The 57,671-nt window shown below is 65.9% G+C and carries 51 protein-coding genes; 33 read left to right on the top strand and 18 right to left on the bottom strand.

The genetic code is table 11. The features are described 5' to 3' along the window. Positions 1-75 precede the first annotated feature (75 nt). Together ACX80Z_RS06575 and ACX80Z_RS06570 are read right to left on the bottom strand one after the other, a co-directional pair. Complete coding sequence (locus ACX80Z_RS06575; protein WP_459315341.1) at positions 76-1,812, bottom strand: phospho-sugar mutase; 1,737 nt, start codon at positions 1,810-1,812, stop codon at positions 76-78. A 26-nt stretch (positions 1,813-1,838) separates the two neighbouring features. Further along, the gene (locus ACX80Z_RS06570; protein ID WP_026041184.1) at positions 1,839-2,642 is read right to left on the bottom strand and encodes a purine-nucleoside phosphorylase; all 804 of its coding nucleotides are present in this window, start codon (positions 2,640-2,642) and stop codon (positions 1,839-1,841) included. A 127-nt stretch (positions 2,643-2,769) separates the two neighbouring features. Between ACX80Z_RS06570 and ACX80Z_RS06565 the strand changes: the two genes are divergently transcribed. The 4 genes from ACX80Z_RS06565 (at position 2,770) to ACX80Z_RS06550 (ending at position 7,788) form a co-directional block, all read left to right on the top strand. Further along, on the top strand, positions 2,770-4,170 hold the full coding sequence (locus ACX80Z_RS06565; protein ID WP_024477516.1) for an NAD(P)H-quinone dehydrogenase: 1,401 nt from the start codon (positions 2,770-2,772) through the stop codon (positions 4,168-4,170). A gap of 180 nt (positions 4,171-4,350) precedes the next feature. Then, complete coding sequence (locus tag ACX80Z_RS06560; RefSeq protein WP_024477515.1) at positions 4,351-5,763, top strand: MFS transporter; 1,413 nt, start codon at positions 4,351-4,353, stop codon at positions 5,761-5,763. Positions 5,764-5,890: 127 nt separating this feature from the next. Beyond that, positions 5,891-7,204 carry a serine/threonine-protein kinase gene (locus ACX80Z_RS06555; protein ID WP_459315340.1) on the top strand — a complete coding sequence of 438 codons (1,314 nt, stop codon included), beginning with the start codon at positions 5,891-5,893 and terminating at the stop codon, positions 7,202-7,204. Beyond that, the gene (locus ACX80Z_RS06550; protein ID WP_459315339.1) at positions 7,201-7,788 is read left to right on the top strand and encodes a hypothetical protein; all 588 of its coding nucleotides are present in this window, start codon (positions 7,201-7,203) and stop codon (positions 7,786-7,788) included. The genes ACX80Z_RS06555 and ACX80Z_RS06550 overlap by 4 nt, the downstream gene beginning before the upstream one ends. Before the next feature lie 21 nt (positions 7,789-7,809). Here the strand turns inward: ACX80Z_RS06550 and ACX80Z_RS06545 are convergent, their stop codons facing one another. The 3 genes from ACX80Z_RS06545 to ACX80Z_RS06535 all read right to left on the bottom strand — a co-directional run bounded on the left by ACX80Z_RS06545 (position 7,810) and on the right by ACX80Z_RS06535 (position 12,161). Beyond that, the gene (locus ACX80Z_RS06545) at positions 7,810-9,606 is read right to left on the bottom strand and encodes an acetyl/propionyl/methylcrotonyl-CoA carboxylase subunit alpha (protein WP_116778590.1); all 1,797 of its coding nucleotides are present in this window, start codon (positions 9,604-9,606) and stop codon (positions 7,810-7,812) included. Between the two features lie 135 nt (positions 9,607-9,741). Continuing rightward, positions 9,742-10,368 carry a Maf family protein gene (locus ACX80Z_RS06540; protein ID WP_459315338.1) on the bottom strand — a complete coding sequence of 209 codons (627 nt, stop codon included), beginning with the start codon at positions 10,366-10,368 and terminating at the stop codon, positions 9,742-9,744. Positions 10,369-10,442: 74 nt separating this feature from the next. After that, a complete protein-coding gene (locus tag ACX80Z_RS06535) occupies positions 10,443-12,161 on the bottom strand; it encodes a DUF885 domain-containing protein (protein ID WP_459315337.1) in 1,719 nt (572 codons plus the stop codon). A gap of 156 nt (positions 12,162-12,317) precedes the next feature. On the opposite strand from ACX80Z_RS06535, the gene ACX80Z_RS06530 reads away from it, so the two are divergent. Next, positions 12,318-13,577 (top strand): serpin family protein, encoded by a 1,260-nt coding sequence (locus ACX80Z_RS06530; RefSeq protein ID WP_459315336.1) that lies wholly within the window; start codon positions 12,318-12,320, stop codon positions 13,575-13,577. A 16-nt stretch (positions 13,578-13,593) separates the two neighbouring features. On the opposite strand, the gene ACX80Z_RS06525 is transcribed toward ACX80Z_RS06530, so the two are convergent. The 3 genes from ACX80Z_RS06525 to ACX80Z_RS06515 form a co-directional block, all read right to left on the bottom strand. Further along, complete coding sequence (locus ACX80Z_RS06525) at positions 13,594-15,684, bottom strand: acyltransferase family protein (RefSeq protein ID WP_459315335.1); 2,091 nt, start codon at positions 15,682-15,684, stop codon at positions 13,594-13,596. An 81-nt stretch (positions 15,685-15,765) separates the two neighbouring features. Then, entirely contained in the window at positions 15,766-16,017 is a 252-nt protein-coding gene (locus ACX80Z_RS06520; protein ID WP_459304239.1) for an acyl-CoA carboxylase subunit epsilon, read from the bottom strand. Beyond that, positions 16,014-17,633, bottom strand: a complete 1,620-nt coding sequence (locus tag ACX80Z_RS06515; protein WP_459315334.1) for an acyl-CoA carboxylase subunit beta — start codon at positions 17,631-17,633, stop codon at positions 16,014-16,016. Before ACX80Z_RS06515 ends, ACX80Z_RS06520 begins: the two co-directional genes overlap by 4 nt. 210 nt (positions 17,634-17,843) lie before the next feature. Here ACX80Z_RS06515 and ACX80Z_RS06510 point away from each other — a divergent pair, with 210 nt between their 5' ends. From ACX80Z_RS06510 to ACX80Z_RS06475, 8 genes are all read left to right on the top strand, one after another. After that, the gene (locus ACX80Z_RS06510) at positions 17,844-18,704 is read left to right on the top strand and encodes an SDR family oxidoreductase (RefSeq protein ID WP_459315333.1); all 861 of its coding nucleotides are present in this window, start codon (positions 17,844-17,846) and stop codon (positions 18,702-18,704) included. A 305-nt stretch (positions 18,705-19,009) separates the two neighbouring features. After that, positions 19,010-19,891 carry a biotin--[acetyl-CoA-carboxylase] ligase gene (locus ACX80Z_RS06505; RefSeq protein ID WP_459315332.1) on the top strand — a complete coding sequence of 294 codons (882 nt, stop codon included), beginning with the start codon at positions 19,010-19,012 and terminating at the stop codon, positions 19,889-19,891. A 19-nt stretch (positions 19,892-19,910) separates the two neighbouring features. Beyond that, entirely contained in the window at positions 19,911-20,471 is a 561-nt protein-coding gene (locus ACX80Z_RS06500; protein ID WP_459315331.1) for a PH domain-containing protein, read from the top strand. A 35-nt stretch (positions 20,472-20,506) separates the two neighbouring features. Next, positions 20,507-21,670: an adenylate/guanylate cyclase domain-containing protein gene (locus tag ACX80Z_RS06495; protein WP_019483583.1), complete on the top strand. Its 1,164-nt coding sequence runs from the start codon at positions 20,507-20,509 to the stop codon at positions 21,668-21,670. Between the two features lie 134 nt (positions 21,671-21,804). Beyond that, the gene (locus ACX80Z_RS06490) at positions 21,805-22,560 is read left to right on the top strand and encodes a protein phosphatase 2C domain-containing protein (RefSeq protein WP_019483582.1); all 756 of its coding nucleotides are present in this window, start codon (positions 21,805-21,807) and stop codon (positions 22,558-22,560) included. 14 nt (positions 22,561-22,574) lie between these two features. Continuing rightward, a complete protein-coding gene (gene ligA / locus ACX80Z_RS06485; protein ID WP_459315330.1) occupies positions 22,575-24,755 on the top strand; it encodes an NAD-dependent DNA ligase LigA in 2,181 nt (726 codons plus the stop codon). Next, positions 24,752-25,606, top strand: a complete 855-nt coding sequence (locus ACX80Z_RS06480) for an inositol monophosphatase family protein (RefSeq protein WP_459315329.1) — start codon at positions 24,752-24,754, stop codon at positions 25,604-25,606. Before ligA ends, ACX80Z_RS06480 begins: the two co-directional genes overlap by 4 nt. 114 nt (positions 25,607-25,720) lie before the next feature. After that, entirely contained in the window at positions 25,721-25,909 is a 189-nt protein-coding gene (locus ACX80Z_RS06475; RefSeq protein WP_459315328.1) for a DUF2087 domain-containing protein, read from the top strand. Positions 25,910-25,929: 20 nt separating this feature from the next. Here the strand turns inward: ACX80Z_RS06475 and ACX80Z_RS06470 are convergent, their stop codons facing one another. The 3 genes from ACX80Z_RS06470 to ACX80Z_RS06460 form a co-directional block, all read right to left on the bottom strand. Further along, complete coding sequence (locus ACX80Z_RS06470; protein WP_116778580.1) at positions 25,930-26,766, bottom strand: formate/nitrite transporter family protein; 837 nt, start codon at positions 26,764-26,766, stop codon at positions 25,930-25,932. A 127-nt stretch (positions 26,767-26,893) separates the two neighbouring features. Beyond that, on the bottom strand, positions 26,894-27,286 hold the full coding sequence (locus ACX80Z_RS06465; RefSeq protein WP_459315327.1) for a VOC family protein: 393 nt from the start codon (positions 27,284-27,286) through the stop codon (positions 26,894-26,896). Continuing rightward, on the bottom strand, positions 27,283-27,564 hold the full coding sequence (locus ACX80Z_RS06460; protein WP_459304232.1) for an ArsR/SmtB family transcription factor: 282 nt from the start codon (positions 27,562-27,564) through the stop codon (positions 27,283-27,285). The genes ACX80Z_RS06465 and ACX80Z_RS06460 overlap by 4 nt, the downstream gene beginning before the upstream one ends. Before the next feature lie 320 nt (positions 27,565-27,884). Between ACX80Z_RS06460 and ACX80Z_RS06455 the strand changes: the two genes are divergently transcribed. Beyond that, positions 27,885-28,400 (top strand): GNAT family N-acetyltransferase, encoded by a 516-nt coding sequence (locus ACX80Z_RS06455; RefSeq protein ID WP_459315325.1) that lies wholly within the window; start codon positions 27,885-27,887, stop codon positions 28,398-28,400. Between the two features lie 76 nt (positions 28,401-28,476). Here ACX80Z_RS06455 and ACX80Z_RS06450 read toward each other — a convergent pair whose 3' ends face one another. From ACX80Z_RS06450 to ACX80Z_RS06440, 3 genes are all read right to left on the bottom strand, one after another. Beyond that, complete coding sequence (locus ACX80Z_RS06450; RefSeq protein WP_116778575.1) at positions 28,477-29,454, bottom strand: zinc-binding dehydrogenase; 978 nt, start codon at positions 29,452-29,454, stop codon at positions 28,477-28,479. A 162-nt stretch (positions 29,455-29,616) separates the two neighbouring features. Next, positions 29,617-29,955, bottom strand: a complete 339-nt coding sequence (locus tag ACX80Z_RS06445; protein ID WP_019483575.1) for a transcriptional regulator — start codon at positions 29,953-29,955, stop codon at positions 29,617-29,619. Beyond that, complete coding sequence (locus ACX80Z_RS06440; protein WP_459315324.1) at positions 29,945-30,409, bottom strand: hypothetical protein; 465 nt, start codon at positions 30,407-30,409, stop codon at positions 29,945-29,947. The genes ACX80Z_RS06445 and ACX80Z_RS06440 overlap by 11 nt, the downstream gene beginning before the upstream one ends. Positions 30,410-30,781: 372 nt before the next feature. Here ACX80Z_RS06440 and ACX80Z_RS06435 point away from each other — a divergent pair, with 372 nt between their 5' ends. The 12 genes from ACX80Z_RS06435 to ACX80Z_RS06380 all read left to right on the top strand — a co-directional run bounded on the left by ACX80Z_RS06435 (position 30,782) and on the right by ACX80Z_RS06380 (position 45,376). Then, a complete protein-coding gene (locus ACX80Z_RS06435; protein ID WP_459315323.1) occupies positions 30,782-32,086 on the top strand; it encodes an HNH endonuclease in 1,305 nt (434 codons plus the stop codon). A gap of 93 nt (positions 32,087-32,179) precedes the next feature. Then, positions 32,180-32,476, top strand: coding sequence for an Asp-tRNA(Asn)/Glu-tRNA(Gln) amidotransferase subunit GatC (gene gatC / locus ACX80Z_RS06430; protein ID WP_019483572.1), 297 nt, complete (start codon positions 32,180-32,182; stop codon positions 32,474-32,476). A 3-nt stretch (positions 32,477-32,479) separates the two neighbouring features. Further along, the gene (gene gatA, locus ACX80Z_RS06425; protein WP_459315322.1) at positions 32,480-34,051 is read left to right on the top strand and encodes an Asp-tRNA(Asn)/Glu-tRNA(Gln) amidotransferase subunit GatA; all 1,572 of its coding nucleotides are present in this window, start codon (positions 32,480-32,482) and stop codon (positions 34,049-34,051) included. Between the two features lie 5 nt (positions 34,052-34,056). After that, a complete protein-coding gene (gatB, locus tag ACX80Z_RS06420) occupies positions 34,057-35,565 on the top strand; it encodes an Asp-tRNA(Asn)/Glu-tRNA(Gln) amidotransferase subunit GatB (protein ID WP_459315408.1) in 1,509 nt (502 codons plus the stop codon). 123 nt (positions 35,566-35,688) lie between these two features. After that, entirely contained in the window at positions 35,689-36,444 is a 756-nt protein-coding gene (locus ACX80Z_RS06415; protein WP_459315321.1) for a hypothetical protein, read from the top strand. A gap of 132 nt (positions 36,445-36,576) precedes the next feature. Beyond that, a complete protein-coding gene (gene tdh / locus ACX80Z_RS06410; RefSeq protein WP_116778570.1) occupies positions 36,577-37,620 on the top strand; it encodes an L-threonine 3-dehydrogenase in 1,044 nt (347 codons plus the stop codon). 8 nt (positions 37,621-37,628) lie between these two features. After that, complete coding sequence (locus ACX80Z_RS06405) at positions 37,629-38,831, top strand: glycine C-acetyltransferase (RefSeq protein WP_459315320.1); 1,203 nt, start codon at positions 37,629-37,631, stop codon at positions 38,829-38,831. A gap of 141 nt (positions 38,832-38,972) precedes the next feature. After that, positions 38,973-40,046 carry an NAD(P)/FAD-dependent oxidoreductase gene (locus ACX80Z_RS06400; RefSeq protein ID WP_459315319.1) on the top strand — a complete coding sequence of 358 codons (1,074 nt, stop codon included), beginning with the start codon at positions 38,973-38,975 and terminating at the stop codon, positions 40,044-40,046. Between the two features lie 149 nt (positions 40,047-40,195). After that, positions 40,196-41,809, top strand: coding sequence for a hypothetical protein (locus ACX80Z_RS06395; RefSeq protein ID WP_459315318.1), 1,614 nt, complete (start codon positions 40,196-40,198; stop codon positions 41,807-41,809). Then, a complete protein-coding gene (locus ACX80Z_RS06390; RefSeq protein WP_459315317.1) occupies positions 41,739-43,652 on the top strand; it encodes a hypothetical protein in 1,914 nt (637 codons plus the stop codon). The genes ACX80Z_RS06395 and ACX80Z_RS06390 overlap by 71 nt, the downstream gene beginning before the upstream one ends. Before the next feature lie 43 nt (positions 43,653-43,695). Further along, on the top strand, positions 43,696-44,178 hold the full coding sequence (locus ACX80Z_RS06385) for a cation:proton antiporter regulatory subunit (RefSeq protein WP_019483564.1): 483 nt from the start codon (positions 43,696-43,698) through the stop codon (positions 44,176-44,178). 7 nt (positions 44,179-44,185) lie between these two features. Beyond that, positions 44,186-45,376 carry a cation:proton antiporter gene (locus ACX80Z_RS06380; protein ID WP_019483563.1) on the top strand — a complete coding sequence of 397 codons (1,191 nt, stop codon included), beginning with the start codon at positions 44,186-44,188 and terminating at the stop codon, positions 45,374-45,376. Between the two features lie 39 nt (positions 45,377-45,415). Here the strand turns inward: ACX80Z_RS06380 and ACX80Z_RS06375 are convergent, their stop codons facing one another. After that, positions 45,416-46,240 carry a siderophore-interacting protein gene (locus tag ACX80Z_RS06375; RefSeq protein WP_024476930.1) on the bottom strand — a complete coding sequence of 275 codons (825 nt, stop codon included), beginning with the start codon at positions 46,238-46,240 and terminating at the stop codon, positions 45,416-45,418. A 168-nt stretch (positions 46,241-46,408) separates the two neighbouring features. Here ACX80Z_RS06375 and ACX80Z_RS06370 point away from each other — a divergent pair, with 168 nt between their 5' ends. Then, positions 46,409-47,140, top strand: a complete 732-nt coding sequence (locus ACX80Z_RS06370) for a mycothiol-dependent nitroreductase Rv2466c family protein (RefSeq protein ID WP_024476929.1) — start codon at positions 46,409-46,411, stop codon at positions 47,138-47,140. 5 nt (positions 47,141-47,145) lie between these two features. On the opposite strand, the gene hutH is transcribed toward ACX80Z_RS06370, so the two are convergent. Next, complete coding sequence (gene hutH, locus ACX80Z_RS06365) at positions 47,146-48,723, bottom strand: histidine ammonia-lyase (RefSeq protein WP_459315316.1); 1,578 nt, start codon at positions 48,721-48,723, stop codon at positions 47,146-47,148. Between the two features lie 110 nt (positions 48,724-48,833). Between hutH and ACX80Z_RS06360 the strand changes: the two genes are divergently transcribed. From ACX80Z_RS06360 to ACX80Z_RS06335, 6 genes are all read left to right on the top strand, one after another. Next, on the top strand, positions 48,834-49,538 hold the full coding sequence (locus ACX80Z_RS06360) for an IclR family transcriptional regulator (protein WP_459315315.1): 705 nt from the start codon (positions 48,834-48,836) through the stop codon (positions 49,536-49,538). After that, entirely contained in the window at positions 49,535-51,229 is a 1,695-nt protein-coding gene (gene hutU / locus ACX80Z_RS06355) for a urocanate hydratase (protein ID WP_459315314.1), read from the top strand. Before ACX80Z_RS06360 ends, hutU begins: the two co-directional genes overlap by 4 nt. 48 nt (positions 51,230-51,277) lie before the next feature. Next, complete coding sequence (locus ACX80Z_RS06350; RefSeq protein WP_459315313.1) at positions 51,278-52,504, top strand: allantoate amidohydrolase; 1,227 nt, start codon at positions 51,278-51,280, stop codon at positions 52,502-52,504. Beyond that, a complete protein-coding gene (locus ACX80Z_RS06345) occupies positions 52,501-53,865 on the top strand; it encodes a formimidoylglutamate deiminase (RefSeq protein ID WP_459315312.1) in 1,365 nt (454 codons plus the stop codon). The genes ACX80Z_RS06350 and ACX80Z_RS06345 overlap by 4 nt, the downstream gene beginning before the upstream one ends. Further along, a complete protein-coding gene (locus ACX80Z_RS06340) occupies positions 53,862-55,073 on the top strand; it encodes an amidohydrolase family protein (RefSeq protein WP_459315311.1) in 1,212 nt (403 codons plus the stop codon). The genes ACX80Z_RS06345 and ACX80Z_RS06340 overlap by 4 nt, the downstream gene beginning before the upstream one ends. A 165-nt stretch (positions 55,074-55,238) precedes the next feature. Then, on the top strand, positions 55,239-55,610 hold the full coding sequence (locus ACX80Z_RS06335; protein WP_024476962.1) for a glyoxalase superfamily protein: 372 nt from the start codon (positions 55,239-55,241) through the stop codon (positions 55,608-55,610). Between the two features lie 84 nt (positions 55,611-55,694). On the opposite strand, the gene ACX80Z_RS06330 is transcribed toward ACX80Z_RS06335, so the two are convergent. After that, positions 55,695-56,609 (bottom strand): carbohydrate ABC transporter permease, encoded by a 915-nt coding sequence (locus tag ACX80Z_RS06330; protein WP_459315310.1) that lies wholly within the window; start codon positions 56,607-56,609, stop codon positions 55,695-55,697. A gap of 2 nt (positions 56,610-56,611) precedes the next feature. After that, positions 56,612-57,547 carry a carbohydrate ABC transporter permease gene (locus tag ACX80Z_RS06325; protein ID WP_459315309.1) on the bottom strand — a complete coding sequence of 312 codons (936 nt, stop codon included), beginning with the start codon at positions 57,545-57,547 and terminating at the stop codon, positions 56,612-56,614. Positions 57,548-57,671 lie beyond the last annotated feature (124 nt).

Raw genomic sequence — 57,671 nt, 5'->3', positions numbered from 1 at the left:
GCGGCACCCAGACGGGTACCCGATAGCCCCGGTTCACCACGGTGGAGCCCAGTCACGCAGTGGTGTTCCCAGCGGTTAGAGCCCCAGGGACTCCTCCACATCGCGCAGGACCGCGTCCAGCCGGGCGCGGGTGGTCAGCTTCGCATCGTCGAGCTCGGCGGCCAACTCCACCGGTTCGATGACCTCCAGGTAGCACTTCAGCTTCGGCTCGGTGCCGCTGGGCCGGATGATCACCCGGGTGTCCTCCCGGGTCAGGTACAGCAGCCCGTCGGTCGGCGGAAGCCCGGCGTAGCCGGTGAGGAGGTCCTGCACGACGTCGACTGCCGAGTCCGCGAAGGCCTGCGGGGGGTTTTCCCGCAACCGGTTCATCATGGCGTCCAACAGGCCAAGGCTGCCGACCCGGACCGAGAGCTGGTCGCTGGCGTGCAGCCCGTGCAGCAGTGCCAGGTCATCGAGCAGGTCAAACAGGGTCCGGCCCTCGGCCTTGGTGGCCGCGGCAAGCTCGGCCAGGAGCAGCGCCGCGGAAATCCCGTCCTTGTCCCGGACCAGGTCGGGTGCCACGCAGTAGCCCAGCGCTTCCTCGTAGCCGTAGGCGAGCGACGGGACCCGGGAAATCCACTTGAATCCGGTCAGGGTTTCGGTGTGGGGGATCCCGGCGGTTGCGGCGATGCGGGAGAGTAGCCGCGAGGACACAATCGAGTTGGCGAAGACGGCCCCCGCAGCATGCTCACCGGTGTCCTGCGCCCGGCGCACGGCGAGGTGTTGCCCCAGCAGGGCCCCCGTCTCATCGCCGCGGAGCATCCGCCACTCACCGGTCGCCGGATCTTTGGCTGCTACTGCAACCCGATCGGCGTCCGGGTCGTTGGCCAGCACCAGGTCGGCGTCGTGAGCTAGAGCAGCAGCGATGGCAAGGTCGAGCGCGCCGGGCTCCTCGGGGTTGGGGAAGTCAACGGTGGGGAAGTCCGGGTCCGGGTCTGCCTGCTCGGCTACCACGTGGACGGTCCCGAATCCGGCCGCGGCCAGCACTTGCTGTGCGGTGGTGCCGCCTACCCCGTGCATCGGGGTCAGCACGATCGAGAGGTCCCGGTCCGGGAACCGCTCCCGATCCGCCAGTGCAACCACCGATGTGACATAGTCCTTGGCGATGCTCTCCGGCAGGACATTCCAGCCCTCGGCCGCCAGCAGGATGCTGCCGAGCTGGCCTACCGCTGCAATGCGGGCGGCGATCTCGGTGTCCTGCGGGGCCACGATCTGTGCCCCGCGGCCGGCGTCGTCGACGGCGCGGCCTCCCAGGTAGACCTTGTACCCGTTGTCCTGGGGTGGGTTGTGGCTTGCCGTGACCATCACCCCCACCTCACACTCCAGGGCGCGGACCGCGTAGGCGAGGACCGGCGTCGGCAGTTCGCTGGGCATCAGGAAGGTCTGGATGCCCGCGGCGGTGAAGATGGCAGCGGTTTCCTCGGCGAAGATCCGCGAGTTGTGGCGGGCATCGAAGCCGACGACGGCGCGCGGCACATACGCCCCCTCGGCGCTGCCAGTCACGTGGGCGGCCAGACCGGCGGCGGCGCGGCGAACCACGACCCGGTTCATCCGGTTCGGTCCGGCGCCCAGGGCGGCACGGAGTCCCGCAGTGCCGAAGAGCAGCGGTCCGCTGAAACGGTCCTGCAGGTCCTGGGTTGCGGCGGTACGGGTGTCGTCGTCGGCCACCTGCGCGAGCAGCGCCTCCAGCTCCGCGGTGGTGTGCGGATCGGGGTCCTCGGCCGCCCAGGTGCGTGCGGCTGCGAGAAGTGATTCGTGGTCGGCGTGCGTCATAGCTTTTTCATACCTTCGGTCAACTTCTAGAGCCGGCTGATGATGTCAGCCAGCAGGCGTGAGATGCGGGGTCCGGCCGCCGTGCCGGATTCGATCACTTCGGCGTGGCTCAGCGGTGCGGTGCTGATGCCGGCGGCCAGGTTGGTGACCAGGGAAATCCCGAACACCTCCATGCCAGCGTGGCGGGCGGCGATGGCCTCGAGTGCCGTCGACATGCCCACCAGGTCAGCACCGATCGTCCTGGCGTAACGCACCTCGGCGGGCGTCTCATAGTGCGGTCCGGTGAACTGCGCGTAGACGCCCTCGTCGAGGGACGGATCGACCTCGCGGGCGATCGTTCGGACCCGCGAGGAGTAGAGGTCGGTCAGGTCAACGAAGGTGGCGCCCTCGAGTGGTGACGTGGCGGTGAGGTTAAGGTGATCGCTGATCAGGACGGGGGTGCCCGGGGTCCACTTCTCCTGCAACCCGCCACACCCGTTGGTCAGCACCATGATCTTCGCCCCGGTAGCGGCGGCGGTGCGCACCCCGTGCACGACGGCCCGAACACCCTTGCCCTCGTAATAGTGGGTGCGGGAACCAACCACCAGGGCGCGTTTGCCCGACGTCGTCAGGACTGACCGCACGGTCCCGACGTGGCCCTCGACGGCGGGGGCCGAGAAGCCGGGGATGTCCGAGGCCTCGAGGGTGTGGGTGGTTTCGCCGATCAGGTTGGCTGATTCACCCCACCCCGAGCCCAGCACCAGGGCAATATCGTGGCGGTCGACGCCCGTCTGCGCGGCGATGTAATCGGCCGCAGCGCGGGCCAGGTCGAAAGGGTCGGTCGGCGTCATTGACGTGGGGTTCTCGATCACTGATCAAACTTACCCTCAGTTCCCCGCCCGCGGCCACCGCCGAGAGCGGGTGGCCGGGACGGGAATCGTTTGAGCGAGCGGCGGGGATAGGACAGAATGGACAGTTGTGACCAGCCAACTTGATTTCAGTGCCCTTCGAATAGCTATCCTGGGCGGCGGTCCCGGCGGGTATGAGGCGGCAATGGTCGCCGCGTCCCTCGGCGCCAGCGTCACTATCGTCGAACGACACGGGCTCGGTGGAGCGGCAGTGCTGACCGACGTCGTGCCCTCCAAGACACTCATCGCGACAGCCGACATCATGGCACGAGTGGCCTCGGCGCATGAACTGGGGGTGCGCTTCGAAAACACCGAGGCGGCCTACGCGGATCTCGGCCAGGTCAACGCGCGGCTCCTGAAACTTGCTGCCGAGCAGTCAGCCGATATCGCCCGCGCACTGGAGCGGGTGGGTGTGAAGATCCTCATCGGCGAAGGAAAGCTGCTGGACAACCACCGGCTTGAGGTCACCTCCGACGGTGAGGCCACAGTGGTCGAAGCCGACGCCATCCTCCTTTCCGTCGGTGCGCATCCCCGTGAACTGCCCACCGCCCAGCCCGACGGCGAGCGAATCTTCAACTGGACCCAGGTCTACACCCTCACCGAGGTACCTGAGCATCTCATTGTGGTTGGCTCGGGGGTCACGGGAGCCGAGTTCGCCTCAGCCTACGACGGCCTCGGATCGAAGGTCACCCTGATCTCCAGCCGGGACCGGGTACTCCCCGGAGAGGACGCCGACGCCGCCGAGGTGCTTGAGAACGTATTCACCAACCGCGGCATGACGGTGCTGTCGGAATGCCGGGCGCAGGGCGTGCAGCGGGTGGGCGACGGCGTCGTCGTTACGCTCTCCGACGGCCGGACCGTTGAGGGTAGCCACTGTCTGATCGCCGTCGGGTCAATCCCCAACACCGCGGGCATTGGGCTTGAGGACGCAGGGGTCCAGCTCACCGAGTCGGGCCACATCAAGGTCGACGGCGTCTCCCGCACCTCAGCCCCGAACGTGTACGCGGCGGGGGACTGCACAGGCGTGCTGGCGCTCGCCTCGGTGGCGGCGATGCAGGGCCGGATCGCCATGGCCCACCTGATGGGGGACAGTGTGACCCCGCTGAAACTGAAGCAGGTTGCTTCCAACATTTTCACGGCCCCCGAGATCGCGACGGTTGGCGTCTCCGAGGCGGACGTCGAGTCCGGCCGTTACCAGGGCGACGTCGTCAAGCTTTCGCTGCACACCAATGCCCGCGCGAAGATGATGAACGTCACTGACGGGTTTGTGAAAATCATCTCCCGCAAGGGGTCCGGAACGGTGATTGGCGGCGTCGTCGTCGGCCCCCGCGCCTCCGAGCTGATTTTTCCGCTGGCGCTCGCGGTGACCAAGAAGCTCCACGTTGACGATGTGGCCAACACCTTCACCGTCTACCCGTCGCTGACCGGCTCCATCTCTGAGGCTGCCCGGCGGCTGCACGTCCGACTCTAGGACTTTTCGGAAGTACGCGCCGGATCCGCCTGGGCTGGTGCGTGGCGACCCAACCTTGGGTCGCGCTGTCCACATGCTGGACAATTTTATCCACCTGCTGGACCTTGCTGATCTGATAGATGCATTCACCCACCCTGTTCGAGGCGCCCACGCGCGCCCTAGTGAGAGAAAGCCGCAGACATGTCAACAACCCCGTCCGCCGTGGACGTCGGTGTAGCAAAGCCGAAAAACCCCAAGGGCCGCGTCATCTTCGCCAGCCTGATCGGCACCACCATCGAGTTCTATGACTTCTACATTTACGCCACGGCATCAGTGCTGGTCTTCCCTGCGCTTTTCTTCCCGGACGCCACCCCGGCGAACGCGATTCTGAGCTCCTTCGCCGTCTTCGGCGTCGCCTTCGTGGCCCGGCCACTCGGGTCGATCATCTTCGGTCACTACGGCGACCGGATCGGGCGGAAGGGGACGCTGGTCGCTTCCCTACTCACCATGGGTATTGCCACGTTCCTCATCGGTGTCCTGCCGACCGCCCAGGTGGACGGCTGGATCATTCTCGCGCCGGCGCTGCTGGTACTGCTGCGTTTCTTCCAGGGCCTCGCCCTCGGTGGTGAATGGAGCGGCGCTGCGCTGCTCGCCACCGAAAACGCGCCGAAGAACAAGCGCGCCGTCTACGGCACATTCCCCCAACTGGGTGCACCGATCGGCTTCATCCTCGCGAACCTCCTGTTCGTCTACCTCAACGCCACCCTCACCAACGAGGAGTTCCTCGACTGGGGCTGGCGGGTACCGTTCCTGCTCAGCGCGGTCCTGGTCATCGTTGGACTGTATGTCCGCCTCAAGCTCATCGAAAGCCACTCCTTCCAGCAGGTCAAGGACAAGGGCAAGGTCGTGAAACTGCCTCTCGCCAGCGTCTTCAAGCACCAGTGGCGGGCCCTGCTGCTCGGCACTTTCATCATGTTCGCCACCTACGTGCTGTTCTACCTGATGACCGCCTTCACGCTGACCTTCGGCACCACCCCGGCCTCGGTCGAGGACGCACGGGCGGCCGCCGAAGCTGCGGGTCGCGGGTTCGACGACGCCGCCGCTGAGGCCTTCGTGCCGGGACTGGGCATTGCACGGGGAGACTTCCTGATGATGCTCATAATCGGTGTGGTGTTCTTCGGCATCTTCACCCTGGTGTCCGGCCCGCTTGCCGAGAAGTTCGGCCGCCGGAAGATGCTGATGGCCACCACCATCGGGATCGCGTTGTTTGGTTTCACCTGGGTTCCCCTGTTCGGTGCCGGCACGACCGGTGCGATGGCGCTGCTCATCATCGGCTTCATCCTGATGGGCCTCACCTTCGGACCCATGGCGGCCATCCTGCCGGAGCTGTTCCCGGCGAACGTCAGGTACACCGGTTCCGCCGTTGCGTACAACATGTCGAGTGTCATCGGTGCTGCTCCGGCGTCGTTCGTTGCTATTGCCCTCTGGCAGCTCGCCGACGGCAGCACACTGCTGGTCGGTCTGTATCTGAGCGCGGCAGCAGTAGCGACGTTCATTGCGTTGTGGCTCAGCCGGGAAACCCGCGACCACGATTACGACAACAACGTCGCCTGACCCTTTCCCAACCCTTCACGACGGCGCGGTACCCACGGGTGCCGCGCCGTCGTCGTCGGCGGCTCCTGACGGGTGGGTGGAGGCTCCCACGTAGAATCGGACGGGAAATCAATCCAGCGGAGGAAGTATGAGTACCCAATCACTGGCTGACGGACGCTATCTCCTGGGTAGAGTGGTCGGCACCGGCGGGATGGCCGAGGTGTACCGGGCCCGTGACATGCGGCTCGGCAGGGACGTGGCGGTGAAGCTGTTCCGGTCCGCTGCAGCCGACGGCGTGTCCCGCGGATCGGACGAGGCCCGGCTCCTGGCGGGGCTCCACCACCCGGGACTGGTCCGGGTGCTCGATATGGATTCGTCCAGTACCTCGTCGGGGCCCACCTACCTGGTGATGGAACTGATCGAGGGCCCCGATCTGGGCGCGTTGCTCGCGGACGGTCCGCTACCCTCCGATGCGGTGCGGCTGGCAGGGTGGGACGTGGCGAGGACCTTGGCATACATCCACCAGCAGGGCATCCTGCATCGCGATATCAAGCCTTCCAACATCCTGACGCGGACCACGGATCCCGATAGCGGGGTCTTCGGCTTCCTGCTCACCGACTTTGGCATCGCGCGCTTCTACGATGCCGCGCGGCAGACGGCCACCGGACAGACCATCGGCACGGCCGCCTACCTTAGCCCCGAACAAGCCCGCGGCGGAGCCATCGGCACTCCCACCGACATCTACTCCCTCGGGCTGGTCCTGCTGGAATCACTGACCGGTGCGCGCGCGTTTCCGGGGACCAGTCTCGAAACAGCGGTGGCTCGGCTGCACCGGCCGCCGGAGATCCCCGCCGCCCTCGGACCGAACTGGCAGTCGCTGCTGTCCCGGATGACCGCCGCTCACCCCGACGACCGGCCCACTGCCGGCGCCGTCGCCGCCGAATTCGCCCAGTGGCAGACCCCCGAACCGCACACCGAGGTGTTTACCACTGGGGGGCCCCACACCGAGGTGCTCACCACTGGGGGGCCCGCCGCGACCCGGTTCCAGCTCACCGTGCCCGACGAGCCAGGACACCAGCCCGAGCGGACCACGATCATGGCTGCCGCTCCGGCCACGGCTGAGGTGCAGCAGGCTAGTGCGTCCCCGGGGACCGACCAGGCAGCGTCCCGGCCCGCGACCCGGCCTGCGAACCCGCCTGAGACCCGGCCTAAGACCCGGCCCCGGCCGGCGACCCCGAATGCTGCCCCGACGGCGGCGCGACCCGCTGGTGCCAGCCGTCGACCGGGCCGACGGCGCCCATGGCTGATCGGCGTGTTTGCTGCTATCGCTGTGCTTGCCCTCGGCGTGGCAGCGGTGGTGGGTCTGAATCTGGCTGGGCAGGAGACCGTCGAAGAGCTACCGGCGGTGCCGGGCACCACTGGTGAATTGCTCCAGGAACTCTACGAAAGGGTGCAACCATGAGCCGGCGAGGATATCAGTGGGCAGCAGGCGCGTCCCTCGGCGTCGCCCTGCTCCTGGCGGGGTGCGGCGCTCCCGAACTGGAGTCGGAGACGGCCGCCGCCTTCCAGGCCTCAGTGCGTGACATTGCGACGGCCGCTGCCGCCGGCGACCAGGCCGGTGCCACCCAGTTGGCCCTCGATCTCAGTCAGGCGGTCACCGTGGCGCAGGGGCAGGGCACCGTCAGCTCCGACCGCGCGGCGCAGATCACGTCAACTATCGATGAGTTGCTCCTTGCGATCACGGCCGAGGTTGGACCAGCGGATCCTGCAAATCCCGCAGCACCCACAGCGCCTGCAGCGCCCGTTCCGGAGCCCACCACAAACACGCCGTCGCCTTTACCCGAAACCCCGGCTGAAACGCCCGTCCCGCCGGTGAGTCCTCCATCGGGTGGCGACGATGAGGAGGAGAACGGGGACGACGCCGGTAGCGAGGATGACAAGGCGCAGCGGGAGGCTGAGCGGGAGCTTGAAAAACAACAGCGTGAGCAGGAGAAGCTGGAGAAAGAGGCTGAACGAGAACAGGGACAGCCCGAAGACGACGGGTAGCCCAGCACGAGCGTGCGGCGGCTAGTCGGAGATCGCGGCGATGACTGCTCCGGCGGCCACCGTGTCGCCTGGCGAAGCACTCAATCCGGAGAGGGTGCCGGACCTGTGGGCGGTCAAAGGTTGCTCCATCTTCATGGCCTCAAGCACCACGATCAGGTCACCCTCCGCGACGAGGTCGCCGTCGGACACAGCCACCTTCACGATGGTGCCCTGCATGGGGGAGGTGAGGTCATCGCCGTCGGCCGCCGACGCCGAACCACCGCGGGCACGCAGCGCCTTCTTGGGCTTCCCGGCAGGGGACTGCCGGCCGGTACCGCCCAGCCCTGCGGGCAGGACGACCTCGAGGCGTTTGCCAGCCACCTCGACGGTGATCCGCTGGCGGGGGGCGTCGTCGTCGGACGCTGGATCGGCTGATTCCCCGGCGGACCACGGAGCAATGGTGTTGTCGAATTCGGTTTCGATCCAGCGGGTGTGAACCGTGAACGGCCCCTCGGAGGGTGCGAAGGCTGGGTCGGCAACGACGGCGGCGTGGAACGGGAGCACCGTCGGCATGCCGGTGACCTGCATCTCCGAGAGGGCGCGCCGTGCACGCTGCAGGGCCTGGGTGCGGGTGGCCCCGGTGACAATGAGCTTCGCCAGCATGGAGTCAAAGTTGCCGCCGATCACCTCACCGGCCTCGATGCCTGAATCCACCCGGATGCCGGGCCCGGTGGGGAGGGTGAGGGTCTGGACTGTGCCGGGGGCGGGCATGAAGTTCCGGCCCGCGTCCTCGCCGTTGATGCGGAACTCGAAGGAGTGGCCACGGACCTCGGGGTCGCCGTAGCCGAGGGCTTCGCCGCGGGCGAGCCGGAACTGCTCCCGGACCAGGTCGATGCCGGTGACTTCCTCGGAGACGGGGTGCTCCACCTGGAGCCGGGTATTGACCTCAAGGAAGGAGATGGTGCCGTCCTGGCCCACCAGGAACTCGCACGTCCCGGCGCCCTGGTAGCCGGCTTCCCGAAGGATGGCCTTGGACGCCTCGTAGAGCCGACGGTTCTGGTCCGCGCTCAGGAACGGTGCGGGCGCTTCTTCGACCAGCTTCTGGTTGCGGCGCTGCAGCGAGCAATCGCGGGTGGAGACGACGACGACGTTCCCGTGGGCGTCGGCGAGGCACTGGGTTTCGACATGGCGGGGTGCGTCGAGGAACCGTTCGACGAAGCACTCGCCGCGGCCGAAGGCTGCGGTGGCTTCGCGGACTGCTGAATCGTAGGCTTCGGGAATGTCAGCAGCGTCGCGGACCACCTTGATTCCGCGGCCACCGCCGCCGAATGCCGCCTTGATCGCCAGGGGGAGCCCAAACTCGCTGGCGAAATCCTGGACTTCACGAACGGATTCAACCGGGTCCTTGGTGCCCGGCACCAAGGGTGCGCCGACCTTCTCGGCGATGTGGCGGGCTTTGACCTTGTCGCCGAGCTGGGAGATGGCGTCGGGGGAGGGCCCAATCCAGGTGATGCCAGCGTCGATCACCTGCCGGGCGAAGTCGGCGTTCTCGGACAGGAAGCCATAGCCGGGGTGGATGGCGTCAGCGCCGCTGCGTTGGGCTGCTTCGAGGATCCGGTCCATCACCAGGTAGGACTCGGCCGCGGTGCTGCCACCCAGGCCATACGCTTCATCGGCAAGGCGGACGTGCAGTGCATCCCGGTCAGGGTCGGCGTAAACGGCAACCGAAATCAGGCCCTCATCGCGGGCCGCGCGGATGATGCGCACGGCAATCTCGCCGCGGTTGGCGATCAGGACCTTGGAAACGGGGTTTACTGCAGCGGAAAAGGACTCGCTCATGGTGTGGTCTGGCTCCTTCGTATCTGTTCGGAGCCTAGCGCCATATTGTTGTCTTTGCCCATAATCCATGCGGATAGCGCGTGTGGCGGGTGGTTTCTTTGTAGAGATGCTACAAAGGGTCCCGGGGTTACCCGGTTAAACCCAGAAGTCCATCACCGTCAGGTTTGCCGACGCCAGCAGCCCCCGCAGGGTTGAGGCGCTGAGCCCGATGACCGCGTGCGGATCGCCGTCGACCCGGGTGATGAACGCTCCACCCAGTCCGTCGATGGTGAAGGACCCGGCCACCTGCAGGGGCTCGCCAGTAGCCACGTAGGCGTCGATCTCGTCGTCGGTCAGCTGCGCGAAATGCACCGACGCAGAGGCGACGGCGCCCACGGTGGCACCCGATCCGCCGTCGGACGCGTCACGCGTGTCAACGAGCCAGTGCCCGGTGTGCAGGACACCAAAGGATCCGCTCATGCGCCGGATCCGGGCGCGGGCAATCTCTGGTTCCCACGGTTTGCCGTGTGCTTCGCCGTCGAACTCGAAGATCGAGTCGCAACCAATCACCAGCGCACCCTCGGAACCGTCGGCTGACGCGACCGCCTCGGCCTTGGCCCGCGCCAGGAGGAGGGAGGTGTCGAACGCATCGAGCGGACCGTACTGCGCGGCGACGGCGTCCTCGTCCACCGAGGAGACCAGCACCGAGTGGCTGATCCCGGCGTCGGTCAGGACTTTGGTGCGGGCGGGGGACGCTGAAGCGAGAATCAGGTGGGAGGTCATAGTTCAGCCTAGACACTTCCGCGCGGCGCCCCCAACCGCGCTCCGTTGGGCAACCCGGATCGACCCGGGGTCGCCTAGCCGACCAAAGCCCGGCGCAGCGTGTCCAGCCCGACCGACCCCAGGTTCAGGGAACGGGTGTGGAAGCTGCGCAGGTCAAACGCTGAGCCTTCGCGTTCCTTGACCTCGTCGCGGATCTGCTCCCACAGCCGCTGCCCGATCTTGTAGGACGGCGCCTGCCCGGGCCAGCCCAGGTACCGGTTGAACTCGAAGTCCAGGGAACCCTCGCTGATGGCGATGTTCCGTTTGAGGAATTCGTACCCCTTGTCGGGGGTCCAGGTGCCGGTGCCCCAGCGCTCGGGAACCTCCAGTTCCAGATGGACCCCGATGTCGAACACCACGCGGGCCGCCCGCATCCGCTGCGCGTCGAGCATGCCCAGCCGTTCGCCGGGATGGTTGAGGTATCCCAGCTCCTGCATCAGCCGCTCGGCGTACAGTGCCCAGCCCTCACCGTGCCCGGAGACCCACACGGCATTGCGTCGCCAGTTGTTGAGGAGCCCGCGCTGCATGGTCGCCGTGGCAATCTGCAGGTGGTGGCCCGGAACGCCCTCGTGGTAAACGGTGGTGGTTTCCTTCCAGGTGGTGAAGGAGTCCTCACCCTCGGGGACTGACCACCACATGCGGCCCGGTCGGGAGAAGTCGTCGCTGGGTCCCGTGTAGTAGATGACTCCCTCATGGGTGGGCGCGATCCGGCATTCAATGGTGCGCATGATGGCGGGAATGTCGAAGTGGACTCCCGCCAGCTCGGCGACCGCCTTATCCGAGAGCTGCTGCATCCATGACTGCAGGGCATCGGCACCCTGCAACTGCAGCTCGGGGGACTCGTCGAGGATTCTCATCGCCTCTTCGATGGACGCACCCGGCTTGATCTCGTGGGCGACCGCTTCCTGCTCGGCGATCACCCGGTCCAGCTCTTCGACTCCCCACTGGTATGTCTCCTCGAGGTCGACGACGGCGCCCAGGAACCGGCGCGACATCAGGGCATAGTGCTCCCGCCCAACCGCGTCCTTGGCTGGGGCGACCGGCAGGAGTTCCTCCTGCAGGAAAGCGCCCAGCCGCTGGTACGCGGCTCGAGCCGCAGCCGACCCCGCCAGCAGGTCCTGACGTAGCTGCGCCGGCAACTCGCCGTCGTCAATGGACGCGTTCGAGACGAAGTCGTCAAAGAAGCCGCCATCCTGGGCGTACTTGGTGGTCTGGTCGATCACAATCCTGATCTGCCGCTCGGCTGCGACGAGGCCACGATCCTTGCCGGCCCGCAGGGAGACGATGTACCCGGCGAGGGCATCGGGGATGTTGTGCAGACGGCCGGCGATGTGGGCCCACTGGTCGGCGGTGTCGGTGGGCATCAGGTCGAAGATCATCCTGATTTCCTGGGCCGGCGAGGCGAGGTTGTTCAGGTCGGCAAGGTTCATTCCGGTGCCGTGGATTTCCAGTTCCAGCCCGAGGCGCTCCCGCATGGCGTCCAGGGTGACCCGGTCGACGTCGTCGACCGGTTCCAGATCGGTCAGCCGGCCGAGCGTCTCCGTGGTGGCCTCGGCCCAGGCCTCCAGGCCGGCAGGGGAGTAATCGCGGTACTCGGTTTCGTGGCCGGGGAAGCCAAGCTCGGTAGCGAAGCCCGGGTCAAGCTGCAGCAGGGTCTCGGTGTAGGCGTCAGCGACGGCGTCGATGGCTGTCTTTGTCCGGGTGGGAAGCTGCACGGACGGGTGACTGGCTGTGGCGGGAGTCTCATTATTCACAGCACGAGCCTAACCGGTTTGCCGGCGCAGGTGGTTGCTTTGAGCAATATCAAAGGACTGTAACCGGATTGTGTTCTGGGCCGCGGGGTCGGGATTCGGTTGGGGAACTACCGTGGAGAGAGAGCCACCCGTACGTGACCCGAGAAGGCGGACACCATGGCCGGACCCCGCAGGATCGTTGCTACCGCGTGCATAGCGACCGCCGCGCTGACCCTGGGCGCCTGTGGTTCGTCCAGCCCCGAATTGATCGTTGCCGACAACGTCATGCGCGCCGTCGTGCAGGTGGATGCGTACCCGGAGGCTGCCGCCAGCCTGCGCGATTCGTCGTTCCGGCTCGGAGCCGCCATGCTCGCCGCGAACCCCAACGGCAACAGTGTCACCAGCCCCGTCAGCGCCCTCTACGCGCTGTCAATGCTGCGTGCGGGCGCGGCGACGACGACGGCCGCCGAGATGGACGAGGTGCTCGGCCTCCCGGCCGCACACCGGGACGAGGCAATGAATGCGCTGCTCGGGTTATGGGAGCAGTACGACGGCGATCCAGGGTCGGTCGACGAGGAGGACCCGCCCGCAGCGCCGCTCCTGCATCTTGCTAACGGGATGTTCATCGATCGGGGCCAGCCGGTTGGTGCGGAGTTCCTGGAGACGCTGGCGGTGCAGTACGGATCGGGTGTCTATCAGGTGGATTATTCGGACAGGTCCACCGCCGAGGCCATTAATTCCTGGATCAACGAGAACACCGGGGGCCGGATCGAGGAGGCGCCGGTCGACTATGATCCCGACACCAGGCTCAGCCTGCTCAACACCGTGTATCTGGCGGCGGCGTGGCAGACGCCCTTCGACCCGGCGGAGACGACGCCGGGGCCCTTCACTCTCACCGACGGCGGGGTTGTCGAGACCGACATGATGCGTCAGGTGGCCCTCGCCAACTACGCCTCCGGCGACGGGTGGACTGCATTGGACCTGCCGTACAACGACGGGTTATACCTGCGGCTGGTTCTGCCCGACGAGGGGGAGTCTCCAGTGCTGACCGTGAAACAGCTGGCTGAAGTCCGGGTGGGGATGGAGAGCGGCGCACAGGTCGAGGTTGCGCTGGTCCTCCCGAAATGGGATCACACCTACCACCAGGATCTGCTGGCACTGCTCCGTGGGATGGGGCTCACCGAAACCCTGGGCACCGCCCCCGACTTCGGGCCGATCAGCCCGGGACTCTTCGTCTCGGGCGCGGCGCAGGAAGCCAACATCACCGTCGCTGAGAAAGGCACCATCGCTGCGGCGGTCACCCAGATTGACATGGCCGAATCGGGGCTGTCGATGCCCGACGTCGAACTCGTCCTGGACCGGCCGTTCCAGTACCAGATCATCCACGGGGAGACGGGTATGCCGCTGTTCCTGGGAACGGTGATGGATCCGCGCTAACCTGCCCGCGCCCGCGTTACGGGGCGAAGCCCGACGAACCGGAGGCGCCGAGTGAAAGGAATAGCCTCCGCTCGAACTCGGGCAGCATCGTCTTGATATACGTTTCGCTGAGATGATTGTCGTCCATGTATACGAGGACGTTGCCGATCACCGGCGGACAGGTTCCGTCAGGGCAGATCAGGTCCGTCAGATCGATCGAATGCAGCGACGGGTACCGTGCCGCCAGCTCGGCCACGGGGTCCACCGGCGCCAACTTGGTGTCCAGCTGGAACGTGCAGGAGGGGTCATCCTGGCCAGAACTTTCGACACATTCCGGCATGTTGACCGGGAAACGCGGGTTGTCGCGGATCGCGATCAGTTGGGCGCCGCTGGCCATGATCTGCTGTGCCGCCTCCTCGTAGCCGGGCACCAGGCGGTCATCCTCGCGGGTGTGGTGGGACGAGGAGGAGACGGTGAACACCAGATCCGGATCCTGCGCAGCCAGGTAGGCCAGGACGTCGGCGTTCCATTGGTCGCAGTTCTCGACCGGCTCCTTCCCGACCGGCGCGCCGAACGGACACTGCCCCTTGCGGAGCACAACGAGGTCCCAGTTGTTGCGTTTCGCCACCGGTTCGATCGCGGCCACCCACTGTTGCGGATGGGAGGCGCCCACCACCACGGCCAACTTCGCCGGGTTCTCCACCGTCGTCTGATTGCATCCACTCTGCAGCGAACCGAAGGACGAGGCATCGAACTCGCCGGCGCAGGCCTCGTCCAGGGTGACCCACTCGCTGTTGAGTGCGGTCATCATCGGCATCAGGGGGGCGTCGGCGTCACCGAAGGGAACGAACCCTTCGCGCAGCGATGCGGCGCCGGGATTGTTGGCGTTGTCGGCGGCGGCAGTCGCCGCAGTGTGGATCTGCAACTGCCAGACTCCGAGCGGCAGCCCGACGAAGAGGGCGCAGGCGGCGATGACGACGGCGGACCGCCGGCGCTTGCGTGCGGCCCACTTCAGTTGCCGGATCGGCTTGTCGATGAATCGGGTGGTGACCACGGCCCACAACACCGACACGGCGATGATCACCAGACCGGAGAACAACCCCGCTGACTCGAGGTCCTGATGAATCAGGAAGATCACCAGCAGCGGCCAGTGGATCAGGTAAAGAGCGTAGGACGCGTCGCCCAGCTTCACCAGGGGTTTCCATCCGAGGAACCGGTCCACCCCGAACCGGTGATCCGTTGCACCGGCCACGATCACCGCAGCTGCCGCGAGCGTGGGCCAGAGAGCGATATAACCGGGGAACTGTTGCTCCACCTGGAGGACGAATCCGACGGCGAGCATCGCCGCGATACCAGCCCAGCCGAGGACCACCCGGCTCAGCATCGGTAGCCGGACGTAGGGCAGGGCTAGAGCTATCAGGGACCCAAGAGCGAATTCCCACAACCGGGTGCGGGTGTCGAAGTAGGCAAACGCCTGATTCGTTGCGGTCTGCCACACGGAAAAGGCGAGCGACCCGGCGAACACCAGTCCAAAGAGCCCCACCAGGATGCGCCGCGGGCTGACCCGGAACCGGGTGGAGATAATCGCTGCAACGGCGAAGAGGAGAGGCCACAGGATGAAGACCTGGCCCTGGATGGACAGCGACCAGAAGTGCTGGAAGGGGCTCGCGGTGCTGTGATCTGTTGCGTAGTAGTCGACGGAGTTTACGGCGAGCAGCCAGTTTTGGAAGTAGAGCAGCGACGCCCAGGCCTGGTCGAGGAGGTCCGTCCACCGGCCCCGCGGCACGAAGGCCATCACGGCCCCGAGTGTGACAACGATGGTCAGTGCGGCCATTGGCACGAGTCGGCGGAAAAGGTTCACCCAGTAACGCAGCAGATCGAGCGGGGTGCCAGTCTCCAGCTTGCGGGTGAACGAGAGAGTGAGGAGGAATGCGGAGATGAGCAGGAAGACGTCGACACCGCCGGAGACTCGCCCCAGCCAGACGTGATAGACCACCACCATGAGCACGGCGAGTGCCCGCAGTCCCTGCACCTCGGGCCGGTAGCCGGGTCGCGGAAGTGAGGCTGGCGTGCCGGAGCGCGCTTCGATGCGCCGCACCGGCACCGTGGAATGATGCCTGCCGGTCATGGTCGTTTCCTCTCAGCCGACAGACTTACCGATCCAGTCTAATCTCTGTCGGCAGGCGGAGCGGCCAGGGTGTCGGTGAGGCTAGCGGACGCTCCGCCGCCACGACCCGGGCCCGGGCCGTGGCGCGAGCCGTAGGTGGTCCCGGCGTGCCCAGGTGCGGTGCGGGGTCGCAGCATTGGGCTCCGTCGAGTTCTCGGAGAGGGCGACCACGACGGCGGTCAGCGCCGCCAGTTCCTCGGCGGTCGGCGTGCCGCGGATCACCTGCAGCGTTGGCTCGGCGGGGGTGCCGTCGTCGTCGGCATCCCGTCGGGTCTGGTCGGGGGCGAGCGTCATAGCGGAATGTTCCCGTGCTTCTTGGCGGGGTTGGAAGCCCGTTTGTCGCGCAGCGCCCTCAGCCCGCGAACAATGTGCTGCCGGGTGTCCGATGGTGCGATCACCGCGTCGATGTACCCGAGCTGCGCTGCCTGGTAAGGGTTCAGGAGCTCTTCCTCGTACTGGGTGATCACTTCGGCGCGGGCGGCCTCCACATCGCCGCCGGCGTCGGCCACTGACTTCAGGTGCCCGCGGTACAGGATATTGACGGCGCCCTGGGCCCCCATGACGCCGATCTGCGCCGTCGGCCAGGCCAGGTTGAGGTCGGCGCCGAGCTTCTTGGAGCCCATCACGATATACGCGCCGCCGTAGGCCTTCCGGGTGATGACGGTGAGCTTGGGAACGGTTGCTTCCGCGTAGGCGTACAGCAGTTTTGCGCCACGGCGGATGATCCCGTTGAACTCCTGGTCCTTGCCCGGGAGGAAGCCGGGGACGTCCACGAGGGTCAGGATCGGGATGTTGAACGCGTCGCAGTTCCGGACAAAACGGGCGGCCTTCTCCGAAGCAGCAATGTCCAGGGTGCCGGCGAACTGCAGCGGCTGGTTGGCGACGATACCGATCGTATGGCCCTCCACCCGGGCGTACCCGATCATCACGTTGGGTGCGTAAAGGGACTGCATCTCAAGGAAGTGGCCGTCGTCAACAATCGCCGAGATGACCGTCCGCATGTCATACGGCTGATTTGCCGAATCCGGGATCAGGGTATCGAGTGCACCATCCTCGGCGGTGAGGTCCAGCTGTTCGACGAATTCGGTCACCGGTGCCTCAGCCAGATTATTGGAGGGCAGGAAGTCGAGCAGTTCACGGACGAAGTCGATGGCGTCGCGCTCATCGGAGGCGAGGTACGCGGAGGTTCCGGTGGTGGAGTTGTGCTGCCGGGCGCCGCCGAGGGTCTCCATGTCGACGTCCTCCCCGGTGACGGTCTTGATCACGTCCGGGCCGGTAATGAACATGTGGGAGGTCTTATCCACCATCACCACGTAGTCGGTGAGGGCGGGGGAGTAGGCTGCACCGCCGGCGCAGGGGCCCATGATGAGAGAAATCTGGGGGATGACCCCGGAGGCGTGCACGTTATTCCTGAAGATGTCGGCGAACATCGCCAGTGACGAGACACCCTCCTGGATGCGGGCACCGCCGCCGTCGTTGATTCCGACCACCGGGCAGCCGTTCCGGAGCGCAAATTCCTGCACCTTGACGATCTTTTCGCCGTTGACCTGGCTCAGCGAGCCGCCATAGACGGAGAAGTCCTGGCTGTAGACGGCGATCTGGCGGCCATCGACTGTTGCGTAGCCGGACACGACGCCGTCGCCCAAGGGTTTTTTCGCCTCCATCCCGAACGCTGTCGACCGGTGGACCGCCAGCGCATCAAACTCGACGAATGATCCGGGATCGACCAGCAGGTCGATGCGCTCCCGTGCCGTGTTTTTGCCGCGGGCATGCTGTTTCGCCACCGACTCCGGACCGGACGGCTGCTGGGCGAGGCCCTCGCGGCGGCGGAAATCTGCAAGCTTCCCTGCGGTGGTGGTGAGGTCGATTATCTGATCCTGCGCGACCACAGGTACTGAGCCAGTCTGCATTGAGTCTCCGGGTTGGCGATGAACGGGCCACCGCCGGGTTAAGTAGGTTCCCCACAAAGCGCCCGGCGTTTCCCCCAGTCTAGTGAGGGAAACGGTCACTACCGCTGTAGGACTCCTACAATTTCCTCCCCATAGAATTAGCTCAGCCGCGCATGTTACCCGCCGGTAACAATTAGGTTCCTGGCACCCCTGCACCACTATTCTTACGTTATGACCGCCAGCAACGATGCCCCACGTCAATCCACCCCGGCAACCCTCGCGGGGCGCACCATCCTGATGTCCGGCGGCAGCCGCGGCATCGGACTCGCGATCGCCCTGCGCGCCGCCCGCGACGGCGCCAACATCGCCTTGATGGCCAAAACCGGTGAACCGCACCCCAAGCTCGACGGCACGGTGTTCACAGCAGCCCAGCAGATCCGCGACGCCGGCGGCAAGGCCCTGCCGATTGTCGGCGACGTGAGGAACGACGACGACGTCGCGGCGGCGGTGGCCGCTGCCACCACCGAGTTCGGCGGGATCGACGTCGTCGTCAACAATGCCTCGGCCATCGATCTTTCCCGGACCCGCGACGTCAGTATGAAGCGCTATGACCTGATGGCCGACATCAACGTCCGGGGTACCTTCCTGTTGAGCAAGTTGGCCCTGGATGTCCTGCTCGCCTCAAGCAACCCCCACATCCTGACCCTGTCGCCGCCGCTGAACCTGGAGCCGCGCTGGGCCGGGATCCATCTGGCCTACACGATGGCCAAATACGGGATGAGCCTGACGACGCTCGGGCTGGCCGAAGAGTTCAGGGCCGAAGGAATAGCGGTCAACTCGCTCTGGCCGCAGACCCTGATCGACACCGCAGCAATCCGGAACCTGCCCGGCGGTGAGCAGATCGTCAATGGCGCACGAAGCGCGGAGATTGTCGCCGATGCGGCGCACGCCATCCTGGTGCGCCCATCCCGTTCCTGCACCGGCAACTTCTTCACCGACGAAGGCGTGCTGCGCGAGGAAGGCGTCACCGACTTCACCGGCTACAGCCTCGGAGCAGCCGAGGATCAGCTGGTCCCCGACATCTTCCTTTAGCCAGAGGTGACCCTGGTCCAGCCCTGCCAGTGCAGTGCGTTGCACTGCACTGTCGGTCTTCGCAGCGACCCGGCCGCTTCGTTTTCTTTCATTTCCTTCCCTGGGTGTCTACTCGCGTTTCAAAAGGTGCATGCGTTGCCTGCAATGCATGCATTTGTGGATCGCCAGGTGCATGCACTGCCTGCAATGCATGCACCTTTTAGAACGGGCACCCACCCCCGTGCACAACTTTTGCGGGGCACCCGCCACAGCTGTCCGAAGGCCATCATCAGCCCGGTCAAAGCCACGCTGGGTAAGATCAGAGCATGACTTCCCGCTATTCCAACCTCGAACGCCCCGGATTGGATGAAGCGGCGCTCCGGAACGCCCTCTGTTCGCCCCAGGGACCCTTCGGGCGGCTCGAGGTTGTGGCCGAGACCGGATCCACCAACACCGAGCTCGCTGACCACGCCAAAAACCATGCCGCCGACTGGCCGGACCTCAGCGTCTTGACCGCCGAACAGCAAAGCGCCGGGCGTGGACGGCTGGATCGTCCATGGATTGCCCCCGAACGTTCCTCGCTGATCGTGAGCATTTTGCTCCGCCCGCACAACCCTGCAGGCAGACCGCTGCCCACGCAGAGTTACTCGTGGCTCTCCCTCCTCGCCGCCCTCGCCCTGGCGGAGGGCGTCGAGGAGCGCACCGAGATCAGACCCCAGCTCAAGTGGCCCAACGATGTGCTGGTCGACGGGCGCAAGCTCGCCGGAGTGCTGGCCCAACTGGTCCCCGGCACCAACGGGGGGCCCGCAGCGGTCATTGTCGGAGTGGGCGCCAACGTGTCCCTGACCGACCAGGAACTACCGGTCCCCACCGCAACCAGCCTGCTGCTGGAATACGCCAAGACCACCGACCGGAACGTGCTGCTGCGTGCTTTCCTGCGCCGGTTCGCTGACCTCTACGCCGCGTTCCGGGCCGTCGACGGCGACGCCCGCCGGGAGTGGCCGGACGGTACCTCCCTCGCCCAGCGGGTCAGCGACCGGATGGTCACGCTCGGCCAGGATGTGCGGGTGGAACTCCCGGGGGGCGTTGAACTCCTCGGCCGGGCGCTGGGCCTCGACGAGCACGGTGCACTGCTGGTTCGCGACTACGACGACGAGCGGCACACCGTCACGGCCGGCGACGTCGTGCATGTCCGGCCGGTCTCCTGACGTGGGCGGCTGAGCGGTTGTGCGTCTGAAGCTTGCGCCGGGCGAGCACGTCATCGTGCGCACCCGGCCCCACCCGAGGCCGCTGCTGGTGCCGTTCATCGGCACGCTGGTGGTGCTGGCGGGGGCGGGATTCGCGCTCGGTCTGCTGAGCCGCGACTCGCTGCCGACCGAGGTGCTCGAATGGGTGCCCCTCGGGGTGATCCTGGTGCTGGCGATCGCGGTTCTGATTCTGCTGCGGATCTTTGTCCGCCCGCTGCTGCGGTGGTGGGGCACGCGCTACATTCTGACCAGCCGGCGGCTCATCAGCCGTCGCGGACTCTCCACCCGACGCGAGCAGGAGATTGCGCTCGCCAGCATCTACCAGCTGGACACCAGCCAGACACTGCTCCAGCGCTCCACGGGTGGCGGAAACCTGACCGTGGACCTGGGCCGCGACCGGACGGTCGTCTACCCGGACGTGCCACAAGTGCACACCTTCAAACAGTTCATGGTCGAAGCGATCGGGGACCTCCCACTGACCGTCATGTTTGATGGTGTAGACATGGAAGCTGACCCGGTGCATGACCTCGAGGGTTACTGACACCAGATGATCGATTACGGACGGGAGAAGAGCGAATGACTGCTGACGATCAGCCCGACCTGGGCCAGGACGAGCCAGCCACCGATGCTGCTCCTGCCCCGGCAGGGGAGGACGCGTCGTCCCCTTTGACTCCGGAGGTGGTCCCGGTCCCGCAGCAGGACCTGTCCCGCGAGGCGATCCGGAACCTGGAAATAGAACTGCTGGGCGCCGAGCGAACCCTCCGACGCCGCGACGTTGCGGCCGGTGCTGGCGTGTCGCTGCTCTCGGCGCGCAAGCTGTGGCGGGCCATGGGCTTCCCGAACATCTCCGACGAGGACGTGGCTTTCACCGAGAAGGACCAGGATGCGCTGATCACGATCATCGAACTCGTCCGTAGTGACAAGGTCTCCGAGAACGCGGCAATCTCCATCACCCGAGCCATTGGCCAGATGACCGACCGGATGGTGGTTTGGCAGATCGAAGCCCTCGTCGAAGAGATGGCGGCGCAGCGGGAAATTTCCGATGCGGCTGCCCGGAAGGCCCTGGTCGCCGAGCTTCCCGAACTTATCGCACCCCTGGAAAAGACACTGGTTTACGCCTGGCGACGCCAACTGAACGCGGCAGTGCAACGGTTGGCGTTGCGCGCCGAATCCGGGCTGCAGGCCAGCGCCGAAGGCAGGTTGGGTGACGAGGACGATGCCCCGCTGCCCCTGGCCCGCGCCGTCGGCTTCGCCGACCTCGTTTCCTACACCAGCCTGTCCCGCCAGATGAACGAGCGAACCCTCGCCCACCTGGTGCAGCGCTTCGAGAATGTGTGTGCCGAAATCATCTCGGTGGGAGGCGGCAGGCTGGTCAAGACCATCGGCGACGAAGTGCTCTACATCGCCGAGTCCCCGGAAGCCGGTGCCGAAATTTCCCTCGCCCTGGCCAAAGCCTTCACCGAAGACCACCTGCTGCCCTCCGCGCGCGTCTCCCTGGTGTGGGGGCGGATCCTGTCCCGACTGGGCGACATTTATGGGCCGACAGTGAATCTGGCGTCCCGCCTGACCTCCCTGGCCGAACCGGGGACGGTCCTGATCGATGCATCCACCGCCGCCACCCTGCGTGACAACGAACACTTCGTCCTGATCCCGCAGAAGGCGCGCACCATCAGAGGGTTTGGCGAGGTGCACCCCGTAACGCTCGCCCGCGGCACCGGGACCGGGCTGATCCTCGATTAGCGGACCGCTGGAAGATACTGCTGCAGCGAGGACGTGGCAGTACCACCGGCGCGGGCTCAGAGCGCGGTTCGGCTAGGGTAGCCAAGTAACTTCGTGACACACCTCATTGACGGCAGCTAGATGGTAGGACGGAAATGACAACCGACAAGACACCGGGTCTGGACCTGACGGTGAGCTGTGGGTTCGCGTCGGACGTCGGCCTGCGCCGGGAACACAACGAGGATTCGCTGGTCGCAGCTGACCCTATCTTCGCGGTGGCTGATGGCATGGGCGGGCATGAGGCTGGCGAGGTCGCCAGCAGTATCTGCATCCGCACGCTGATGGATAGCCGGCTGGTGGGAGAGCCGTTCCCCGAGATGGACCCCGAGGAACTACAGGAGCTTCTGGTCACCGCCGACGAAAAGATCAGGTCGGAAACCGGCGGCCGCGCCGGCACCACCCTCAGCGGAACTATCCTCGTCCAGGAGGACGGCGCCCCGTACTGGCTGGTTTTCAACGTTGGCGATTCCCGCACCTACCGCCTCAGCCAGGGCGGACTGGAACAGATCACCATCGACCACTCGGAGGTTCAGGAACTCGTCGACTACGGTCGCATCACCCCCGAGGAAGCACTCACCCATCCGCGACGCCACGTGGTGACCCGCGCTTTGGGCACCGGAAGCGACATCGACGCCGACTTCTGGCTGATCCCGGCCGCCATCGGCGACCGGATCCTGGTGTGCTCCGACGGGCTGATCAACGAGGTGGGGGACGAGCAGATCTTTGACCTCCTCACCTCGCTCCCTCACCCGCAGGATGCTAGCGAAGCCCTCGTCCAGGCAGCGCTCCGGGCCGGCGGCAGAGACAACATTTCAGTCATCGTCGTGGATGTCGCAGGTGCGGGGGACTGAGGCAAGATAGGACTGTGGCCAGAACAACTGACAAATCAGGCATAGAGCTTACCGCGGACCAGACGCCGGTCGATTCCCTGCGTGAGGAATACGACTCCCTGGCGGAGGAGGTGCGCCAGCACCGGTTCGCCTACTACAACGAGAACGCGCCGACAATTTCCGACGCGGAGTTCGATGAGCTGTTCCGGCGGCTGGAAAAAATCGAGGCACTGCATCCGGAGCTGATCGCCAACGATTCGCCCACCCAGGAAGTCGGCGGCGATGCCTCCTCGGCCTTCGCCGCCGTCGACCACCTGCAACGCATGTACAGCCTGGAGGACGTCTTCTCCCTGGCCGAGCTGGACGTCTGGGTGAGCCGGGCTGCCGCGAGCGTCGAATCGGTCAGCCCAGGCAGCGCCATCAAATGGTTGACCGAGCTGAAGATCGACGGACTCGCCGTCAACCTGCTGTACCGGAACGGTGAACTGGTGCGAGCGGCGACCCGTGGCGACGGTGCCACCGGTGAGGACATCACCCACAACGTCCTCACCATCAAATCGATCCCCCGAACCCTCGCCGGGACGGGCCACCCCGCCGAGATGGAGGTGCGCGGCGAGGTGTTTTTCCCGTCGGCTGCGTTCGCCCAGCTCAACGAGAGGATGGTCGCCGCAGGCAAGGCGCCATTCGCCAACCCCCGCAACGCGGCGGCGGGATCCCTGCGCCAGAAGGACCCGGCGCTGACGGCCGAGCGGCCCCTGGACATGTACGTGCACGGTATCGGCGTCCGCGAAGGCCTGGCAGCCCAGTCCCAGTCGGAGACCTACCGCCTGCTGAAGGAGTGGGGACTGCCCACCTCGCCCTATTTCAAGGTGCTCGACGACGCCCCGGCGGTGGTCGAGTTCATTGAGCACTACGGCACGCACCGGCACGACCTGTTCCACGAGATCGACGGCATCGTCGTCAAGGTGGACGACTTCGGCCTGCAGCGGGCACTCGGCCACACCTCGCGTGTGCCCCGCTGGTCGGTGGCCTTCAAATACCCACCGGAAGAGGTCAACACCCGGCTGCTGGATATCCGGGTGAACGTGGGCCGCACCGGCCGGGTCACCCCGTTCGGGATGATGGAGCCGGTCAAGGTGGCCGGCTCCACCGTCGAAATGGCCACCCTGCACAATCAGGACGTGGTGAAGGCCAAGGGGATCCTGATCGGCGACATGGTGGTCCTCCGCAAGGCCGGTGATGTCATCCCGGAAATCGTGGGCCCCGTCGTCGCGCTCCGTGATGGGACCGAACGCGAATTCGTGATGCCCACCGAGTGCCCGTCCTGCGGGACCCCCCTGGCGCCGGCGAAGGAGGGCGACGTCGACATCCGTTGCCCCAACGCCCGGTCCTGCCCCTCGCAGCTGAGGGAACGCGTGTTCCACCTGGCCGGACGCGGAGGCTTCGACATTGAGGCCCTGGGCTGGGAAGCGGCAATCGCCCTGACCCAGCCCGCCGAACCGGAGGAGCCGCCGCTGACGTCCGAGGCTCAACTGTTTGACCTCACCCCCGAGGCGCTCGCCGATGTGCGGATCCTGCGTGACAAGCGGGTCAAGGGGGAAGTGGTCGGCAAGGAACTGGTGCCCTACTTCTACACCAAGGGCACCGCCAAGAAACCGTCCGAACCCAGCGCCAACACGCGCCGGCTGTTCACCGAACTGGAGAAGGCGAAGCAGCAGCCACTGTGGCGGGTCCTGGTCGCCCTGTCCGTCCGGCATGTCGGGCCTACCGCCTCGCGTGCGCTGGCCACCGCGTTCGGGTCGATGGAACGGATCCGCGCAGCCTCGGAGGAGGAGTTGGCGAACGTCGACGGCGTCGGCCCCACCATTGCCGCAGCGCTCACCGAATGGTTTGCCGAAGACTGGCATCGGGAGATCATCGATTCGTGGGCTGCCGCTGGGGTGCGGATGGAGGACGACGTCGACACCTCCATGCCGCGCACCCTGGAGGGCGTGACCGTCGTCGTCACCGGCTCGCTGGAACGCTACAGCCGCGACGAGGCGAAGGAAGCGATCATCCAGCGTGGCGGCAAGGCATCCGGTTCGGTCTCAAAAAACACCCACTATGTGGTGGCCGGGGAAAACGCTGGCACCAAACTCGACAAGGCCGAAGCGCTCGGGTTGACCGTGCTGGACGAGGACGGCTTCACCCGGCTACTCCAGGAGGGCCCAGCGTGAACGTATCCCCGACGGAACTGCTGCACCTGGCGAAGCAGGCTGCCTCGGCGGGGGCCGACGTTTTGGTGCGGCGCAGTATCGAGACGCTCGGCGCGCAGAACAAGAGCTCGGACAGCGACTGGGTGACCGCCTTCGATGTGGCAGCCGAACGCGCCGTCCGGGATGTGATTTCCCGGTCACGACCCCACGATGTGATCACCGGCGAAGAGCTGGGAACCACGGTCCCCGATCGCACCACGGGAGCCGGACAGGTGCGATGGTCCATCGACCCGCTGGATGGGACCACCAATTTCATCCGCAACATTGTCTACTACTGCACCTCGGTCGCGGCAGCCGACGCTGACGGCCGCTGGCTGGCCGGGGTGGTGCACGCCCCAGCGCTGGACCGGGTCTACTGGGCTGCCCGCGGCCAGGGGGCCTGGCTGCGGGATCACGGCCGGATCGTCCGCCTGGAAGGGCCAGAGGTGGGCCGTAAGGGCACGCTGCTCGGCACAGGATTCACGTACGACGCCGAAGCCCGGGTCCAGCAAGTGGGGGAGCTGGCCTCACTCATGGAGGGGTTTGGCGATATCCGACGGATCGGGTCGGCGGCCCTTGACCTGTGCATGGTCGCCGACGGCACCCTCGACGGATACGTGGAACGCGGTCTGAACGAACACGACTGGGCCGCCGGTGCCCTGATCGCCGAGGAGGCGGGTGCCACGGTGCTGCGCCCCGAGCTCACCACGGCGCTCGCTGGCGGCCCGGACGAGGCCGAGCGGTTCATGGCGTTCACCGTTGCCGGTTCGCCCGATCTGGTCGGCAGGGTGACGGCGCTCACCGCCGCCCCGGATGGAATTGCCCCGGGATGAGGAGCTGGCAGCAGGTCTTCTCAACCCTTTCAGCTCCCCGGCTCCGCGAGCTCTACGCCGCAGCCGTGCTGGGCCATGACACCGATGCTACTGCGAAGGAACTGGAGAAGCTGGTTGGAGCGCCGGGCCGTTCTTCAACACCTGACCGAGCGGCTGGTGCCAGCCGATCAGGAATTGTCGGAGCGGGAGGTGAACCTCGTCCTGGCTACGGTGACCCGTGATATCCCGACCTTGCGCCGGGCATTGGTCGATTACGGCCACCTGGTCCGCCGGCCGGACGGCACCGGCTACCGCCGCGCCTGACTGCCGGCGCTCCGACGTCGTCAACTCTCGTGGGGTGCGTCAGGGTTTTCCGGAGCCTCGTCGCGACGCTTCTCGATCAGTTCCTTGGTGCGCACGAGCCGCAGCAGCGTAACAAGCAGGAGTCCACCGAGCATATTGAAGGCCAGGGTGTACCCAAACCAGCCAAGCCATTCCAGGTAAGTGATGGCCGCGCCGGAATGGATCGCGGCGAAAATGAGCAGCGAATCCAGGATGCTGTGGAACAGCTGCAGACCCGCAAGGAGGAATCCGCCGATCACCGTCGCGACGATCTTGGCGACGTCGTTCGAGGTCCCTTGCTGCATTCGGCTCATCAGCGTAATGGTGCTGCCGCCGAGCACCGCCAGGGCCACAACCTGCATGGAGAACGGCGCGTCGATGAAGTGGTGGGCGCTCTCGGCGACTGTCTCGGTCCACTCAGGGAACGCCTGCATGACAATCCAGACGAAAGCCCAGCCGCTGACCAGATTGGCCACCAGGGTGCCGCCCCAGAGTTTGACCAGCTGAAGCAGACTGCCTTCTTTCGCGACGACGGCTGCGACCGGCATCAGGAAGTTTTCGGTGAACAGTTCGCTATGTGCCAGGAAAAGGGCAACGAGGCCCACGCTGAACGCAAGGCCCGCGAGGAGATGATTGTCCGTCTCGTGCAGCACAGCAAGGTAAGCCATGATGCCGAGGCCTATCTCGAAACCGCCAAAAACACCCGTAACAAGGATGTTCCGGAAGGTCCGTTGCAGCCGCTCGGCACCCTCCTCAACAGTGCTATCGAAAGATTCCTTCAGTTCGTCCTCGACCGGGGCATCGGTGTCCCCTAGTTCCCGCCTGCGTGCTTCGCTCATGACGCCTCTCCTCTGTACTGTTCGGGAGGAGGCGCCCTCCCGGATCGGCGCTACTGGATACGCGAAATGGTAGCAACAGCGGAGGCAACCCAGTCACCAGCGGTGGTCATCGGCTGGTTGCCGCCCTTCAAGCCTGCTTCATTTCGATCAGTTGAATCAGATTGCCGCAGGTGTCATCGAAGACGGCCATCAGGGCGGTTCCGATGTCGGTGGGCGGCTGGGTAAACACCACGCCGCGGCCCGTCAATCTGGCGTACTCGGAGGTGAGATCCTCGACCGCGAATTGGGTCAGGGGAATGCCATCCTCCATCAGTGCGTCACGGTACGGTTTCACCGCGGGGTGGCTGGCCGGCTCCAGGAGAAGCTCTGGGCTGTCCGGGGATTCGGGTGACCGAACGGTGAGCCAGAAGTCATCACCCAACGGGATGTCGTGGCCCTTCGTGAAGCCGAGGACGTCGGTGTAGAACGCCAGCGCCGCCCGCTGGTCGTCGACGAACAGGCTGGTCAGTGCAATTTTCATTGGATCCTCTTTTGAATAGGCCACCGATCGGCAATTTCGGCAAGTGGTGCGGGATTAAAGTAGTGGAACTTGGAGCGTCCCCGACGCTCGGTCGCAACGAGCCCGGCCGATTCAAGGACACCCAGGTGTTGGGAGATGGCTTGGCGGGTCAGGCTGAGGTTGTGGCGCATGGCGAGTATCGAGCAGATCTCGAACAGGGTCTGACCGTCGCGCGACGACAGCTCATCGAGAATGGTGCGTCTGGTTTCGTCGTCGAGAGCCCGGAACACGTCAACCATAAGCATCAGTATAGGCAAGCACAGGCTTGCCTATCAAGACCCCCATTACGATGGGTGAATGGCTGATCTGGGGGCGGTACTTCAGGCAACGGGACTACTCGTGGGGCATTTCAGGGCGCCAGTCTGTGGCGAGGTGTCAGTGACCGTCCACGCTGGTCCCTGAACTGGATTTGCTGCCGCCGGTCCGTGGCAGGGTTGTCATGGTCCAGTGGCAGCGAAGTCTCAGCCCAGTAGCGCGGCTGAACGATCTGTCCGGGGTGAGGCAGAATTGAAAGGCAACGTTCCGGCGTCGTCCCCGTTTGTTCCCTGATGAGGATTTGATGAATTCCCACGCTCCAACCGACCTCACGATCCGCCCCGTTACCGAGACGGATTACGACGACGTCCGCCGCATCACGTGTGCTGCCTACCTTGAGGCGGGGTACTTCGAGGCTCCCGATCATCCGTACATGCGGGTGCTGGCCGACGTCGAACACCGCGCCGAGCACGCCGAAATCTGGGTGGCGGAGCGCGCGGGCGTCGTCGTTGCCTCGGTGGCCATCACGTTCGAGGGGCAGCGGTATACCGACATTGCGGTCGCTGGCGAGCTGGAGTTCAGGATGCTGGCGGTGGACCCGACGGTTCAGCGCGGCGGGGTGGGCCGGTTGATGGTTGAGGCGATCATTGAGCATGCCCGATCGCTGGACGGAATCACGGCGGTCAGCCTGACCAGCGGCTCCGACATGACCCGCGCCCATGCTCTGTATCATTCGCTGGGCTTCGAGCGTCAACCCGAACGCGACTGGTGGGTGCGCGACGAGGAGATCCTGCTCTGGGTGTTCAGATTGTCCCTCTAGAGCCACCGCGACCGTGCAAGTCTCCCGGCCGTGCAGGTCTCCCGGAAGGTGGGAAGACCTGCACGGGTGGGACAAGCTACGGCCGGATCATGACCTTGCCCTTGCGGCCCGCCACGAAGTTTGCCCGGGAGGCTTCCTGCACCTGATCCAGAGTGTAGGCAGCTTCGATGGGGAAGGAGAGGGTGCCGTCGTTGACCCGGAGCAGCAGTTCGCTGAACAGCTCGCCGCGACGACCGGCAGGTAGCTCGCGCATCACGGTGCTGCCCCAGAAGCCCTTGACCGTCAGGTTCTTGAAGATGATCGAGCCGGAACTCAAGGTCAAGGTGCTTCCACCCATCGCGCCGAACACCACGAGCGTGCCATTCTCGCCGAGCTGCGACAGCACCTCGTTGCTGGCGTCGCCGCCCACCGAATCCACGCCGGCGACAATCTTGGCGCCCCCCGTGAGTTCAGCGACCCGGTCCTCCCAGCCTGCGGTCTCGGTGGAAACGATCCGTTCGATACCCTGAGCTGCGAGTTCGTCGACGCCCGCGTCACGGCGGACGAGGCCGACGACGTTGATGCCGCGGGTAGGAGCGAGCTGGGCGATCAGGCGTCCGACGGCGCCGTTTGCGGCGTTCTGGATGATCCAGTCACCCTCGGTGAGGTTCAGCCAGTCGAGTAGTGCGATGGCGGAGAACGGCATTGAGACCAGTTGGGACGCAACTTCATCGGTTGCACCTTCATCGACGGGTACCAGACCCTGTGCCTGGGCGATGAAGAACTCGGCCCAGACGCCGAACGTCCCACCGGTAGCGACGCGCTGTCCCACGGAGAGGTGCTCGACGTCGTCACCCAAAGCGTCAATGACTCCTACTGCCTCAGAGCCCGCCTGGGCGGGAAGCTCGGGTTTGAAGCCATAGGTACCGCGGACGGTCCAGAGGTCGTGGTTGTGAATGGGGGACAGGAGGGTGCGTACCCGCACCTGCCCTGGACCGGGTTCTGGGGTGGTGACTTCATCGACCTGGAGGACATCCCAGGGTTCCCCGAAGGTGTGCTGACGAATCGCGCGCATAACTAACTCTCTTTCCATGTGGTTACTCGAAAAGTAACCCCCCGGCCGGTTGCAATATTCCCGGGCTGCAGCGACATCAGAGCGTCAAGTTTGTCTGTCACGCGACGGTGTTCACGCGCCGCCCAGCGGTTCAGGGCGGATGGCGGCAGAGTGTCCGACGGGTCAGTCGCCGTCGTCGATGACTCCTGTGGCAATCGCGCGGAGGGCGGCGAGGTGGGAATCAAAAGCACTCCTGCCCTGGGGGGTCAAAGAGAGCCAGCTGATTCGCCGGGCATCCGGGCGCCCGACCGATGATGACTTGGTCATCGACACAAAACCACCGTCGACCAAAACCTTCAGATGTTTGGACAGTGCAGCATCCCCAACAGCGAGTGAGTCACGAATCGCTGAGAAGTCGGCGCTTTTAACATTGCGTAGAAGTCCGCAAATTCGGAACCGTAGTGGGGCATGAATCAGTTCGTTGAAGACGCCGCCGTTTGTTTCGGACAGATCAGCGGGCATGGCGGATCCGGCTCAGGGCGCTTCGCATGAAGTAGTGGGCTCCGATAGTGCCAGCGCCGAAAGCGGCTACGGTGGGCGCAGCAACCCACCAGTGCAGTTCGAGAGAGACAAGCCCCAAGGAGACGCTGAGCAGCAGCAGGCAGGAAATCAGGGTGGCGGCGTAGATCAGCCAGGCCTCCCAACCGATGCTGGCGAGTTTGACGCCGGTCGCCCGATGATACAGATAGACAACCATGATTCCGACGATGATCAGCAGAGTTGAGTTGCCCGAGCGGTTGTCTCCGGCTGCGGGCGAAGCGACACAGACGGCGGCAATTGCGCCGAACGTAGGGGCAACCCATCGTGGTGTGTTCATGCGCGAGATGAGAGCTGAGCGGTCACTATCGACGTCGGCCAGCAGGGCGGCGGCCGAGTCCGACTGGCCCGGCGACGACGGAGGCAAGTTGTTTTCCATGATGGAAAGTGTAATCACTTTCCACTGAGGTAAGCAACTGCTGGCTTGGCGCGCGGGGTGTCACTCAGGAGGTGTCTGCGCACACTTTAGTGTCGAATATTTGTTCGAGAGATTTATCCACATAAGCCCGAAAGCTCCTGAACTATCGGCGGCGTTTGGGACAATTGAGGTATGGACGGACGCGCAGCTCCATCGTTGAGCAGGAGGGGATTTACCTCTCAGGCAACGGCTCCGCGCGGCGCTGCGGGTCGTGGTGAGAAGGCCACCACGGGTTCCCCTGTTGCGGGTGGCTGGGGGTCGAAAACCCCTGGTGTGGGTGCTGGTGCGGGTGCGGGTGCTGGTGTGGGTGCTGGTGCTGGTGTGGGTGCTGGTGTGGGTTCCACGCGAGCATTGGCCGTAGCTTTAGGGGCGCTTCGGCCAGCTGCCAACGCTGCGGGGCTGATCGATCAGCTACGTGACCTGGAGGATTTGAAATCGGCGATCGCTGGGGTGCAGGCCCAGATCTCCATCGCCGTTGACGTGCTGGAACGCCAAACCCAAGCCCAGGCCGGGACACCCGCTGCGGAGCAGGGGAAGGGTGTCAGCGCGCAGATCGCACTGGCCCGGCGTGAATCCCCAGCCCGCGGCAGCCGTCTCCTTGGGCTCGCGAGGGCGCTGGTGACGGAGATGCCGCATACGTTGGCGGCCCTGCATAACGGGCAGCTGAATGAATGGCGCGCAACGTTGATCGTGAAGGAAACTGCGTGCCTGTCCGCCGCTGACCGGTCCGCCGTCGACGAGGAACTCTGCCCCGACACCGGGACATTTGAGGGGCACGGCGACAAGGCCATCATCGCCGCCGCCCGGACCGCAAGCTACCGCAGGGACCCGCGCGCCGTGGTCAACCGGGCTGCCCACGCGGCAAATGAACGGTTCGTGAGCATTCGGCCGGCACCGGACACGATGGCTTACCTCAGTGCGTTGTTGCCGGTGAAAAACGCTGTGGCCGCCTACGCCGCGTTGACCAGGCACGCTGATACGGCACGGGCCACCGGGGACACCCGGTCCCGGGGCCAGCTCATGGCCGATGCCCTCGTCGAACGGGTCACCGGCGCACCCGGGGGCGTCTCCCGGGTCGAGCTGCAGGTCATCATGACCGACCGGTCCCTTTTTCAGGGCGATAGCGAACCAGCCCGGATCCCCGGCTATGGCATCGTCCCGTCAGCGTGGGCCCGAGACCTCATCCGCCCCGGTGCGATACCTTCGCCTTCACGGAGCGGCAACAGATCTTTGACACCGCACGGCTCTGAGGAACACTCTGACCAGGGGCCCCCGACCTTCGAAGTGTGGCTTCGTCGCCTCTACACAGCCCCAACAACCGCAGACCTGGTAGCCATGGACTCCAAAGCCCGGCTCTTCACCCCGGCGCAACGCAGGTTCATCAGCGCCCGCGACGCCACCTGCCGCACCCCTTACTGCGACGCGCCGATCCGGCATTACGACCACATCATCCCCTGGCACAAGGATGGACCTACTTCGGTGGCGAACGGGGCAGGGCTTTGTGAAGCCTGCAACCACACCAAGGAACGACCCGGCTGGACAGCAGGTCCACATCCAGGATCCCGCCACACCCTCCGCGTCACTACACCCACCGGCCACACCTACCAGGCCACCGCCCCACCCTTGCCCGGAGCCTGAACCGCAGTGTTCCCCGTGCCAGGCCGAATCGGTCGGGGCGTGCACCGCACGTAGACTGGAACCAAACACCAATTCATTGACCATGGGAGATTTATGGCTGAGATCAACCGTGAGGACGTTGCGCATCTGGCGCGGCTTGCCCACATCGACATGAGCGCCGAAGAGCTGGACCGGATGACCGGTGAGCTGGCAGTAATTGTTGACTCGATCAAGCGGGTCAGCGAGGTGGCAGGCGATGACATCCCCACCACCAGCCACCCCATTCCGCTGAGCAACGTGTACCGCGAAGACGTGATCGGTGAGACCCTCACCAACGAGGAAGCCCTCTCCGGCGCACCCGACAACGCTGACGGACGCTTCAAGGTCCCAGCCATCCTGGACGGGGAGTAACCCATGACTGAACTGATTCGGCTCAGCGCCGCGGCGCTCGCCCAGAAACTCGTTGCCAGGGAAATCTCGGCCGTTGAAGCCACCCAGGCTCACCTCGACCGGATTGCCCACGTGGACGGCGGCGACGACGGTGTCCACGCCTTCCTGCACGTCAACACCGACGAGGCGCTCGCCGTCGCCGCCGAAGTGGATCAGGCTCGCGCGAAGTCCGAGGAGCTCCACCCGCTGGCCGGCGTTCCGATCGCGGTCAAGGACCTCATCGTCACCAAGGGCCAGCCCACCACCGCCGGCTCGAAGATCCTTGAAGGCTGGCACAGCCCCTACGACGCCACAGTGATCCGCCGACTCCGGGCCGCGGGTATGCCCATCCTCGGCAAGACCAACCTGGACGAGTTCGCCATGGGCTCCTCCACCGAGCACTCGGCGTATGGCCCCACCCGTAACCCGTGGGATCTGGATCGCATCCCCGGCGGATCGGGCGGTGGCTCAGCTGCCGCCGTCGCCGCTTTCGAGGCGCCGCTCGCGCTTGGCACCGATACCGGCGGTTCCATCCGCCAGCCCGGCGCTGTCACCGGCACGGTCGGCGTGAAGCCGACCTACGGCGGAGTTTCCCGGTACGGTGCCATCGCGATGGCGTCGTCGCTGGACCAAATTGGCCCCGTTTCACGGACCGTGCTGGACTCGGCGCTGCTCCACGAGGTCATTGGCGGTCACGACCCCAACGACTCCACCTCCCTCACCGACCCTCTCGGCGCGCTCGTCGAGGCTGCCCGAATGGGCAACGTTGACGGCATGCGCATCGGCGTCATCAAGGAACTGCAGGGCGAGGGGTACCAGGCCGGTGTGCTGACCCGGTTCCAGGAATCGTTGGAACTGCTCCGTGGTGCGGGCGCCGAGATTGTCGAGGTGTCCTGCCCCAATTTCGAGTACGCGCTGGGCGCCTATTACCTGATCATGCCCTCCGAGGCGTCCTCAAACCTTGCCAAGTACGACGGCGTCCGGTTCGGTCTTCGGGTGGTGCCCGACGGCGCACCCACCATCGAACGTGTCATGGGCGCCACGCGTGCCGCAGGCTTCGGTGACGAGGTCAAACGGCGCATCATCTTGGGCACCTATGCGCTAAGCGCCGGCTACTACGACGCCTATTACGGCTCGGCGCAGAAGGTCCGCACGCTGATTCAGCGGGATTTCGATGCGGCCTTCAAGCAGGCCGACGTTCTGATCTCCCCGACTTCGCCGACCACTGCCTTCAAGCTGGGGGAGAAGCTCGACGATCCGCTGGCCATGTACCTGAACGACGTCGCCACTATCCCAGCGAACATGGCAGGCATACCCGGGCTGTCCCTGCCCGGCGGCCTCGCCGACGAGGATGGGCTGCCCGTCGGTATCCAGCTGTTGGCTCCCGCCCGCCAGGACGCCCGGCTGTACCGGGTGGGCGCGGTGCTGGAATCACTGCTCGAAGCCAGCTGGGGCGGTCCGTTGCTGGATCGCGCTCCGGAGCTGAGGCCTGACGCTTTGCGGTCCGGCGGCGCAGCCGACCGCGTGGAGACTAGCACTGCAGGAGGAACCAACTGATGGTTATGGCAACTGAAGACATTCTGACCTTCGAGGAAGCCCTCGAGAAGTATGATCCGGTGCTGGGCTTCGAGGTCCATGTGGAGTTGAACACCCAGACCAAAATGTTCTCCTCGGCACCCAACGCGTTTGGTGACACCCCCAACACCAACGTCACCCCGGTGGACCTTGGTCTGCCGGGTGTGCTGCCGGTAGTGAACCGGGTGGCGGTGGAGTCTTCCATCAAGATCGGGCTGGCGCTGGGCTGCAAGATCGCCGAGAAGTGCTACTTCGCCCGGAAGAACTATTTCTACCCGGACACACCGAAGAACTTCCAGACCTCCCAGTTCGAGGACCCGATCGCCTATGACGGGTCCATTGACATTGAGCTGGCTGACGGCACCGTGTTCACCGTCGAGATTGAGCGCGCCCATATGGAAGAGGACGCCGGAAAGCTGACCCACATGGGTGGCTCCACCGGTCGGATCCAGGGCGCCGAGTTCTCCCTTGTGGACTACAACCGCGCCGGAGTGCCCCTCGTGGAAATTGTCACCAAGCCGATTGTCGGTGCCGGTGCCCGCGCTCCCGAGCTGGCGAAGGCGTACGTCGCTGCGATCCGCGAGATCGTCAAAAACCTTGGCGTATCTGACGCCAAAATGGAACGCGGCAACGTCCGCTGCGACGCGAACGTCTCCCTCAAGCCCAAGGGGCAGGAGAAGTTCGGCACCCGCACCGAGACGAAGAACGTGAACTCGCTGCGCGCCGTCGAGCACGCCGTCCGGTATGAGATCCAGCGCCACGCAGCGGTGCTTGATTCCGGGATCGCCATCATCCAGGAAACCCGTCACTGGCACGAGGACACCCGCTCGACCACGTCGGGCCGTCCCAAGTCCGACGCCGACGACTACCGCTACTTCCCCGAACCCGATCTGGTGCCTATCGTCACCACCGAGGAGTGGATCGAGCGGCTCCGCTCCGAACTGCCCGAGCCACCGGCCGAACGCCGCAAACGGCTGCAGCAGGATTGGGGCTACTCCGACGCCGAGTTCCGTGACGTCGTCAACGCCGGTGTGATGTCCTCCATCGAGGACACCATCGCTGCCGGAGTCAAACCCGCTGTCGCCCGTAAATGGTGGATGGGCGAGATTTCCCGCCGGGCGAAGGTGGCCGACGTCGAGCCGTCCGAGCTGGGTGTCACCCCCGAGCTGATCGTCGAACTGAACTCGCTGATCGAGTCCGGCAAGATCAACGACAAGCTGTCCCGGGAGGTGCTCGACGGCGTCCTCGCCGGCGAAGGCACACCCACCGAGGTAGTCGAGACCCGCGGGCTGGCGGTCGTGTCCGACGACGGTCCGCTGCTTGAGGCGATCGATGCAGCACTGGCAGCCCAGCCCGATGTCGCGGACAAGATCCGCGGCGGCAAGGTGCAGGCTGTCGGCGCGATCGTGGGCGGCGTCATGAAAGCCACCCGCGGCCAGGCCGACGCCGGTCGGGTGCGGGAACTGATCCTGCAGCGCCTCGGCGTCGAGGGCTAACCCGCCGCTCCCAATTGAGGTGAGCAATCTGGACAAAAAGGGGGCAACATTACCTCTGCGAACGTCCAGGTTGCTCACCGTTTCTCCCTGAAAGGATCCTCGTGGCGAACAGGCTGGCCGACGGTGAGCGCTGAGAAGCCGGTCTGGACCCACCTGTCCCGTGTCCAGACCGAGGGCGATAACCACATCATGGAAGACGCCTGCGGCTACCGGCGCAACGCCGCGTGGATGATTGACGGCGCCACGTCCCTGCTGGCAGAGATCGACCTGCCCGGGGCATCCAACCCGTCCTGGTACGCGCAGGTCCTCAACCTCGCGCTGGCTGAACACGCCGGCCCCGCGGATCCCCGCGAGGTTCTGGCCGCGGCACTGAAAACCGTTGATGCGCTCGGGCAGCGGCTGGTCGGCGCTCGGTCCCACTTTTTCCCCAGCGCTGCGGTCTCCCTGGTGACCGCCGACGACGACGGCGTCCAGGTGCTCAGCCTCGCCGACTGCCACTTCGTGGCCCGCCGGTACGACGGAAGTTGGCTGCACGCTGGAGTTCCGATCAGCGAACCCACCGGAACACGCGCCGACCACCTGCAGGCCCGGCGGGACCGTAATACCGAGCACGGCGTCTGGGTGGCCCGGCGGGAACCCGAAGCAGCCGAGCGAGCCAGACTGGTGACAGTAGGGAAAGCGCACACCGTGGCGCTCGCTTCGGATGGTGCCTGGCGGGCAGTCGATCTGGGCCTGGTGGCGGGCCCCGAGGCTTTCCTCGATGCGGTCAGCACCCCCGGTGGTGCACAAGAGCTCATGCTGACCCTGCGCATCACCCAGCAGGAGATCGGCGAAACAGCGGACGACGCATCGGTGATGTGCGTGGCGCTGCAGGACTAGCCAGCCGCAACCCGGCTTTGCCGCAACCCGGCTGATACGCTGACGATGGTGCCACAGCACCGTCCAGGATGAACTGCACGCGCCGGGGCGTACCACGCTTACCTACCGCGTGCGGGTGGAAGGAACCCCTCAGTGAAGGCGCTTTACAAGTCCGGTCCGCACCCCGGTTTCGAACTGGTCGACCGGCCCGAACCGACGCCGGGCCTCGGCGAAGTCAAGATCCGCGTGATGACCACCGGGATCTGTGGCACCGATCTTCACATCGAGTCCTGGGACCAATGGGCCGCCAGCACCATCAACGCACCCCTGATTCCGGGGCACGAGTTCTACGGTGAAGTGGTTGAACTCGGCAACGGCGTGCGAGACGTCAAGGTGGGCGACCGGGTCTCCGGTGAAGGCCATATCGTCTGCGGAACGTGCCGCAACTGCCGCGCCGGTCGCCGTCAAATGTGTATCAGGACCGCCAGCGTCGGCGTACAGCGCGACGGCGCCTTCGCCGAGTTTGTGGTGATACCTGAACCGAACGTCTGGGTGCACCCCGCAGGCATCACCCCCGAGTTGGGCGCCATTTTCGACCCCTTCGGCAACGCAGTCCACACTGCCCTGAGTTTCCCCCTCGTCGGCGAGGACGTGCTGATAACGGGGGCCGGACCAATCGGACTGATGGCTGCCGCCGTCGCCCGCCACGCCGGCGCTCGCTACATTGCCGTCACCGACGTCTTCCAGCCCCGGCTCGATCTGGCACTCACCGTCGGTGCTGACCTGGCCGTGAACGTCAGCACCACCCGGATCGTTGACGCGCAGCGCCAGCTCGGGATGAGGGAAGGGTTCGACGTCGGCATGGAGATGTCCGGCCACCCCACGGCCCTGCCGGAGATGATCGACAACATGAACCATGGCGGCCGGATCGCCATGCTCGGGCTGCCGTCAGCCGATATCACCATCGACTGGGCCAAGATGGTCACACACATGCTCACCCTGAAGGGCATCTACGGCCGCGAGATGTTCGAAACCTGGTACGCCATGAGCGCCATGCTGCAGTCCAACCCAATTCTGCAGCAGGCGATCTCGAGCGTGGTTACCGATACCCTGCCCGCGTCGCAGTGGCAGCAGGGCTTTAATACAGCACGCAACGGGGCCAGCGGCAAAGTGGTCCTGGACTGGACCGGATTCTAAGGAGCATCATGTACACGAGCATTCAGGATCAGCTGACCGAGGAGCTGGACGGTATCCGCAGCGCGGGTCTGTTCAAGAATGAGCGGCGGATTTCCTCCCCGCAGTCCAACCATATTGAAGCGGCAACGCTCGACGGCGCCCCCCAGCGGGTACTGAACTTCTGCGCCAATAACTACCTGGGATTGGCCGATCACCCGGACATCATCGCCGCCGCGAAACAGGCGCTCGATGACCGCGGCTTCGGTATGGCCTCCGTCCGGTTCATCTGCGGCACCCAGGATCTCCACCTGGAACTCGAGGCCCGGGTGTCACAATTCCTTGGCACCGAAGACACCATCCTGTTCTCCTCGTGCTTCGACGCCAACGGTGGTGTCTTCGAGTCCCTGTTGACCGCCGAAGACGCGGTGATTTCTGATGCGCTGAACCATGCGTCGATCATCGACGGCATCCGACTGTCCAAGGCCCAGCGGTACCGCTACGCCAACCGTGACATGACCGATCTGGAAGCGAAGCTCAAGGAGGCCGCAGGAGCCCGCCGGACCCTGATCGTCACCGACGGTGTGTTCTCGATGGACGGTTACCTCGCTCCGTTGGAGGCCATCTGCGACCTCGCCGAGCAGTACGGTGCGATGGTCATGGTGGATGATTCACATGCGGTCGGCTTCATGGGCCAAACCGGGGCCGGCACGCCCGAGCACGCCGGAGTCTCCAACCGGGTGGACATCTACACCGGTACCTTCGGGAAGGCACTGGGCGGGGCATCCGGTGGCTACGTCGCAGCGCACGCCGAGATCGTCGCGCTCCTTCGCCAGCGTGCCCGGCCGTACCTGTTCTCGAACTCCCTGGCACCGTCAATCGTCGCCGCCACCCTCACCGCCCTCGACCTGGTCCAGAACAGCGCCGACCTGCGGGCGCAACTCGAGGAAAACTCGGCACTGTTCCGGCGCCGGATGACCGAGGAAGGCTTCGAACTGCTCGACGGCGAGCACGCGATCATCCCAGTGATGTTCGGCGACGCCGCGCGGGCGGCCAAGGCCGCCGACGCCATGCTGGTTCGCGGCGTGTTTGTTACGGCGTTCAGTTTTCCTGTGGTGCCTCGCGGTGCCGCCCGGATCCGGGTGCAGCTGTCCGCCGCCCACAGCGCCGAGGACATCGAGGCGTGTGTGCAGGCCTTCATCGGGGCGCGCGACGACGTCGCGGCCGCCACCTAGCCAGCGAACTGCCCAGCCCCGGCACCAGCCAGCCCGGCCGGCGTCGTGAACCCGGTTCGGTGACACGCCCCCGGCGTCCGTATTGCTCACCGAACTGCTGTCCTCCCGGAATCGACCCGGGCCGCCGGGTAGGCTGCAGGCATGGCACTCAACGCTGATGTTCTGATTGTCGGTGGCGGCATCGCCGGGCTGTCCCTGGCCTCGCGGCTCGCCGGGCACTGCACGGTGATCCTCGTGGAGGCCGAACAGGAGCTCGCCTACCACGCCTCCTCCAGATCGGCCCGGCAACTCATCCCCAGCTACGGACCTCCCGCGGTGCAGCAGCTCACCACTCGCACCCTCGACCTGCTGCGCACCACCGAAAAAGACCACAACCTCCAACTCCTTGCGCCGCGCAGCTTCATGCTGATCGGATCCGAGCAGGACGTCGCTGAACGCTCCAGTGGCGCCATGACCGCGATCAGCCACCAGGAAGCGCTGTCCCTGTGCCGGCAGCTCCGGCCGGAAACGTTCGCCGCCGCGGGCATTGACACCACCTCGGTGGGGCTCGATTCCGCTGCCCTGATCGACCACCACCGGCAGGTAGCGCTCAACGCCGGTGTCACGGTCCTTACCGGGGCCAAGATCCACTCGGCCCAACAGTTGAAAAACGGGTGGAATGTCGGGGCCGACGCGCACGCCATTCATTCAGCGGTCCTCGTGAACGCCGCGGGGGCGTGGGCCGATGAGGTTGCGGTAATCTCCGGAGTGGAAATCCAGGGGCTCCGGCCCTACCGCCGGACCGCCGCCGTCGTGCGCATGACCGGCGAGCTGGCACCGGGAACACCGATGGTCGCGGCCGCCGACGACAGCTTCTATTTCCGGCGCGAAGGGGCAGGTGCCCTGATTTCGCCCTGCGAATCGGTGCCAAGCGTTCCCGAGGACGCCCAACCGGTCGCCGCCGACCTGACGGCGTTACTGCACCGGTTGAATGAGGCGACCACCCTGGGAATCACCTCAATCGACCGCGCCTGGACCGGGCTGCGAACCTCGACCAAAGCCGGGTTGCCGGTGGTCGGGTTTGATCCCGAAGCCGCCGGGTTTTTCTGGCTGGCTGGCCAGGGCGGCTACGGTTTCCAGACGTCGTCGGGGATTGCTGAACTGGCGGCCGCACTGATCCTGGGCGAGGAGAGCAACGTCCCGCTGCTGGCCGACACGCTGCGCCCGACCCGCTAAACCCGACCCCAAAGGGCCGGCCCAAAAATACAATCGGATAAATTAACACATACGTTTTGAATAACCAAGAGTTTTGGTTGTCGAGTTTCTACTGCGGGTCCATAATCGTTCCATTCTGACGTGCTGGATATCCGCTGAGGAGCTGGGCAATGCCTTCACTACTGGATACACTCACACCCCTGCTCGGTGATGGCACGGAGCTCGGGGATTTCGGGGAAGCCCTCGACGAGTTCACCGTCGACGATCAGCAAACCCCCTCGAACCCCGGCGGTGTGACCGTCACCGGCTCGGTGTCCTTCGCTGCCGGGCTGAAACTGGGCGTCGACGTCGGCAGCAAACGTCTGGTCTGGACCCCCGCCGCGACCGCAGGTGGAGCGGACGCCTTCGGTGAAAACTCGTGGATTGACGTCCGCAACACCACCCTCAGCTTCGAACTGCAGGTCCCGGGACTGGGCGGGGAGGACTTCACCCTCGACCTGAGCCTGAGCAATATTGTGTTGAAAGCCCCGTTCCTGCGCGGAGCCAAGCATCCCAGCCCGGGGGAGCTGGTCCCGGATCCGCAGAATCCTGACGTCACGTTCACCCTGCCGGACGTCGACTTCCAGATCTTCGGCGACGACGGCGGCACCGACGCTAGGTTCCTGGGCCTCGGCGACACCGGCACCGACGATCCCGCCATTGCCTCCTTCGTCACCATGCAGCCTCCGTTCGCGTTCATCGGGTCCACCGACGTGGTCGGCTTCGGGTTCCGCTCCGGCATGCTCGATCTCTCCGGTGACGCCACCCCACCCGACGTCCTCGACCTGCTCAACCTGGGCGCCGAATGGCAGGGCCTTTATCTCCCCGAAATCCGGCTCTTCGTGGCTCCGAACGGCGCCCGCGACCTCTGCGTCGACGCCGGTGCCAAAAACCTCCTCATCGGCTTCGGCGCGAGCTCCGGGGTGTCCGGCGACTTCGACCTGACCGTCGCCTACCAGGGCGCAGGAGCCCTCAAACTCGGGGCGCGCTTCTACGATGCGGCCGGGCGCTGCTACTCGCCGGTCGGTACCGGCGGCACCCGCACCGTCACCCTGCCCCCTCTCACCCGGATGGTTGCCGACGTTGAAGGCGGGCTGGCCCCCTACACCTTCACCATCACCGTCGACGGCGTTGCACAGCCGGCCGGCAGGGTCACCGACATCGATCTCTCCACCGACGCGAGCCGAAACATCGTCATCACCGTCAGGGACACCAGCGGCACTCCACAGACCGCCACCCTCACCCTGACGACGTCGGCCCTCGCCACGGTCCCGGGCGGTGGTACCAACGCCCAGCTTCGCACCGTCAGCACCACCACGGGTACCGTCCCGGCCACCTCGCCGCGCCTGCGCGTCGACTCTGAAACCGTCGCGGGCATGACGACGACGGTTGTCCTCACTCTCGACGTCGACACGGCAACAGCGGCCACCACCGAATGGCGGGTCGACGGCGGTGCGCCAACGACAGGGGCTACGCTGTCCGTCAACGTCGGCCCGGGCCAACGCTTCTCGGTACAGGCCAGGCTTCCCGGGCCCGACGGCGGGGAGCCTCGTTGCCGCGCAACTGGAGGTCGAGTTCCTGTGGGACTGGTCCGCCAGGGGCCCGCTGGCGATCCGGTTTGCTGGCAGACTCTTCGCCGCACCGCTTCACGGTTCGCAACCCCCCGATACCTCGGTGCCCGGTGGGCTGCAGCGCAGCCTCGGTGGGGGAGGGGCGTTTGCCGACGTCGTCTTCGTTGGCGATGAAGGCTCCGGCGGGGGGATGACCCTGACGGGCCTGAATCTTGCGGGCGACGCGGTGGTGGAGATGGGCCCCGCGGGGCAGGGGGAGCGGGAACGGCGATACCGTCTGCGGATTCCCGGTTTCAGCCTGGACTTTGATGCATCGGGCCATATCGGGTTGGCGCTGTGGGCTATCGGGAGGGAACGGGTCCTACCCCAACGGTGGGGCGCCTGGCCGGCGGATCCCAGCGTCGTGACGACCTCGGATCCACGCCCACCAGCAGTTGTCATGAACACCCTGCCAACGGTGGCCCTGGGTAGCCTCCCCGACGCGAACGGGGAATCTCATGCACGCCTGTCCTGGTCGTCCGCCGGGTCGGTGGCCGGCTACGCCATCTACGAATCCACCGAGACCAAGTTACTGCAGAACGCCGGGTTGCCACCGGCTGATCTGGAGGCCCCGCTGTCCCAACGGCTCGAGGCGATGAAGGACGTCTTCAACAACGATCCCTCCAGACGCGCCTTCACCCGCCGCAACGCCACCCTGGTCTCCGGGACATCCGCCGATGTGACGCTGCCCCGCGGTACCACCGACATTCACGCCTTTGTGATCATCGGAGTCAGCGCCGGCCAGGTCGAGGCGCCCTGGCCGTCCGGGCCTGACGCGGCCGACCAATGGTTTGCCTATGCGGTTCCGCGCCGGTCCCAGCCTGCCCCACCGACCCTTGAGCTCCATGCGGTGGAGGATGCGGGTGTTTATAAGGCCCGGGTGCTGGTCGGTGCGCGCGACGGCGCAGCGGTGACCCGGGTGGAACTGCACCGGGTCCGGGTGGACGAGGCTGTCGCATCACTGGGCACCATGGGACCGCCCGTGGCAGCCGTGTCCGCAAGCACACCCGGGTGGACCATCGGTGCGGGCCCGGCGCCCGGCGGGATCCGGACCCTGGACGGGTTCGACGTCCCTGACGGTTCCTGGAAACGGCTCTGGTACCGGGCCACCGTCTGGAGCAGCGACGACCCATCCCGCGGCATCCTCGGCGACCGCTCGGATGCGAGTTCAGCCGCCTGGGTGGTGGTACCCCCAGCAGGGCCCCCCGACCTCTCTGCGCTGACCGTCGCACCCGGTGCGGGCGGTCCCGGGGAGGTGCTGGTCAGCTGGACCAGCCGGGCCCCGGCCGTGCGCAGCCCGCTGGGCACCCACCGGATTTCCGTCGCCGCAAACGTCCCCCTCGGGGCCGCGTTAATCGACTCCTCCGAACAACTCGGGTTGGTGACCGAGGTGGCACCCACCACCGGATCGGGATTCTGGCGAATTGAAGCCCTCGCCGGAGCGCCGACCGGCTATCGGGCACTCCTCCGCCGGGCCGACCCCGGGGACATCATCGAGGTGAGGGTGACCATCACCGATCCGCTGGGCCGGACCAGCACCGAAACCGTGACAGTCCCACCCGGATCGCTGCTGCCGGCGCCGGAAATCAACGGACTCGCCCTCGCTCGTCGGCAGCCCCTGACCGGGGTGCTCGCTGAGTGGCAGAGCAGTACGCCTCCTGCGGCCACTCCTGCTGGCTCGTTCCGGTTGCGGGTGACCCTGCGGCCCCGTGCCAGTGGGCCTTTCCCGGGGCGGCCATTCCCGGGGCGGCCACCCAGGCTGGTGGTCATTGACGGCAATCTTGAGGAGGTTCCGGTGGCGGCTCCCGAGGCGGCGTCCACCCGGACCCAGGTGGGGCGGTATCCCTCACGGGCGGGGGAGTACTGGGTGTACAGCCCGGCGGCACCGGATCGGATCACCGTCCGGCTGACCGGCCCCGATGGCCGGAGTGCGGAGCAAGGCATCCAGCTCCGGTTACGGCCACCGTTTCGCCTTTAGGAAGAGGTAAACGCCGGGGCCCCACAGGTCTAGAATTAGCGCTATGAAGGTCGATAAGACGCCGCTGCCCGGCATTGGCATGCGCAAAGACATTGTGACGTCCTCGGGGCGCCGCATCGGAACTGTCACCCAGCGTGATGGTGAAACCGCCCTGATCATCTCCAGGCAGGACGACCCGGACGCCTGCCTGGTATCCATTCCACTGACGGCCGACGAAGCCGCAACCCTGGGTAACCTGCTCGGCGCCCACCAACTGGTGGCCCAGCTGACCGAAGAGCACCGGGATCTTCCCGGTGTGAACACCCGCCAGTTCCTGATTATCAGCGGGTCGCCGTTCGACGGCTACCGGCTCGGCGAAACCAGGATGCGAACCCGCACCGGTGCCTCCGTGGTGGCTGCCCTGCGCGAGGGCAGGGTCGAGCCATCGCCAGCACCCGATTTCACCCTGCACGCCGGAGACCTCCTCGTTGCCGTCGGGACCGCCGAAGGTCTGGACGCTGCCGCCGATATCCTCAGCGGCGGCTGAGGCTGGTTTGGAGGCCAGCAGCGCACTGACATTAATCGAACTGGGGGCGGTGTTCTTCTGCCTCGGTGTCCTTGGACGGCTTGCCGGTCGAATTGGTCTCTCTCCCATACCGCTCTACCTCCTGGGCGGGCTGTTTTTCGGCAACGGTGGATTGATCGAGTTGGAGGGGCTCAACGAATTCAGTGAGATCGCCAGTGAAATTGGTGTGATCCTGCTGCTGCTCATGCTGGGCCTCGAATACACGGCCAAAGAACTGGTGACCGGGCTTCGGCAGTCCTGGCTCTCCGGCGTCCTGGATATCGTCCTGAATTTCACGCCCGGAGCCGTGGTCGCCCTGCTGCTGGGCTGGGGCCCGGTGGGGGCGATGGTGATGGGTGGCGTGACCTACATTTCGTCGTCCGGCATTGTGGCGAAGGTGCTCACCGACCTGGGCCGGCTGGGTAACCGGGAAACCCCGGTGATCCTGTCCCTGCTCGTGTTCGAAGACCTGGCGATGGCCGTGTACCTGCCCATTCTGACCACCGTCCTGGCCGGCGCGAGTTTCGCCGGTGGCATGCAGTCGGTGGGAATTTCCCTCGTCGTCGTGACCGTGGTGCTCATCATTGCCCTGCGGTTCGGGAACGTGGTCTCAGCGGTGGTGGACAGCAAGGATCGTGAGGTTTTCCTCCTGACCGTGCTCGGTGCGGCTCTTCTGGTGGCTGGCGTTGCCGCGGCAATGCAGGTGTCCGCCGCAGTCGGCGCGTTCCTGCTCGGCATCGCGATTTCGGGAGCGACAGCCACCAACGCCACCCGTCTGCTGGAACCCCTGCGGGACCTTTTTGCAGCAATCTTTTTCGTCGTGTTCGGTCTGAACACCGACCCTGCGACGATTCCCCCGGTGCTCGGCGTCGCGGTCCTCCTGGCCTTCATCACCGCCCTGACGAAGATCGGGACGGGGTGGTGGGCCGCACGGCGGCAGGGGGTAGGTCGGCTGGGCCGTGCGCGGGCCGGCGTGGCGCTGATTGCCCGCGGTGAGTTTTCGATTGTGATCGCCGGGCTGGCTGTCGCGTCGGGCGCCGTGACCGGGGAACTGGCTGCCCTGGCCACCGCATATGTGCTGCTGACCGCGATTATCGGTCCGGTTGCGGCCCGCCTGGTCGAGCCGGCGATGGGCTTGCTGCAGCGCAAACCCCGTCCCGAGCCGCTTCCCGCGGGTTAGCGGCCACAAGTCCTTCGTGCACTCCGGCACGGATACGGCTCAGTCGAGGATCTTGCCGACCGGTTCCCGCTTTTCAGCCTGGAACCGGTCCTCGGTCCGTCCCAGCGCCCAATAGCCCGACAGTGATACCTGGCTGCGGTTCAGGCCGTGCTCCACGAAGAAGACATCGCGGAGCTGCTTCATGGCCTCCCGCTCTCCGTGCGCAAAAACCTGCACCCGGCCGGTGCGCCACCGCGCCTGCCGCACAGCCGCTGCCAGCAGGGTGCCCGCGGTGGTCCCGCGGCGGTACAGCCAGACGAGGTCAACACCCGGAGGAGCGGTGAGGTCCTGGTGGTCGGCGTCGTCTTCCACTTCGATGAAGGCCAGCCCGACGGCGTCGGCCGGGAGTGTTTCCAGCGCCGCGGCCACAGCGGGCATGGCAGTTTCATCGGCGGCGAAGAGATGCCAGTCGGCGGTGGTATCGGGAGCGTACCCGCCGCCGGGACCGGTCACCACCAGGGTGTCTCCCGGCTGGGCCGCGGCCGCCCACGGTCCGGCAAGTCCCTCGTCGCCATGCACCACGAAGTCGATGGCCAGACGCTGCGCGGCGTAGTCCACCCAGCGCAGAGTGTAGGTCCGGGTGACGGGAAGGTCGGCGGGGTCGAGTGTCTCCCGGAGTGCCTGGTGATCGTACGGGGGCACCAGACCGAGTTCGGGCCTGGCGAAATGGATCTTCACGTACCTGTCGGTGAACTCATTGCGCCCGAACGCGGTGAACCCCTCGCCCCCCGCCACCACCCGCACCATGGCTGGGGTCAACCACTCGGTGCTCTGGACAGTCAGAACAGTCTGCGGCTTGGGTTTGCGCACCGGGGCAACGCTCATGGGGTCGAACTCCTTTAGCTCGTAGGGAACCGGGTTCCGGGCCCCGAAAACAGGTAGTTTGACCCTACCCCGACCCGTAAAAACGCCTGACCAGCTATGTACTAATTAACTGCATCCAAGGGGTGCGTGATGGTTGACCTACGTGCAGAGGCACTTTAACGTTGGGGCGTGAGCGACGCCGACATCAACTTTTATTTCGACCCCGTCTGCCCCTTCGCCTGGATGACCAGTAAATGGGTCCGCCAGGTGATGGGTCAGCGGGACTACGCGGTTGAGTGGCGATTCATTTCGCTACGGTTGATCAACTCGCACCTCGACTATGCCTCGCACTTCCCGCCGGAATACGAGGCCGGGCACACAGCAGGGCTCCGGCTGCTCAGGGTGGCGGCACGTGCTCGCGTCGAGCAGGGGCCAGAGGCGGTGGGAGCCTTCTACGCCGCCTGCGGCAAGCACATTTTCGAATCGGACCCAGTTCCCGACGACGGCGATCCGGCCGTAGACCGTCGTGGCACCCGTGCGTTCGCTGAACAGATCCTGGCCAGTGCCGGGCTGCCTGCCGACCTGGCTGCTGCGCTCGACGACGCAGGGTTCGACAGCCTGATCCAGTCCGAAGGTGATGAAGCGCTGGCCCTCACCGGCAAGGATGTGGGCACCCCGATCATCCACTTCAAGCCGCCCACGGGGGTGGCGTTTTTCGGCCCGGTCATCAGCCGTCTGCCCAGCGATGACGAGGCAGTCCAGCTGTGGGACCACGTCGTCGGGTTGGCTGGCTTCGCCGGGTTCGCAGAGCTGAAGCGCAGCCTCAGAGAGCGTCCACAACTCCCCGCACTGGGCGTTCCAGCTGGGGACACCGGTGTTCAGGAGGACTGGCACGGCGGTAGCCGCCGGACCAAAAAGTAGGTGGCCTAGGCCAGCGCGTCGCCCAGCGCATCCTGCACCGCGGTGAGCAAAGATCCGTTGTCCACCAGGACACGAACCGCCTCAATCTCCGGCGCCAGGTACCGGTCGGTGCCAGGTCCTTCGACCACCTGACGGACGGCCGCGCGCACCGCGTGCGGCCCGACTGCACTGCGCGAGGTGGCCAGACCGCCGTCGCGCATGTCCAGGGCACGCGCCGAGGTGAGGATCTCGATGGCCAGCACCCGCGTCAGCCCGTCCAGTGCGCGGCGGAGTTTGAGACCGGCTGACCAGCCCATCGACACGTGGTCTTCCTGCATCGCCGAGGAGGGGATGGAATCCACCGAGGCGGGGTTTGCGAGCCGCTTCAGTTCGGACACAATCCCGGCCTGCGTGTACTGGGCAATCATGTGGCCGGAGTCGACACCCGGATCATGCGCAAGGAACGGGTTCAGACCATGGTTGCGGGCCTTGTCCAGGAAACGGTCGGTGCGGCGTTCGCTCATGGAAGCCACATCGGCGACGGCGATCGCCAGGAAATCGAGTGCGTACCCTACGGGAGCGCCATGGAAATTGCCGTTGGACTCCACCCGACCGTCAACGGTCACCACCGGGTTGTCGATGGCCGATCCCAGTTCGATGGCAGCCACCGATTCGACGTAGGCAAGCGTTGACCGCGCGGCGCCATGGACCTGCGGGGCGCAGCGCAGCGAATAGGCGTCCTGCACCCGGGTGCTGCGGTGTTCGCTGAGTTCACTGGCCGAATGCTGCTGGATCAGCGGCGACCCCGCCAGGAGCCGGCGGATGTTCGCGGCCGAGGAAATCTGGCCCGGGTGGGGGCGGAGCGCGTGGATATCGGCGGCAAACACGCTGTCCGTTCCGAGGAGTCCCTCAACGCTCATGGCCGCGGCGAGATCGGCGGTTTTCAGGAGCCGGTGGAGGTCCGCCGAGGCCATGATCAGCATGCCGAGCATCCCGTCAGTGCCGTTGATCAGGGCGAGCCCTTCCTTTTCGCGCAGCTCCACCGGGGTGATCCCCGCGGCGGCCAACGCCTGCGCGGCGGGCAGCAGGACGCCGTCGTTGTCCCGCACGTCCCCCTCACCCATCAGGGCGAGCGCTATGTGCGAGAGCGGGGCCAGATCGCCGGAACAGCCCAGCGACCCGTACTCGCCAACCACCGGAGTGATGCCCGCGTTGAGGAGTGCGGCGTAAGTCCGGGCCACCAGCGGGCGGACCCCGGTGCGTCCGGTAGCCATCGTCGACAGCCGCCCGAGCATCAGGCCGCGCACCACCTCGCGGTCCACCTCGGCGCCGGAGGACGCGGCATGGCTGCGGATCAGGCTTCGCTGCAACTGGGTGCGCTGCGCCACCGGGATATGCGTGGTGGCCAGGGCGCCGAAACCGGTGGACACGCCGTAATGAGGAATGGGGTCGTTGACCAGCTCCTCGATCACCTGCCGGGACGCTTCCATCGCGAGGATGGACTCCTCAAGGATGCTGACCGTGGCGCCATGCCGCGCCACCGCGACGACGTCGTCCGGCCGAAGGGCGCCGACGCCCACGTTGACGGTCTGGGTACTGCCCACCTGGGACCCGCTTTCACAAGAAGTCTTGCCAATGAATGAAAAGAGCGTTTCAATAAGTGAAATGCATTATGACCAGCAATGCAAGACCCAGCGTCAAAAGGAGGCACCAGATGGCCGACGCATCGACCCGCACCGTTGAACGCGCGTTACTCCTCCTCGGCACCGTGTGTGACCGGGGTGTGGTCAGCCTGGCCGACGCCGCCCGGGACGCCACGCTCTCAGCCTCCACAGCATTGCGACTGCTTCGCACCCTCGAGTCCACCGGCTTCGTCCGGAAGGACGACGACGGGTACCGGCCGGGGATGCGCATCGTCCAGCTCGGTGCCCAGGCGCTCAGCCACGAGTCCCTGGTCTCGCTGGCGGGGGCAGCCCTGGACCGGCTGGTCGGCGGGACGGGGGAGTCCGCCTACCTGAACGTGCCAGCCGATGACGGCCACGGCATCTACATTGCCGTGCGCGAGGGAACCCACTCGGTCCGACACACCAGCTGGGTGGGTCGTCGCATTCCCCTGACCGGGACCGCCGCCGGCAAGGTCCTCGCCGGGGAGGCTCCGTCATGCGGCTACGTCGTGGTCCGCAACGGTATTGAACCCGACGTCACCGCTGTCGCCGCCCCGGTGATGATCGGTGACCGGATCGCCGCCTCGCTCAGCGTGGTGGTTCCCAGTTACCGCATCAGCGAGCAGCAGGCCGACACGCTCGGCGAACTGGTCGCAGCCGAAGCCCGCAGCATCCTCAACACGTCCACCACCAACACCCCCGCTCCCGGCGGCACCCACCCGGGAGACACCGAAATTCAGGGAGAATCCGCATGAGTAAGTCGTTCACCCAGCACGACCCAACCCGTTCCATCCGCGCGGCGCGGGGCACCACCCTCACCGCCAAGAGCTGGCAGACCGAGGCGCCCCTGCGCATGCTCATGAACAACCTGGACCCCGAAGTCGCCGAACGCCCCGAGGACCTGGTGGTCTACGGCGGCACCGGCCGTGCCGCACGCAGCTGGGAAGCCTACGACGCCATCGTCCGATCCCTCGAGGACCTCGAAGACGACGAGACACTCCTGGTGCAGTCCGGCAAGCCCGTCGGTATCTTCCGCACCAACACGTGGGCCCCACGCGTCCTGCTGGCCAACTCCAACCTGGTGGGGGACTGGGCCACCTGGCCCGAATTCCGGAAGCTCGAAGCCGAGGGCCTGATGATGTACGGGCAGATGACCGCCGGATCGTGGATCTACATCGGTACCCAGGGCATCCTGCAGGGCACCTACGAGACCTTCGCCGCAGTCGCCCGCAAACTGGGCAAGTCCCCGACCGCCACCCTCGCTGGCACGCTGACCCTGACCGCCGGGTGCGGTGGCATGGGCGGCGCCCAGCCGCTCGCGGTCACCTTGAACGGCGGAGCGGTGCTGATTGTTGACGTCGACCGGTCCCGCCTTGAGCGCCGCGCCGCCAAACGCTACCTCGACGTCGTCGCCACCGACCTGGAAGACGGCCTGCGCCAAGTGCTGGCAGCCAAAGAGGAGAAACGCGCACTGTCGGTCGGGGTCGTCGGGAATGCCGCCGAAGTCTTCCCCGAACTGCTGCGCCGCCACCTGGCCGGGAAGCTCACCATCGACATTGTCACCGACCAGACGTCGGCGCACGATCCGCTGAGCTACCTGCCGGAGGGCATGTCAACCGAAGAGTGGGACCGGGAGGCGAAGGGTGATCCCGAGGGGTTCACCAAAAAGGCGCAGACCTCAATGGCTCACCATGTCGAGGCGATGGTCGGCTTCCAGGACGCCGGCGCCGAAGTCTTCGATTACGGCAACTCCATCCGCGACGAGGCCCGCCAGGGCGGCTACGCGCGGGCCTTCGAGTTCCCCGGCTTTGTCCCCGCCTACATCCGGCCCTTGTTCTGCGAGGGAATGGGGCCGTTCCGCTGGGTGGCGCTCTCCGGCGATCCCGCCGATATTGCCGTTACCGATGCCGCGCTGAAGGAGCTGTTCCCCGGGAACGAGCACCTGCACCGCTGGCTCGACGCCGCCGGGGACCTGGTCGAGTTCGAAGGCCTGCCGGCACGGATCTGCTGGCTCGGCTACGGCGACCGCGCCAAAGCCGGGCTGCTGTTCAACCAGCTGGTCGCCGACGGCAGGGTATCCGCCCCCATCGTGATCGGGCGCGACCACCTCGACTCCGGGTCGGTGGCGTCCCCCTACCGGGAGACCGAGGCCATGGCCGACGGGTCCGACGCCGTCGCCGACTGGCCGCTCCTCAACGCGCTCCTGAACACGTCCTCGGGAGCCACCTGGGTCTCCATCCACCACGGCGGCGGGGTCGGCATCGGGCGTTCCATTCACGCCGGGCAGGTATCGGTGGCGGACGGTACCCCACTGGCTGCGGAGAAGCTGGAACGGCTGCTGACCAACGATCCCGGCATGGGCGTCATCCGCCACGTCGACGCCGGCTATCAGCGCGCGTCCGACGTCGCAGCGGAACGTGGGGTCCGTATCCCCATGGCAGACTGACAATCAACCGGCCCGGCACTTCTGTCCGCAGGCCCTGGAGAGGTTTTTATGACTACCGTAAGTGACATGCTCGGAGCCATTTCCGACGTCGGACGCGACTCCGTTCGGGGCGGGTATTCACGGCCGGTGTTCTCCTCGGCCGAACTGGAGTTGCGCGAATGGTTCACCGCCGAAGCCACGAAACTCGGTCTTGAGGTCAGCACCGACCGCAATGGGATCCTGTGGGGCTGGTGGGACGCCGAATCGGGGGACCGCACCGGCGCGCTGGTCACCGGCAGCCATCTGGACTCGGTGCCCGGGGGTGGAGCGTTCGACGGGCCACTCGGTGTCGCCGCAGCCCTGGCCGCCGTCGACGTACTAAAGGAACGCGGCGTCGAACCCCGGCGCGGCCTCGCCGTGACCGTTTTCCCCGAAGAGGAAGGCTCCCGGTTCGGCGTAGCGTGTCTGGGGTCGCGCCTGCTCACCGGTGCCATCGACGCCGACCGGGTGCGGAACCTCAAGGACCCGGCAGGCAACACTTTCGCCGACGTCAGCCGCGCCAATGGGCTGGACCCGAAACACCTCGGGCGCGATGAGGAAGCGCTGCGGACCATCGGCGACTTCATTGAACTCCATGTCGAACAGGGCAGGGCCTTGATCGACCTGGACTCCCCGGTCGGCGTCGGCTCGTCCATCCTCGGCCACGGGCGCTGGCGGCTCACCGTCCAGGGTCAGGGCAACCACGCCGGCACCACCCTGATGGCCGACCGCGCCGATCCGATGGTCGTCGCCGCGCAGATCGTGCTCGCTATCCGCCGGACCGCCGCCAGCCAGGACGACGCGCGTGCCACGGTCGGGCGCCTGCAGCCGGTGCCGGGCGGGACCAACGTCATCGCCTCCCGCGTCGACCTCTGGCTCGACGTCCGCCACCCCGACGACTCGGTGACCGCGGCGCTGGTGGAATCCATCCATGGCCAGGCTCAGAAGGCCGCAGCCTTCGAAGGCTGCTCGGTCACCCTCACCGAGGAATCCTTCAGCAGCACCGTCCACTTCGACGCGCCCCTGCAACGCCAGCTCCAGAACTCCCTCCGCCGCACCACCTCCGAGCACCAGGTGCCCGCCCTGCCGACCGGCGCCGGCCACGACGCCGGCGTCCTGGCCGGCTACGTACCCTCCGGCATGGTCTACATCCGAAACCCGACGGGCATCAGCCACTCGCCGGAAGAGTTCGTTGAGGACACCGATGCAAACCTTGCCGCCAGCGCGCTCGCCGACGTCCTGGAGGACCTGCTGTGATCACCTTCTGGTGCGAGCAGGCCTGGGTCGCTGGCCGCGGAATCCAGCCGCGCGTCCGCATCGAGGCCGACGACGGCGGCACCATCACCGCGGTGACGGCTGGCGTCGACGCCGCGCCGGCGGACCGCCGCGACCTCGTCGGGGTGGTTTTCCCCGCCGCCGCCAACGCCCACTCGCATGCCTTCCACCGGCTGCTTCGGGGACGGACCCACGACGACGGCGGCGACTTCTGGGGCTGGCGGGAAGAAATGTACCGCGCGGCGCGGCAACTGACTCCCGCCAGCTATGAACGGCTCGCCACGGCAGTCTTCACCGAGATGGTGGTCACCGGCTGGACCAGCGTCGCCGAATTCCACTATGTTCACCACCAGCCGGGCGGTGAACCCTACGGGCCCAACGGCGGTGACACCAACGGCGGTGAAAAGCACGCCATGGAACTCGCCCTGTGCCGCGCGGCGGTCACAGCGGGAATCCGGCTGACCCTGCTGGACACCTGCTACCTCGCCGGGGGTATCGGAGCGCCACTGAACCCTGACCAGGAGCGGTTTGGCGACGCCGACGCCGACGCCTGGCTTCGCCGGTTCACCGACCTCCGCCGGAGCGTCGCCGAACAGTTCGAGCCGGCCTTCGTTACCGTCGGTGCTGCGCTGCACTCGGTTCGCGCGGTCCCCGAACAGGCACTCCGGGCTCTCGCTGCAGGCCTTCCCGCCGATGTCCCCCTGCACATTCACCTGTCGGAACAACCGGCAGAAAACGCCGACTGCCTGAAGCATTACGGCACCACACCCACCGGACTGCTGCACCGGCACGGGCTACTCACCGACCGACTCAGCGCGGTCCACGCCACCCATCTCACCCCCGAGGACATCACCCTGTTGGGAGCTGCGGGCGCCACCGCAGTGATCTGCCCGACCACCGAGGCGGACCTCGCCGACGGCATCGGGCCGGCCCGCGCCCTTCGCGACGCCGGCGCCCGGATCGCCCTAGGCACTGACCAGCATGCTGTGATCGACCCGTGGCTGGAAATGCGGGGGCTCGAACACGGGGAACGGCTGGCCTCCGGGCACCGTGGACGGTTTGCCCCCGCCGACCTGCTGAACGCCGCAACCACCGGTGCTTCCCGCTCCATGGCTACCCCCGTGGCCGCCATCAGGGTAGGAAGTCCGTGCGACCTGGTCAGCATCGGCCAGGCATCGCTGCGCACCGCCGGATCCGATCCCGCCCAGCTGCCGCTCACCGCCACGGCCGCCGACGTGACGGCCGTCGTCGTCGCCGGCCGGGTCATCGCCCGGGACGGGCAACATCTTGACCTTGGCGATCCGGCCGCCCTGTTGGCCGCCACCCTGAAGGGACACGGATGAGTACGCTGATCACCAACATCGGTGAACTGCTGACGCAGGACCGCGAGCAGGCCGTCCTGAAAGATGCTGCGGTGGTGTTTGAGGGGGAGCGGATCAGCTGGATCGGGGCCGCATCGGATGCGCCGGCCGCAGACGAAAGGGTCGACGCGGGCGGACGCGCCGGGCTCCCCGGCTGGGTGGACAGCCACACGCACCTCGTCTTCGCGGGAGACCGCACCGCCGAGTTCGAGGCCCGGATGGCGGGTGAAGCCTATGCGGCAGGCGGGATTGCCGTCACCACCAATGCCACCCGGGCAGCCTCGGACTACGACCTCACCCGGCTCCTGCTCGGTCGGGTCGCCGAAGCAAATGCGGGCGGCACCACTTACCTGGAGACCAAGACCGGGTACGGGCTCGACGTCGGCCACGAAGCCCGCAGCGCCCGCATCGCAGCCGGCGTCGTCGACGAGGTGACATACCTGGGTGCGCATCTGGTCCCGGCCGGGGTCGATCCGGAGGACTATGTCCGCCTGGTCTGCGGGCCGATGCTCGACGCCGTCCGCCCCTTTGTGACCTGGGCCGACGTGTTCTGCGAACGGGGCGCCTTCACCGCGGAGCAATCCCGGGAAATCCTTCGCACCTGCCGGGACAGCGGCCTGGGACTTCGCGTCCACGGAAACCAGCTGGGCCACGGCGAGGGAGTGCAACTCGCCGTCGAGTTCGGTGCCGCCAGCGTGGACCACGTAAACCACCTGACCGGGGCGGACCTCGACGCGCTCGCCGGCACCTGGTCCGGCTGGGACCCGGGCTCGGGCTCCGGCGTTCGCGGCACGGTGGCCACGTGCCTGCCGGCCTGCGACCTGTCAACCCGCCAGCCGTTGGCCCCCGGCCGCGAATTGTTGGACGCCGGGGTCGAGATTGCGCTGGCCTCCAACTGCAACCCCGGCACCTCGTACACCACCTCGATGGCCTACTGCGTGACCACGGCCGTCCTGCAGATGCGGCTGAGTGTTCACGAAGCCGTCCGGGCGGCTACCTTCGGCGGCGCGCTGGCGCTGCACCGGGAGACAGGGGCCGACGACGACGGCCTCCGCGCGGTCGGGTCCCTCGCCGTCGGGCACCGGGCAGACCTGCAACTGCTGAACGCACCGGCTGCCACCCACCTGGCCTACCGGCCGGGGGTGCCGCTGACCCACGCCGTCTGGAAGCAGGGCGCCAGGATCGTCTGACGTCTCTCGCATGGCCTACTGCTCGATCCTGCCAATCGGGTTCCACGCGACTGGGCCGAACTACGGCACAGTCCAGGACAGAAGCTGACCGCATGGAGTCCTAGGCTGGGGCCAGAATCCGCCACCCGGTGGAATCTGCCAGGCCAAGCGAGAGGAATGGAAATGATGGACTGGAAGCTGGAAGTTGTGCCAATCCCCGTGACAGATGTGGACCGGGCCAAAGCTTTCTACGTTGACCAGGTTGGCTTCAACGCTGACGTCGACCAGCAGGTCGACGAGCACGTGCGCTTCGTCCAACTGACTCCGCCTGGTTCCGCGTGCTCAATCGTGATGGGGACAGGTCTGGTCGACATGCCACCGGGATCGCAAAAAGGGGTCATGATCGTGGTTCCGAACGCTGATGACGCCCTGGGGTACCTCACGGGTCGGGGTGTCCAGGCCCGTGGGGTCGAAGAACTGGAGTGGGGGCGGTTCGTCTACTTCGCGGATCCGGACGGGAACGAGTGGACCCTGCAGGAGCTCCCCGCTTACTCCTGACCCCAGACCAACGATCATCTGCCCACCGGGACAGAACCTGGTGGGCAGATGATCGAGACAGGAAGGGAACGCGGAAGTACGCCGCTACTTCACGGCCCCCGCTGTGAGGCCACCGATCAGACGCTTCTCGATCAGCGCGAACAGGATGATCACCGGAATGATCGCGACAATTGAGATACCAAACACGTACTGCCACGAGGTGGCATACTGACCGATGAACTTTGTCAGTGCCACCGATAGCGGCTGATTCTCCGCGGTCGACATGATCACCAGGGAAGCCGCGAACTCGTTCCAGGAAGACACAAAGGTGAAGATGACGGCGGTGACAATGCCCGGCCAGACCAGGGGCAGATTGACCCTGAACATCACCGTCAGCTTCCCGGCGCCATCCAGCTGGGCAGCCTCGTCAATTTCTTTGGGAATCGCCGCCAAGAAGCTGTGCATGATCCACAGCGCGAAGGAGAGGTTGAACGCCGCGTTGATCAGAATCATGGCCAGCCAGGTGTCGTTGATCCCCAGCAGCAACATTTCACGAAACAGGCCGGCGGTCAGCACCGCTGGCTGCAGCATCTGGGTGACGATGACCAGGAACAAGAACACAGTCTTGCCCGGGAACCGGAACCTGGCCGTGTAGTACGCCGCGGGGGTGGCCACCAGAAGGACGAGGAGGGTCGCAAACACCGCAATGATGATCGTGGAGATCAGGTTGTAGGGCAACGGCGTTTCCGGGGTGCCCCACATGGTTGCATAGTTGCTCCACTGCAGGCCCTCGGTGGGGAAGTACGCGGGTGGCACAGAGAGGATTTCTGACCGGGTCTTCAGCGAGCCCACCAGCATGATGGCGTAGGGCAGCAGGAACACGAGTGCGACGATGGCGCCGACCACCATCCGAAGACCCATTTTGCGGCCGGAGACCTGATCGGCGCCGTACCGCTTCTGCCGTGCTTTCACTGGGGGCAGTGCTGAGCGTTCCGACTCGTTGAGCGTGGTCGTCGACATGCCTAGACCTCCTTCATCGGCTTGACGATTTTCACGTACGCCGCAACGATCACAATGACGATGGCGAAGTTGACCACGCTGAGGGCACTGGCAATGTCCACTCGCCGATCAAACTGCAACACCTTGAAGATGTAGGTCATGAGGGTATCCGCCTGATACCCGGGAATCGATCCAGTGATAATCCTGAGGATCGGGAGGTTGTTGAACACGTTGATGATGTTGATCAGGACCGCCACGGCAAGAGCCCCCCGAAGCTGAGGCAGCACAATGCTGAAGTAGGTGCGGAAAGGACCGGCCCCGTCCATCTTGGCTGCCTCGAGGGCGTCCTCCGGAACTGACTGCAAGCCAGCGAGCAACGTATAGGCAGTGAACGGGATTGACACGAACACCGCCACAATGATCGCCACTCCGAGAGCCGGCAGGACATTTTTGGTGAATCCATACGGCGAGTCGAGGATCCCGATGTCCACCATGAAGGTGTTCATAATCCCGTAGTTGCTGTCGAGGCCGTAATAGAACACGGTGGTGGTCATCACCACGCTGGCCGCCCAGGGAACAACTACTGCCATCCTGACAAAGGTGCGGCCGGGAAAGGGCTTGTTCAGGAACTGGGCCAGGATCAGTGAGAGGAGCACTGTCAGCGATACCACCACCACCACCCAGACCACTGTGTTCAGCAGTACGCGCGGCAGGTTTGGATCAGAGAACACATCAGCGAAATTGGCGAACCCTGCGGAGCCCTGATCGATACCGCTCTGGCTGATTTCCCGTGTGGAGTTGTAGATCATGAACCCCGCGGGGAAGATCACGATCGCGAAGATCAGAAGGAGGACGGGCCCAATCCAGGGGAGGGCGGCAGGCAGACCGTCGGAATTTTGTTTGCGGCGTTTGCGTCCAGGTGATGTGGACTGGCCAGCCAACACGGGCTGTGCGCTCATCGTAAATAGCTCATATCTCTACCGCCAATGGTTATGGGCCGGGGGGGGGGGGGGGGGGGGGGGGGGGGGGAGGGGGCGCAGCACATGTTGGAGGCGGCGATCGCGTACCCGCTTTTTTCTGCTT

This window comes from Arthrobacter sp. TMT4-20 (assembly GCF_054510775.1).
Note: the sequence above shows the minus strand (reverse complement) of the source record. Positions and strands in the feature narration are given on the sequence as shown.

Coding starts and splice junctions, on each gene's coding strand:
- ACX80Z_RS06525 (WP_459315335.1), bottom strand. CDS start 15,684: ATGACCGGCAGGCATCATTCCACGGTGCCGGTGCGGCGCATCGAAGCG.
- ACX80Z_RS06440 (WP_459315324.1), bottom strand. CDS start 30,409: ATGGAAAACAACTTGCCTCCGTCGTCGCCGGGCCAGTCGGACTCGGCC.
- ACX80Z_RS06505 (WP_459315332.1), top strand. CDS start 19,010: ATGACTTCCCGCTATTCCAACCTCGAACGCCCCGGATTGGATGAAGCG.
- ACX80Z_RS06395 (WP_459315318.1), top strand. CDS start 40,196: ATGCCTTCACTACTGGATACACTCACACCCCTGCTCGGTGATGGCACG.
- ACX80Z_RS06360 (WP_459315315.1), top strand. CDS start 48,834: ATGGCCGACGCATCGACCCGCACCGTTGAACGCGCGTTACTCCTCCTC.
- ACX80Z_RS06555 (WP_459315340.1), top strand. CDS start 5,891: ATGAGTACCCAATCACTGGCTGACGGACGCTATCTCCTGGGTAGAGTG.
- ACX80Z_RS06575 (WP_459315341.1), bottom strand. CDS start 1,812: ATGACGCACGCCGACCACGAATCACTTCTCGCAGCCGCACGCACCTGG.
- gatA (WP_459315322.1), top strand. CDS start 32,480: ATGACTGAACTGATTCGGCTCAGCGCCGCGGCGCTCGCCCAGAAACTC.
- ACX80Z_RS06325 (WP_459315309.1), bottom strand. CDS start 57,547: ATGAGCGCACAGCCCGTGTTGGCTGGCCAGTCCACATCACCTGGACGC.
- ACX80Z_RS06385 (WP_019483564.1), top strand. CDS start 43,696: ATGAAGGTCGATAAGACGCCGCTGCCCGGCATTGGCATGCGCAAAGAC.
- ACX80Z_RS06460 (WP_459304232.1), bottom strand. CDS start 27,564: ATGGTTGACGTGTTCCGGGCTCTCGACGACGAAACCAGACGCACCATT.
- ACX80Z_RS06495 (WP_019483583.1), top strand. CDS start 20,507: ATGACTGCTGACGATCAGCCCGACCTGGGCCAGGACGAGCCAGCCACC.
- ACX80Z_RS06335 (WP_024476962.1), top strand. CDS start 55,239: ATGGACTGGAAGCTGGAAGTTGTGCCAATCCCCGTGACAGATGTGGAC.
- ACX80Z_RS06375 (WP_024476930.1), bottom strand. CDS start 46,240: ATGAGCGTTGCCCCGGTGCGCAAACCCAAGCCGCAGACTGTTCTGACT.
- gatC (WP_019483572.1), top strand. CDS start 32,180: ATGGCTGAGATCAACCGTGAGGACGTTGCGCATCTGGCGCGGCTTGCC.
- ACX80Z_RS06465 (WP_459315327.1), bottom strand. CDS start 27,286: ATGAAAATTGCACTGACCAGCCTGTTCGTCGACGACCAGCGGGCGGCG.
- ACX80Z_RS06545 (WP_116778590.1), bottom strand. CDS start 9,606: ATGAGCGAGTCCTTTTCCGCTGCAGTAAACCCCGTTTCCAAGGTCCTG.
- ACX80Z_RS06450 (WP_116778575.1), bottom strand. CDS start 29,454: ATGCGCGCGATTCGTCAGCACACCTTCGGGGAACCCTGGGATGTCCTC.
- ACX80Z_RS06515 (WP_459315334.1), bottom strand. CDS start 17,633: ATGCAGACTGGCTCAGTACCTGTGGTCGCGCAGGATCAGATAATCGAC.
- ACX80Z_RS06350 (WP_459315313.1), top strand. CDS start 51,278: ATGACTACCGTAAGTGACATGCTCGGAGCCATTTCCGACGTCGGACGC.
- ACX80Z_RS06470 (WP_116778580.1), bottom strand. CDS start 26,766: ATGAGCGAAGCACGCAGGCGGGAACTAGGGGACACCGATGCCCCGGTC.
- ACX80Z_RS06340 (WP_459315311.1), top strand. CDS start 53,862: ATGAGTACGCTGATCACCAACATCGGTGAACTGCTGACGCAGGACCGC.
- ACX80Z_RS06560 (WP_024477515.1), top strand. CDS start 4,351: ATGTCAACAACCCCGTCCGCCGTGGACGTCGGTGTAGCAAAGCCGAAA.
- gatB (WP_459315408.1), top strand. CDS start 34,057: ATGGCAACTGAAGACATTCTGACCTTCGAGGAAGCCCTCGAGAAGTAT.
- ACX80Z_RS06510 (WP_459315333.1), top strand. CDS start 17,844: ATGACCGCCAGCAACGATGCCCCACGTCAATCCACCCCGGCAACCCTC.
- ACX80Z_RS06455 (WP_459315325.1), top strand. CDS start 27,885: ATGAATTCCCACGCTCCAACCGACCTCACGATCCGCCCCGTTACCGAG.
- ACX80Z_RS06405 (WP_459315320.1), top strand. CDS start 37,629: ATGTACACGAGCATTCAGGATCAGCTGACCGAGGAGCTGGACGGTATC.
- ACX80Z_RS06490 (WP_019483582.1), top strand. CDS start 21,805: ATGACAACCGACAAGACACCGGGTCTGGACCTGACGGTGAGCTGTGGG.
- ACX80Z_RS06445 (WP_019483575.1), bottom strand. CDS start 29,955: ATGCCCGCTGATCTGTCCGAAACAAACGGCGGCGTCTTCAACGAACTG.
- ACX80Z_RS06550 (WP_459315339.1), top strand. CDS start 7,201: ATGAGCCGGCGAGGATATCAGTGGGCAGCAGGCGCGTCCCTCGGCGTC.
- ACX80Z_RS06400 (WP_459315319.1), top strand. CDS start 38,973: ATGGCACTCAACGCTGATGTTCTGATTGTCGGTGGCGGCATCGCCGGG.
- ACX80Z_RS06520 (WP_459304239.1), bottom strand. CDS start 16,017: ATGACGCTCGCCCCCGACCAGACCCGACGGGATGCCGACGACGACGGC.
- ACX80Z_RS06530 (WP_459315336.1), top strand. CDS start 12,318: ATGGCCGGACCCCGCAGGATCGTTGCTACCGCGTGCATAGCGACCGCC.
- hutU (WP_459315314.1), top strand. CDS start 49,535: ATGAGTAAGTCGTTCACCCAGCACGACCCAACCCGTTCCATCCGCGCG.
- ACX80Z_RS06330 (WP_459315310.1), bottom strand. CDS start 56,609: ATGTCGACGACCACGCTCAACGAGTCGGAACGCTCAGCACTGCCCCCA.
- ACX80Z_RS06570 (WP_026041184.1), bottom strand. CDS start 2,642: ATGACGCCGACCGACCCTTTCGACCTGGCCCGCGCTGCGGCCGATTAC.
- ACX80Z_RS06540 (WP_459315338.1), bottom strand. CDS start 10,368: ATGACCTCCCACCTGATTCTCGCTTCAGCGTCCCCCGCCCGCACCAAA.